The 57,671-nt window shown below is 71.5% G+C and carries 49 protein-coding genes, 1 tRNA gene and 1 rRNA gene; 28 read left to right on the top strand and 23 right to left on the bottom strand.

From position 1 onward, the window contains the following. Nucleotides 1-80 precede the first annotated feature (80 nt). The 5 genes from EER34_RS09700 to EER34_RS09680 all read left to right on the top strand — a co-directional run bounded on the left by EER34_RS09700 (nt 81) and on the right by EER34_RS09680 (nt 6,342). Nucleotides 81-773: a phosphocholine cytidylyltransferase family protein gene (locus tag EER34_RS09700; protein ID WP_127474411.1), complete on the top strand. Its 693-nt coding sequence runs from the start codon at nt 81-83 to the stop codon at nt 771-773. 66 nt (nt 774-839) lie between these two features. Further along, on the top strand, nt 840-1,781 hold the full coding sequence (locus tag EER34_RS09695; protein WP_240642268.1) for a hypothetical protein: 942 nt from the start codon (nt 840-842) through the stop codon (nt 1,779-1,781). A 114-nt stretch (nt 1,782-1,895) separates the two neighbouring features. Then, a complete protein-coding gene (locus EER34_RS09690) occupies nt 1,896-3,605 on the top strand; it encodes a S8 family peptidase (protein ID WP_127474410.1) in 1,710 nt (569 codons plus the stop codon). Beyond that, on the top strand, nt 3,602-4,918 hold the full coding sequence (locus tag EER34_RS09685) for an alpha/beta fold hydrolase (RefSeq protein ID WP_127474409.1): 1,317 nt from the start codon (nt 3,602-3,604) through the stop codon (nt 4,916-4,918). Before EER34_RS09690 ends, EER34_RS09685 begins: the two co-directional genes overlap by 4 nt. A 44-nt stretch (nt 4,919-4,962) precedes the next feature. Next, on the top strand, nt 4,963-6,342 hold the full coding sequence (locus tag EER34_RS09680; protein ID WP_127474408.1) for a maltokinase N-terminal cap-like domain-containing protein: 1,380 nt from the start codon (nt 4,963-4,965) through the stop codon (nt 6,340-6,342). Here the strand turns inward: EER34_RS09680 and EER34_RS09675 are convergent, their stop codons facing one another. Then, on the bottom strand, nt 6,343-7,632 hold the full coding sequence (locus EER34_RS09675) for a CDP-glycerol glycerophosphotransferase family protein (protein ID WP_127474407.1): 1,290 nt from the start codon (nt 7,630-7,632) through the stop codon (nt 6,343-6,345). A 109-nt stretch (nt 7,633-7,741) separates the two neighbouring features. Between EER34_RS09675 and EER34_RS09670 the strand changes: the two genes are divergently transcribed. Continuing rightward, nucleotides 7,742-8,767, top strand: coding sequence for a glycosyltransferase (locus EER34_RS09670; RefSeq protein ID WP_127475598.1), 1,026 nt, complete (start codon nt 7,742-7,744; stop codon nt 8,765-8,767). Nucleotides 8,768-8,783: 16 nt separating this feature from the next. Here the strand turns inward: EER34_RS09670 and EER34_RS09665 are convergent, their stop codons facing one another. The 3 genes from EER34_RS09665 to EER34_RS09655 all read right to left on the bottom strand — a co-directional run bounded on the left by EER34_RS09665 (nt 8,784) and on the right by EER34_RS09655 (nt 13,252). After that, nucleotides 8,784-10,232: a CDP-glycerol glycerophosphotransferase family protein gene (locus tag EER34_RS09665; RefSeq protein WP_127474406.1), complete on the bottom strand. Its 1,449-nt coding sequence runs from the start codon at nt 10,230-10,232 to the stop codon at nt 8,784-8,786. After that, nucleotides 10,229-11,506 carry a CDP-glycerol glycerophosphotransferase family protein gene (locus EER34_RS09660; protein ID WP_127474405.1) on the bottom strand — a complete coding sequence of 426 codons (1,278 nt, stop codon included), beginning with the start codon at nt 11,504-11,506 and terminating at the stop codon, nt 10,229-10,231. The genes EER34_RS09665 and EER34_RS09660 overlap by 4 nt, the downstream gene beginning before the upstream one ends. A gap of 69 nt (nt 11,507-11,575) precedes the next feature. Further along, a complete protein-coding gene (locus tag EER34_RS09655; protein WP_127474404.1) occupies nt 11,576-13,252 on the bottom strand; it encodes a S1C family serine protease in 1,677 nt (558 codons plus the stop codon). A 118-nt stretch (nt 13,253-13,370) separates the two neighbouring features. On the opposite strand from EER34_RS09655, the gene EER34_RS09650 reads away from it, so the two are divergent. Continuing rightward, nucleotides 13,371-14,570 (top strand): aminotransferase class I/II-fold pyridoxal phosphate-dependent enzyme, encoded by a 1,200-nt coding sequence (locus tag EER34_RS09650; RefSeq protein WP_127474403.1) that lies wholly within the window; start codon nt 13,371-13,373, stop codon nt 14,568-14,570. A 9-nt stretch (nt 14,571-14,579) separates the two neighbouring features. Here EER34_RS09650 and EER34_RS09645 read toward each other — a convergent pair whose 3' ends face one another. Both EER34_RS09645 and EER34_RS09640 read right to left on the bottom strand, forming a co-directional pair. Continuing rightward, nucleotides 14,580-15,395, bottom strand: a complete 816-nt coding sequence (locus EER34_RS09645; protein WP_127474402.1) for a carbon-nitrogen hydrolase family protein — start codon at nt 15,393-15,395, stop codon at nt 14,580-14,582. Beyond that, the gene (locus EER34_RS09640) at nt 15,392-15,907 is read right to left on the bottom strand and encodes a DUF6328 family protein (protein ID WP_127474401.1); all 516 of its coding nucleotides are present in this window, start codon (nt 15,905-15,907) and stop codon (nt 15,392-15,394) included. The genes EER34_RS09645 and EER34_RS09640 overlap by 4 nt, the downstream gene beginning before the upstream one ends. 94 nt (nt 15,908-16,001) lie before the next feature. Between EER34_RS09640 and EER34_RS09635 the strand changes: the two genes are divergently transcribed. Then, nucleotides 16,002-16,075: transfer RNA gene (locus tag EER34_RS09635), tRNA-Met, on the top strand. 59 nt (nt 16,076-16,134) lie between these two features. On the opposite strand, the gene EER34_RS09630 is transcribed toward EER34_RS09635, so the two are convergent. Next, nucleotides 16,135-16,650 (bottom strand): MarR family winged helix-turn-helix transcriptional regulator, encoded by a 516-nt coding sequence (locus EER34_RS09630; RefSeq protein ID WP_127474400.1) that lies wholly within the window; start codon nt 16,648-16,650, stop codon nt 16,135-16,137. Between the two features lie 80 nt (nt 16,651-16,730). Between EER34_RS09630 and idi the strand changes: the two genes are divergently transcribed. Genes idi through EER34_RS09595 form a run of 7 tightly spaced genes read left to right on the top strand, consistent with a single transcriptional unit; the run spans nt 16,731 to nt 22,354 of the window. Continuing rightward, on the top strand, nt 16,731-17,282 hold the full coding sequence (gene idi, locus EER34_RS09625; protein WP_127474399.1) for an isopentenyl-diphosphate Delta-isomerase: 552 nt from the start codon (nt 16,731-16,733) through the stop codon (nt 17,280-17,282). After that, on the top strand, nt 17,279-18,334 hold the full coding sequence (locus EER34_RS09620) for a polyprenyl synthetase family protein (RefSeq protein ID WP_127474398.1): 1,056 nt from the start codon (nt 17,279-17,281) through the stop codon (nt 18,332-18,334). The genes idi and EER34_RS09620 overlap by 4 nt, the downstream gene beginning before the upstream one ends. Then, entirely contained in the window at nt 18,331-19,224 is an 894-nt protein-coding gene (locus tag EER34_RS09615) for a phytoene/squalene synthase family protein (protein WP_127474397.1), read from the top strand. The genes EER34_RS09620 and EER34_RS09615 overlap by 4 nt, the downstream gene beginning before the upstream one ends. Continuing rightward, nucleotides 19,221-20,792: a phytoene desaturase family protein gene (gene crtI / locus EER34_RS09610; protein WP_127474396.1), complete on the top strand. Its 1,572-nt coding sequence runs from the start codon at nt 19,221-19,223 to the stop codon at nt 20,790-20,792. Before EER34_RS09615 ends, crtI begins: the two co-directional genes overlap by 4 nt. 1 nt (nt 20,793) lies before the next feature. Next, nucleotides 20,794-21,147, top strand: a complete 354-nt coding sequence (locus EER34_RS09605) for a lycopene cyclase domain-containing protein (RefSeq protein ID WP_127474395.1) — start codon at nt 20,794-20,796, stop codon at nt 21,145-21,147. After that, nucleotides 21,144-21,464: a lycopene cyclase domain-containing protein gene (locus EER34_RS09600; protein ID WP_127474394.1), complete on the top strand. Its 321-nt coding sequence runs from the start codon at nt 21,144-21,146 to the stop codon at nt 21,462-21,464. Before EER34_RS09605 ends, EER34_RS09600 begins: the two co-directional genes overlap by 4 nt. After that, a complete protein-coding gene (locus tag EER34_RS09595; RefSeq protein ID WP_205791552.1) occupies nt 21,461-22,354 on the top strand; it encodes a prenyltransferase in 894 nt (297 codons plus the stop codon). The genes EER34_RS09600 and EER34_RS09595 overlap by 4 nt, the downstream gene beginning before the upstream one ends. 55 nt (nt 22,355-22,409) lie before the next feature. Here EER34_RS09595 and EER34_RS09590 read toward each other — a convergent pair whose 3' ends face one another. Continuing rightward, nucleotides 22,410-25,304 (bottom strand): UPF0182 family membrane protein, encoded by a 2,895-nt coding sequence (locus EER34_RS09590; RefSeq protein WP_127474393.1) that lies wholly within the window; start codon nt 25,302-25,304, stop codon nt 22,410-22,412. A 91-nt stretch (nt 25,305-25,395) separates the two neighbouring features. Then, complete coding sequence (locus tag EER34_RS09585; protein ID WP_127474392.1) at nt 25,396-26,520, bottom strand: YlbL family protein; 1,125 nt, start codon at nt 26,518-26,520, stop codon at nt 25,396-25,398. A 126-nt stretch (nt 26,521-26,646) separates the two neighbouring features. Between EER34_RS09585 and EER34_RS09580 the strand changes: the two genes are divergently transcribed. Further along, the gene (locus tag EER34_RS09580; RefSeq protein ID WP_127474391.1) at nt 26,647-28,041 is read left to right on the top strand and encodes a zinc-dependent metalloprotease; all 1,395 of its coding nucleotides are present in this window, start codon (nt 26,647-26,649) and stop codon (nt 28,039-28,041) included. A gap of 781 nt (nt 28,042-28,822) precedes the next feature. Here EER34_RS09580 and EER34_RS09575 read toward each other — a convergent pair. Together EER34_RS09575 and nudC are read right to left on the bottom strand one after the other, a co-directional pair. Then, nucleotides 28,823-30,589 (bottom strand): ATP-dependent helicase, encoded by a 1,767-nt coding sequence (locus tag EER34_RS09575; RefSeq protein ID WP_127474390.1) that lies wholly within the window; start codon nt 30,587-30,589, stop codon nt 28,823-28,825. Continuing rightward, complete coding sequence (nudC, locus tag EER34_RS09570) at nt 30,586-31,500, bottom strand: NAD(+) diphosphatase (protein ID WP_127474389.1); 915 nt, start codon at nt 31,498-31,500, stop codon at nt 30,586-30,588. Before nudC ends, EER34_RS09575 begins: the two co-directional genes overlap by 4 nt. 106 nt (nt 31,501-31,606) lie before the next feature. On the opposite strand from nudC, the gene EER34_RS09565 reads away from it, so the two are divergent. Continuing rightward, nucleotides 31,607-32,911, top strand: coding sequence for a phosphotransferase (locus EER34_RS09565; protein ID WP_127474388.1), 1,305 nt, complete (start codon nt 31,607-31,609; stop codon nt 32,909-32,911). A 19-nt stretch (nt 32,912-32,930) separates the two neighbouring features. Here EER34_RS09565 and EER34_RS09560 read toward each other — a convergent pair whose 3' ends face one another. After that, nucleotides 32,931-36,251 (bottom strand): ATP-dependent DNA helicase, encoded by a 3,321-nt coding sequence (locus tag EER34_RS09560; RefSeq protein ID WP_205791595.1) that lies wholly within the window; start codon nt 36,249-36,251, stop codon nt 32,931-32,933. Between the two features lie 26 nt (nt 36,252-36,277). Continuing rightward, the gene (locus EER34_RS09555; RefSeq protein WP_240642266.1) at nt 36,278-39,391 is read right to left on the bottom strand and encodes an ATP-dependent helicase; all 3,114 of its coding nucleotides are present in this window, start codon (nt 39,389-39,391) and stop codon (nt 36,278-36,280) included. A 140-nt stretch (nt 39,392-39,531) separates the two neighbouring features. Between EER34_RS09555 and EER34_RS09550 the strand changes: the two genes are divergently transcribed. Further along, nucleotides 39,532-39,756, top strand: a complete 225-nt coding sequence (locus EER34_RS09550) for a DUF3107 domain-containing protein (protein WP_127474387.1) — start codon at nt 39,532-39,534, stop codon at nt 39,754-39,756. Nucleotides 39,757-39,767: 11 nt separating this feature from the next. Then, the gene (locus tag EER34_RS09545; protein ID WP_127474386.1) at nt 39,768-40,058 is read left to right on the top strand and encodes a hypothetical protein; all 291 of its coding nucleotides are present in this window, start codon (nt 39,768-39,770) and stop codon (nt 40,056-40,058) included. A gap of 6 nt (nt 40,059-40,064) precedes the next feature. Here EER34_RS09545 and EER34_RS09540 read toward each other — a convergent pair whose 3' ends face one another. Continuing rightward, the gene (locus EER34_RS09540) at nt 40,065-40,778 is read right to left on the bottom strand and encodes a ferritin-like fold-containing protein (RefSeq protein WP_127474385.1); all 714 of its coding nucleotides are present in this window, start codon (nt 40,776-40,778) and stop codon (nt 40,065-40,067) included. Nucleotides 40,779-41,047: 269 nt separating this feature from the next. On the opposite strand from EER34_RS09540, the gene EER34_RS09535 reads away from it, so the two are divergent. Continuing rightward, entirely contained in the window at nt 41,048-42,535 is a 1,488-nt protein-coding gene (locus tag EER34_RS09535; RefSeq protein WP_127474384.1) for a DEAD/DEAH box helicase, read from the top strand. A gap of 18 nt (nt 42,536-42,553) precedes the next feature. Here EER34_RS09535 and EER34_RS09530 read toward each other — a convergent pair whose 3' ends face one another. Further along, complete coding sequence (locus EER34_RS09530) at nt 42,554-43,468, bottom strand: DUF817 domain-containing protein (RefSeq protein WP_127474383.1); 915 nt, start codon at nt 43,466-43,468, stop codon at nt 42,554-42,556. A 127-nt stretch (nt 43,469-43,595) separates the two neighbouring features. Here EER34_RS09530 and EER34_RS09525 point away from each other — a divergent pair, with 127 nt between their 5' ends. Next, on the top strand, nt 43,596-44,024 hold the full coding sequence (locus EER34_RS09525) for an SHOCT domain-containing protein (RefSeq protein ID WP_240642265.1): 429 nt from the start codon (nt 43,596-43,598) through the stop codon (nt 44,022-44,024). Between the two features lie 40 nt (nt 44,025-44,064). Here EER34_RS09525 and EER34_RS09520 read toward each other — a convergent pair whose 3' ends face one another. Next, nucleotides 44,065-44,928, bottom strand: a complete 864-nt coding sequence (locus tag EER34_RS09520) for a PHP domain-containing protein (RefSeq protein ID WP_127474381.1) — start codon at nt 44,926-44,928, stop codon at nt 44,065-44,067. 74 nt (nt 44,929-45,002) lie between these two features. On the opposite strand from EER34_RS09520, the gene EER34_RS09515 reads away from it, so the two are divergent. The 3 genes from EER34_RS09515 to EER34_RS09505 are packed head-to-tail and all read left to right on the top strand — an operon-like array spanning nt 45,003 to nt 49,293. After that, the gene (locus EER34_RS09515) at nt 45,003-46,025 is read left to right on the top strand and encodes an endonuclease/exonuclease/phosphatase family protein (RefSeq protein ID WP_127474380.1); all 1,023 of its coding nucleotides are present in this window, start codon (nt 45,003-45,005) and stop codon (nt 46,023-46,025) included. A gap of 38 nt (nt 46,026-46,063) precedes the next feature. Continuing rightward, nucleotides 46,064-47,491, top strand: a complete 1,428-nt coding sequence (locus EER34_RS09510; RefSeq protein ID WP_127474379.1) for an aminopeptidase P family protein — start codon at nt 46,064-46,066, stop codon at nt 47,489-47,491. Between the two features lie 2 nt (nt 47,492-47,493). Continuing rightward, entirely contained in the window at nt 47,494-49,293 is a 1,800-nt protein-coding gene (locus tag EER34_RS09505; protein ID WP_127474378.1) for a gamma-glutamyltransferase family protein, read from the top strand. A gap of 2 nt (nt 49,294-49,295) precedes the next feature. On the opposite strand, the gene EER34_RS09500 is transcribed toward EER34_RS09505, so the two are convergent. Then, complete coding sequence (locus EER34_RS09500; RefSeq protein WP_127474377.1) at nt 49,296-49,976, bottom strand: alpha/beta hydrolase family protein; 681 nt, start codon at nt 49,974-49,976, stop codon at nt 49,296-49,298. Continuing rightward, nucleotides 49,976-50,677 (bottom strand): YflT domain-containing protein, encoded by a 702-nt coding sequence (locus tag EER34_RS09495; RefSeq protein ID WP_205791545.1) that lies wholly within the window; start codon nt 50,675-50,677, stop codon nt 49,976-49,978. Before EER34_RS09495 ends, EER34_RS09500 begins: the two co-directional genes overlap by 1 nt. Before the next feature lie 40 nt (nt 50,678-50,717). Here EER34_RS09495 and EER34_RS09490 point away from each other — a divergent pair, with 40 nt between their 5' ends. The 3 genes from EER34_RS09490 to EER34_RS09480 are packed head-to-tail and all read left to right on the top strand — an operon-like array spanning nt 50,718 to nt 53,685. After that, nucleotides 50,718-52,007, top strand: coding sequence for a magnesium transporter MgtE N-terminal domain-containing protein (locus tag EER34_RS09490; protein ID WP_127474376.1), 1,290 nt, complete (start codon nt 50,718-50,720; stop codon nt 52,005-52,007). Further along, nucleotides 52,007-52,534 (top strand): DUF1003 domain-containing protein, encoded by a 528-nt coding sequence (locus EER34_RS09485; RefSeq protein ID WP_127474375.1) that lies wholly within the window; start codon nt 52,007-52,009, stop codon nt 52,532-52,534. The genes EER34_RS09490 and EER34_RS09485 overlap by 1 nt, the downstream gene beginning before the upstream one ends. Beyond that, entirely contained in the window at nt 52,531-53,685 is a 1,155-nt protein-coding gene (locus EER34_RS09480; protein ID WP_127474374.1) for an Mrp/NBP35 family ATP-binding protein, read from the top strand. The genes EER34_RS09485 and EER34_RS09480 overlap by 4 nt, the downstream gene beginning before the upstream one ends. A gap of 6 nt (nt 53,686-53,691) precedes the next feature. Here the strand turns inward: EER34_RS09480 and EER34_RS09475 are convergent, their stop codons facing one another. Next, nucleotides 53,692-54,081: a twin-arginine translocase TatA/TatE family subunit gene (locus EER34_RS09475; RefSeq protein WP_127474373.1), complete on the bottom strand. Its 390-nt coding sequence runs from the start codon at nt 54,079-54,081 to the stop codon at nt 53,692-53,694. A gap of 72 nt (nt 54,082-54,153) precedes the next feature. Here EER34_RS09475 and EER34_RS09470 point away from each other — a divergent pair, with 72 nt between their 5' ends. Further along, the gene (locus EER34_RS09470) at nt 54,154-54,789 is read left to right on the top strand and encodes an O-methyltransferase (protein WP_127474372.1); all 636 of its coding nucleotides are present in this window, start codon (nt 54,154-54,156) and stop codon (nt 54,787-54,789) included. Between the two features lie 67 nt (nt 54,790-54,856). On the opposite strand, the gene EER34_RS09465 is transcribed toward EER34_RS09470, so the two are convergent. The 4 genes from EER34_RS09465 to rrf form a co-directional block, all read right to left on the bottom strand. Then, a complete protein-coding gene (locus EER34_RS09465; protein ID WP_127474371.1) occupies nt 54,857-55,030 on the bottom strand; it encodes a DUF3117 domain-containing protein in 174 nt (57 codons plus the stop codon). A 96-nt stretch (nt 55,031-55,126) separates the two neighbouring features. Then, entirely contained in the window at nt 55,127-56,350 is a 1,224-nt protein-coding gene (locus EER34_RS09460; RefSeq protein WP_127474370.1) for a hypothetical protein, read from the bottom strand. Beyond that, nucleotides 56,332-57,408 (bottom strand): succinyl-diaminopimelate desuccinylase, encoded by a 1,077-nt coding sequence (gene dapE, locus EER34_RS09455; RefSeq protein ID WP_127474369.1) that lies wholly within the window; start codon nt 57,406-57,408, stop codon nt 56,332-56,334. The genes EER34_RS09460 and dapE overlap by 19 nt, the downstream gene beginning before the upstream one ends. A 147-nt stretch (nt 57,409-57,555) precedes the next feature. Continuing rightward, nucleotides 57,556-57,671: ribosomal RNA gene (gene rrf / locus EER34_RS09450) — 5S ribosomal RNA — on the bottom strand.

The following is a 57,671-nucleotide window of genomic DNA, read 5'->3' as shown; positions in this document are numbered from 1 at the left end:
CCATCGCTACCATGGTCACGGCACGAAGGGGTGTCGAGTCGGTGAACCGACAGTGAATCACGCACTTCAGGAGCAGACCTTTGACCCTTCAGACCGTCATCCTCGCAGCCGGAATGGGCTCGCGCCTCGGCCGCAGCCTTCCCAAGCCGCTCACGGAGCTCGGCGACGGCCGCAGCATCATGCAGCAGCAGCACGACAACATCCGCGCGGCCTTCGGCGCCGACGCGAAGATCACCACCGTCGTGGGCTACCGTGCGGAGACCATCGTCGAGGCGTTCCCGACGGTCGACTACGTCTACAACGATCAGTACGACCAGACGAACACCTCCAAGAGCCTGCTCCGTGCCCTGACGACGACCGGCAAGGGCGGCGTGCTCTGGATGAACGGCGACGTCGTCTTCGATCCGCTGGTGCTCGGGCGCGCCATCGAGCTCATCGAGCGCGACCAGTCCTTCGTGACGGTCAACACCTCCAAGGTGAGCGACGAAGAGGTGAAGTACACGGTCACGACCGAGGGCTTCATCAACGAGCTCTCCAAGACCGTCAAGGGCGGCATCGGCGAGGCCGTCGGCATCAACTACGTCTCGAGTCGCGACAAGAAGGCCTTCATCCGCCAGCTGACGCGCGTCGACGACCAGGACTACTTCGAGCGCGGTCTCGAGTTGGCGATCGCCGAAGACGGCCTCCTGCTCGAGCCGCTCGACATCTCCGACCTGTACGCCGTCGAGGTGGACTTCGCCGAAGACCTCGAGCGCGCCAACCTGTACGTCTGACCCCGATCCGGCAGAATCTGTCAACCCCGGGCCGACGCTCGGGTTCCGGCGCATAGGATCGGCCCGATGGCCGAGAAGGTGCACCAGATCCACACGCTCCCCGCGGATTCGCCGTGGCAGGGCGGGCTTCCGCCTGCGGGCTCCGACGAGCATCCGCGCACGATCCGCGCGCTGGACCGCGTCCTCGCCATCCAGCGTCCTGTCGTGCTGGCGCATCTGCGCAGCATCCGCCTGCGCCATCCGGATGCCTCGACCGCCGACATCGTGCGGATCCTCGAGCGCCGCTATCTCACGGCCGTCACGACCGGCGGCGCCGCAGTCGGTGCGACGGCTGTCGTCCCCGGCATCGGCACGGGCATCACGCTCGCTCTGAGCGGCGTCGAGACGGTGGCGTTCCTGGAGGCGACCGCGCTCTTCGCGCAGTCGGTCACCGAGGTGCACGGCATCCCCGTCGCCGACCCCGACCGGGCGCGCGCTCTCGTGCTCACCCTCATGCTCGGCAAAGAGGGCGTCGACCTGGTGTCGCAGCTCGCCGGCCAGGTCGCGGGCAAGGGACCGACCCGCGACCGGTACTGGGGCGAGCTCGTGACCAAGACGCTCCCCCGCGCGGCCATGGGTCCGCTCGTCGATCGCCTCAAGACGACCTTCATCCACCAGTTCGCGGCGCGCGGCGGTGCCTCGTGGATCGGCAAGGCGCTGCCGTTCGGCATCGGCGCGGCGATCGGCGGCGCGGGCAACAACATCCTGGGGCGGCGTGTGCTGGTCAACTCCCGCCGCGCCTTCGGCCTCCCCCCTGCGATCCTGCCCCCCGATCTCGAGCCGCGACCCGGTGCGACGCGTATCGAGCGTGCGGCCACCCGCACGATCCGGCACGCCGGCGGGGCGATCGTGAGCGGCGTCTCGAGGAGCGGCAGGGCTATCGGGTCCACGGCGAAGCGCCTGACGCCGGGTGGGCGTCGCGAGCTCACCGAGAGTCCCGCCGACACCGATGACCTCGCCGACGACTGAGCAGGACGCGATTCATCGCGGCTCGGCTGTATCAGGCATCCGCTCGCCGCCCTCGACCTGGTGACACGTCGCCCGCGGGAGTACTCTCGCCGCGGGGAGAGAGGGCGAGGGGCAATGGCGTCCGCAGAAGATCGTCAGCACCTTCCGAAGGAATTCCGCGCGGTCGAACCCGAGGCGGATCTCGTCCCCGACGCCGCGAAGCCGATGCCGCAGGGCGAGAAGCCTCCGCCGAAGCGCTCCCGCGCGAAGAAGCCGGCTCCCCCGCCGGACGAGCCCGCGCCGCCGGAAGACGCGCCCGCGCCTGAGCCCACGGCGACTCCGGCGTTCTCGCTTCCGGATATGCCGACCACCGTGTCGCTCGTGACGGACTCGGTGATCACCCGTCCGCTCGCCGAGCGCATGGCCTCCGCGGCCCCGACCGAGCCGATCGGCGTCGTGATCGAGCTGCGCACCGACAGCGGCATCCCCCTCGACGACGCGGTCGCCGAGCTGCTCGGGCTGGTCCGCATCGCCGCGTCGGGCCGGGATGCCTCGTCCTGGCGCACCGGCAGCTACGTCATGGCAGCGCTGACCCCCGACGAGATCCACGCCCTCGTGCGCATCGACGCCGACAAGGGCTCGACACCGCGCTCCAACCGGCAGGAGGCGAAGTCCGCCCCGCGGAGCTTCATCAACCGGGTGTGGCCGAACTTCGAGGTGCGTGCCACCATCCACCGCTCCGTGATCACGACGAAGGCGGATGCTGCGGTGCGATCCTTCGACGCGACGGGCGACGGCATCGTGTGGGCCGTGTTCGACACCGGCATCGACCAGAAGCACCGCCACTTCCAGACGTACGGGACGCTCGAGCTCCCGGACGCCCTTCGACCGCGCAGCTTCGTTCCGGGCACGACCGACGCCGCGGCCCTCCAGGATCCGAACGGACACGGGACGCACGTGGCCGGGATCATCGCAGGCGGGCAGACCGCGACGCCGCGCGGCAGGAGGATCGCCGCGGCGACCTGGTACCGCACCGCCGAGGGCGAGACCGGTGTGGAGCGCGTCACGCTCGACCGGATCAGCGGCATGGCGCCCGAGGCGAAGATCCTGCCGATCAAGATGCTGCGAGACGACCGCACCGGAGACCTGGCGTCGCTCCTGGAGGCCCTCGAGTACATCCAGGAGCTCAATCGCTGGGGGCGCGAGCTCAACGTCCACGGCGTCAACCTCTCGCTGGGCTACCCGTTCGACCCTTCCTGGTTCGCCACAGGCCTCTCCCCAGTGTGCCGCGAGGTCGATCGGCTCGTCGCGAACGGGGTGTGCGTGGTCGTCTCGGCCGGCAACACCGGGTACGGCGCCGCCCGCGACACCGCGGGTCGCGAGATGCGCCTGGGCTTCGGGATGACCATCAACGACCCCGGGAACGCCGCCCGGGCGATCACCGTGGGCTCGACGTCTCTCAAGCCCTACTCGACCGGCGTCTCGTACTTCTCGTCGAAGGGGCCGACCGGGGACGGCAGACTCAAGCCCGACCTCGTCGCGCCCGGCGAACGCGTGGTGAGCGCCGGCGCCGGCGAGCTGCTGGCCAAGGCGCGCGCCAACGTGCACCTCAAGGCCGGTGAGAAGGCATCCGACATCACGTACGTCGAGGACTCGGGGACGTCGATGTCGGCGCCCCACGTCTCGGGCGTCGCCGCGGCGTTCCTGTCGGTGCACCGCGAGTTCATCGGCAAGCCCGACGACGTCAAGCGCGTGCTCATGGACTCCGCGAGCGACCTCGGCCGCGAGCGCACGTTCCAGGGCCGTGGCCTCGTCGACGCGATGCGGGCGATCCAGAGCGTATGACCCGCCCCGACCGGGGCCAGACAAGACAGACCGGAGGCATCATGAAGCTGCCGTACGCCGACGTCGAGTTCGACGCCAAGGGCGCGTTCGTGCATCGCGAACAGCTCGACGAGCTCGAGAAGCTGCTCACCGACAAGAGCCCGACCGACGTGATCGTCGTGTCGCACGGGTGGAACAACACCGCAGGGCAGGCGCGAGCCCTCTACGAGAAGCTCGTCGACTCGATCGTGGCCGTGCGCCCGCGGGTGGCCGGCGCCAAGGAGCGCCGCTTCGTCGTGGTGGGCGTGCTGTGGCCGTCGATCCAATGGGCGGAGGAGGAGAATTCCGGCGCGGGGGCCGGGGTCGACGACGACGTCGCCGTCCTGGAGGCCGAGATCGCGCTGCGCGTCGAGGATCCGAAGATCCGCGCCGAGCTGATCGCGCTCGCTCCCACGCTCGAGACGTCGTCGGCGGCGCAGGAGGAGTTCGTCGCGCTGCTGCGCAAGACCCTGCCCTCATCGACCAAGGGAGAGGACAAGGCCGGCTTCGACGCGCTCAAGAAGGCGCCCGCGGCAGAGGTCATCGACGCCGCACGCGGCGGAACGGAGTCGGACGCCGCGCCCGCCGTCGCCGGAGGGGCCGCCTCGATCGATCCGGCAGGTCTCGCACCGCTCGACGGCGACGGTGGCGGTGCGGGGTTCTTCGACAGCATCGTCGGCGCCGCACGCAACCTGGTCAACGTCAGCACGTACTACACGATGAAGGAGCGGGCGGGCGTCGTCGGGAAGAAGGGCGTCGCACCGCTCCTCGATCGCATCCACGCGGATGCGCGCAGCGCTCGCATCCATCTCGTCGGGCACTCGTTCGGGGGTCGCGCCGTCACCGCAGCCGCGCTCGCGACGTCAGCGCCGATCGCGTCGCTGTCGCTGCTCCAAGCGGCGTACAGCCACTTCGGCATGGCCAAGGACTGGGACGGCTCGGGCAAGAGCGGCATGTTCGCCGACGTCCCCGCGAAGGTGGACGGTCCGGTCATCATCACGTACACCCGCAACGACAAGGCGGTGGGGATGGCGTACCCCATCGCCTCGCGACTCGCCCGCCAGATCGGCGTGGCGCTCGGCGACGCGAACGACCCGTATGGCGGCATAGGCCGCAACGGCGCCCTGAAGACACCGGGAGGCGTCGCGGCGACCCTGCTCGACGTCGGCGGCACGTACGACTTCACGGCGCACGACGTCTGGTCTCTCAATGCGGACGCCTTCGTGTCCGGGCACTCCGACGTGACAGGGAAGCAGGTGGGCTACGCGGTGCTCTCCGCGGTGATGAGCACCTGAACCCGGCTGGCATCGCGGCCACGGCCGGGCATACTCTCGGAGACATGGACAGCACGCTGGCGTGTCTGGCGGCATGGATGCCCCGCCAGAGGTGGTACGCCGCCAAGGGTCGCCCCCCGAGCCTGCGCCTGATCTCCTGGTGGGACCTCGCACCGGCGTCGACGGACGACGCCGACGCGCGCATCCGCACCTACCTCGTCGCCGACGAGGGGGCGTTCCCGGCCGTGCTGTACCAGCTGCCGGTCGTCTCACGGGCGACGGAGACCGTGGATGCTCGGCTCGACCACATCATCGGCAGCCCCGAGCCCGGCACGACGTTCATCGACGGCCCGTTCGACCCCGCCTACGCCCGGGCGCTGATCCGGCTCGTCACGATCGGCGGCAGCGGCGAGGGTCCGCGGACGATCGCCACCGGTCACCCCGGCCGCGACGTCCCCGCCGACGAGCCGCGCACGGCCAGCGTGGTGACCGGCGAGCAGTCCAACACGTCGCTGATCTACCGCTGCAGCGGGATGCCGATCATCTGCAAGGTCTATCGCCAGCTCCACCCGGGCCTCAATCCCGACATCGAGCTGCCGACGGCGCTCGCCCAGGCAGGCTCGGTGCACGTGCCCCAGGCGATCGGCTGGGTCGAGGGCGCGTGGCCCGATCCCGCGACGGCGCAGGGAACGGTGACGGGCTCACTCGCCTCCGCGCAGGAGTTCCTCCCCGACGTCGAGGACGCGTGGCGGGTCGCCCTGCGTGCCGCTGCGCGCGGCGACGACTTCCGCGGTCCCGCGCGCGCGCTCGGCGCCGCGACGGCCGACGTGCACGTGTCGCTCGCCGAGCTCTTCCCGACCCGCGAGACGCTCCCCGGCGATCGGGAGGCCACCGCCGCGTCGTGGCACCGCCGGCTCACGATCGCGATCGCCGAGGTGCCGGAGATCGCCGAGCGGCGCGCCGCCATCGAGTCGGTGTACGAACACGCCGCGGCGGGCGCCTGGCCCGACCAGCAGCGCATCCACGGCGACTACCACCTGGGACAGGTGCTGCACGTCCCCGGCCGCGGCTGGGTGCTGCTCGACTTCGAAGGCGAGCCGCTGCGCCCCATGAACGAGCGAACGCGCGCCGATCTGGCGCTGCGGGATGTCGCCGGCATGCTTCGTTCGTTCGACTACGTGGCCGGCTCCATCCGCCTCGACGACCCCGATCGCTCGCCGCAGGCGGCGCGCGAGTGGGCGCGCGCGGCACGGACGGCGTTCCTCGAGGGATACGCCCTGGCCTCCGGCGCCGACCTGGCGGCCGACAGTCCCCTGCTGGCGGCGCTGGAGCTCGACAAGGCCGTCTACGAGGCGATCTACGAGGCCCGCAACCGTCCCACCTGGGTCACGATCCCGCTGCGCGCGATCGCCCGTCTCGTCGAGCGTCCGGCGCCGGTGGCCTGATCAGCCCTCGACGGCGTCGTCCAGCTCGGCCTCGTCGGGATCCGGTTCGTCGTCCTCCGACTCGTCGACCGAGCGGGAGTACCACCGGTCCCAGTCATCCATGAGCCGCCGGATCGCGCCGTGGAATCGCTCGGTGGCCGCTCCGGGAGCGGCGTCGCCGAAGTAGTGGCGCACCCACTGCTCGAGGCGCGCAACGGCCTCAGGATCGCCGAGGACCCGCTCGGTCTCGGCGACGATCGACGGGGCGGCCGCGGCGTCCAGCCACTCGCAGGCGGACAGGTAGCCGTGCGTGTCGATCGCGGCGGCGGGATCGGCGGGACGCGTGATCATGAGCGGCTTGTCGGCGGCGAGGCGGTCGTAGACCATCGCCGAGATGTCGACGATCGCGACGTCTGCGGCGGAGAGCTGCCAGCCGAGGTCGGGACCGTCGTCGAACACGTGCCGCGCCGACGGATCGGCGGCGTTCGCGGCCGCGATGGCCGCGATGATGCGGCGATTGGCCGCGCCGTACTGGGGGTCGACGACACCCGAGCGGGGGTGCGGACGGTAGATGAGACGGTGGCGCCCCGTCGCGAGGAGCGCCGTCGCGAGCGCCTCGCCGTGCGTCGCCACGGACCCGTAGTGAGCCGACGGCCGATCGCCCTCCCACGTCGGTGCGTAGAGCACGACGGTCCGGTCGTCGGGTGTGTACGGCAGCGTCCCCGAGTAGTGGTCGGCCTGTGGCCGGCCGATCGCGATCGTGCGGCGGTCGATGTCGTAGTCCCACAGCACCCGTGACAGGCGCTCGCGCGCGGCGTCGCCTGCGATCAGCGCATAGTCGTACGCCTTGTACTGGTTCGTGGTCATGTACATCTTGTCGGACTCGCCGTGGTTGATGAACACGTGCCAGCGTCGCCCGTACCGGAACATCTGGAAGTTGCGGGTGTTCTGGTTGACGTAGAGCACCACCCGGATGTCCTGCTTGGCGATGAACCGCTCCAGGTCGCGGACGGTGGGCACGAACGCGACCGGCGGCGAGTCCTCGGCGAGCAGGGCCTGCGCGCCGGTCGCCGCCCGGCTGAGGACGACGACGGGCCAGATCTTCGCGAGCTCGGCCAGGGGCTTGTACCACTGCCGCATCTGGTACATGTTGACCGCGCCGTCGGCGAAGTAGACCGCGACCCGGTAATGAAGACGCGGATGCTCCGGGAGGCTCGCGAGCGTGCGGCGGACGTCGATGACCGCCGACCGGCTTCTCACGGCCTTGCGGACGAGCGCGACGGCTTTCTTCGCATCGGAGACCAGACCCACGCTCCCAGCCTACCCAGGCCGCACGTGACATGATCGACCCGTGCAGGTCGAGCAGCGCGGGCGCAAGGACGCTCCAGAAGTCCCACCCCACGCCGGCGTCACCTACGTCATGCCCGTCCTGAACGAGCGCGACTACCTCCGCCGCGCCGTCGAGACCGTTCTCGCGCAGGATGCCGAAGGCCCGGCCGAGCTGATCCTCGCCCTCGCCCCATCCACGGACGGCACCACCGAGCTCGCCCGCGACCTCGCGGCCGGAGACGACCGGATCGTGCTGGTCGACAATCCCGACGCCGACATCCCCGTCGGACTCAACCGGGCGATCGCCGCGGGACGCTACCCCACGATCGTGCGCGTGGACGCGCACTCCGAGCTGCAGCCCGACTACACCCGCCGCGCGCTCGCGACCCTCGACGACGTGCGGGCCGCCAACGTCGGCGGTGTCATGCGCGCCGACGGGCGATCGCCGTTCCAGCGGGCGGTGGCGCGGGCCTACAACTCCCCCATCGGCCTCGGCGGCGGCGCCTACCACGGCGGAACCCAGGCGGGCGAGGCCGAGTCGGCCTACCTCGGTGTGATGCGCCGAGCGGTGCTCGACGAGGTCGGGCTCTTCGACGAGACGATCCGCCGCGGCGAGGACTGGGAGCTCAACCTCCGCATCCGCCGAGCCGGCTACCGGGTCTGGTTCGACCCCACGCTGTCGGTGACCTACTGGCCGCGCGAGAGCTGGTCGCGCCTGGTGCGCCAGTTCTCCGCCACCGGTCGCTGGCGCGGAGAACTCGTCCGCCGCTACGGACGCGGCAACTCGCTGCGCTTCTTCGCGCCGCCCGCGCTCGTGGCGACGATCCTCCTCGCCGTCGTGGTGGGCGTGCTGCAGGCGACCGGCGTGCTCGCGGGCTGGTGGGCGGTCGCGGCATCCGTCGTCTACCTGCCGATCGTCACGTACGCCGTCCTGATCGTCGTCGTGGCCCTCGGCTCCGGCGGCGGCCACGGATGGCGCGACAAGCTGTGGACGATGGCCGTGCTGCCCACGATGCACCTGTCGTGGGGCTGGGGCTTCCTCGTCGGAGTGCTGCGCGGCGCGCACGACACGGTCGACACCTCGAGGCTCGGCTCACGCAACACGCCCCTGCCGTGAGTCCGCGACGCGGCGGTCAGCCCGCGTCGACGAGCCCCTGGTCGAGGATGCGCGCCACCACCCGCTCGGCTGCGCGACCGTCGTCGCGGGCATTGAACTTCTCGCGCCACCGGGCGTAGCGCGCGGCGAACTCCTCCGGATCACGGGCCAGAGCAGCGACGAGCTCGTCCTGCGAGCGGACGACCGGTCCGGGCGCGTGTGCCACCAGGTCGAAGTAGAAGCCGCGCAGCTCGCCGCGATAGTGCTCCATGTCGGGCACGAGGAAGTACATCGGCTTGCCGGTGACGGAGAAGTCGAACATCACCGAGGAGTAGTCGGTGATGAGCGCGTCGGCGGCGAGCAGCAGCTGGGACGTGTCGGGGAAGCCGGTGACGTCGATCACGCGCGGGCCCTCGGCATCCCGCCCCGGCTGAATCGTGCGCGAGTGCCCCCGCACGAGAACGACCGCATCGGCGGCCGATGCCAGTACCGCCGGATCGACGAAGTCCACGATCTCGTCGCGGTCGTCGCGCCACGTGGGCGCGTACAGGAGCACGCGCTCGTCAGCGCGGACGCCGAGCGCCGCCCGCGTCGCGGCGCCGTCGCCGGTCACCAGCACGTCGTTGCGGGGGTAGCCCTCGACCCACACCGGGCGCGACAGGAACGCGTACGCCTTCCCCAGGATGCGCGCGGCATAAGGGTTCTGTGCGAGGAGGATGTTCCAGCGGCGGGACTCGCGCACGACGGCGGCCATGCGGCGCGGGTCGAAGCCGGGCCGGTGCAGCGCGAGTCGCTTGAGCGGAGTGCCGTGCCAGGTCTGCAGGACGACCTGGCCCCCTCGACGCGAGAAGCGCCGGCGGAGCCAGTCGTTCACGACGAGCAGCCTCGCCGCGCCGCGGGCGCGCCACCATTCGGGGCTGCCCTCGACGATCGGCACGGCGCCCTCGGGGACGGAGACCGACAGGTCGACGACGCTCCAGTAGCGGGTCACACCCGGCGCGCGCCGCGCGAGCTCCCGATCGATCGCGAGAGGGTTGCAGCTCGCATTGCGACCGTAGAAGCTCTCGAAGAACACCGCGTTCTCGAGACGCGCCGGACGGTGCGCGTACCGGCGCTCGAGGGCGTCCTGGCCCTCGCCGGAGTCGTAAGCGGGGTCGACCGGAGGGCCGACGCGCAGGATCCAGCCGTCGAGCTCGGCGCGCAGGGTGCCCAGCTGCGCGAGAGGGAGCGCGTCGGGAGCGGGGACGGCTCCGCCCTCGGCCGACTCGACGCGCACCTCGTACCGCCCTGCGGGCAGCGGAAGCACCGGTCCGCCCCAGCGTGCGGCGCGCAGCGGGAGCACCGCCCGCCATGTCTTGCCGCGACCCGTGAGCACCGCGGCCACACGGGCGCGGGCTCCGACGAGTTCCACCGACGCCGGACGGGGGCCCTCGCCGGAGAGCGTGAGCGCCGGACCGTCGTCGTGCGTGAAGCGGGCGTCGGTCATCGGTGTCCCTTCATCGGCCGGGCGTCGGCGCTCGATCCGGCCAGGATCGCACGGTACACCCTCTCGGCGTTGCCGCCGTCTCGGAATGCATGGACCTGCGCGCTCAGCGCGCGGGCGCGCTCGAGGCGCCGCCCGCGCTCGTCGGCGTCGGTCAGGACTGCTTCGAGCTGCGCCGCGGCGCCCGTCCAGTCGACGGACCAGTCGTCGCCGGCCACGTCTTCGTAGCGCCCGTAGAACCCGCGTCGACGACCGTACTCTGCGACGTCCGGGGCGAGGAAGACGACCGGGAGCGGCACGAGCGATGCGTCGTAGGCGAGCGAGGAGTAGTCGGTGACGAGGACGTCCATGCCCGGCAGCAGGGGGGTCACGTCGACGACGAGGTCGCTGCCGAGCGGCCTCACCCGATCGCTCGGCACGGGCGGCCGGTACTCCCCCGCACCCAGCGGGTGCGAGCGCACGAGGAGCACCGCGTCGCCGCGCTCCAGCACGTCCAGCAGAGCAGCCCATTCCGCCACGGAGGGCACGGCGGGGTCGGGCGCGCCGTCGCGCCACGTCGGCGCGTACAGCACGAGGCGCGTGGCCGGATCGACGGCACCGCACAGGCGGTCCAGCTCGGCCCGCGAGGTGCGCCGCCGATCGTCGGCCGTCCCCCGCGAGAGCACGTCGACCCGAGGCTCCCCGGTCACCGGAACGCGTTCGTCGGGCAGGGCGAACGCCGACTCGAGCCGCCCGCGCACCAGATGGGAAGCGGCAGGAAGGATGCGGATCCGGCGCGCGGCGCCGCGGAACATCGCTCCGAGGGCCGCACGCGCGAGGCGGGCCACGCCCAGTCGAGCGGCCGCGGCGGGAGGCCGCAGCGTCTCCGGCGAATCGAGTCCGATCCGCTTGAGCGGAATGCCGTGCCACAGCTGCACGACGAACGCACCCGACACCGCGTACCGGTTGACGTCGCCGAACCCGTGGGTCACGACGACCACCCGCGCACGCGCCGTGCGCCACAGGCCGCGCAGCGAGGACCTGCGGGCCGTGGGGATGCCTCGGGCCGCGGCATCCCGAGCCTCGCGGTCGGAGCCCACCAGCCAGAGCGCGTCACGGCCGTCGGCTGCGGCGACCGCCCACAGCGCGAGTGCGCCGTCGCCGATGCCCGCCCCGCAGCCGAAGACCCACTCGTCGCGCGAGCGCGGCACGAGCAGCGTGAGCATGCGCCCGGCGGCATACAGCGGGATGGTCGCGAGCTTCCTCGCATTCCCCGCGCCGAACGAGAAGGACGCCACCCCGCGAGCCTATCGCGGGGTGGCGTCCTGGGCCGTTTTCGCCGGCCTGTGTCCGGCCGGCCGTGGGGCTTACGGCTCGAGGGTCCCGAGCGTCAGATCCACCGTCTTGGTCTCGCCGTCGCGGACGAACGTGACCGTCGCCTCGCTGCCGGCGGCCGCGGCACGCACCTGAGCGGTCAGGTCGACCGCGTCGGTGACCGGCACGCCGTTGAACGAGGTCACGACGTCGCCCTCCTGGAGGCCCGCCGCGGCGGCCGCGCCGCCGTCGACCGCTTCCTTGATGTAGGCACCGGTGATGGTCGAGCCCTCGACGGATGCCGCGGGCAGGACGTTCGCGCCGAGAAGACCGTGCGTCGCCTCGCCGTTCTCGATGATCTCGTCGGTGATGCGCTGGGCGATGTCGGAAGGGATCGAGAAGCCGACGCCGATCGAGCCGGAGCCCTCGGCCGACCCGCCCGCCGTGGCGATGGCCACGTTGATGCCGATGAGCTTGCCCTCGGAGTCGACGAGCGCCCCGCCGGAGTTGCCGGGGTTGATCGCCGCGTCGGTCTGGATGACGGCGATCGAGATCGACGCCGACGGGGTCTGCTGGGTCTGCCCCTGTCCGAAGTCGAACTGGAACGGGCTGCCCTGCTCGCCCTCCTGGCCCTCCTCGGGGGTGTCGGTCTCGGCATCGCCGGAGTCCGGGGCGGCCGACGATGCGATCTCGATCGAACGGTTCAGCGCGCTGACGATTCCGGTGGTCACCGTGTTGGCGAGGCCGAGCGGTGCGCCGACGGCGATCGCGGCGTCGCCGACGTTGAGATCGGATGACGAGGCGAACTCGATGGGGGTGAGATCGGTCGCGCCCTCGAGCTTGATGACAGCGAGGTCGTACGTCGGGTCGGTTCCGACGACCGTCGCGTCGTAGACGCGACCGTCGGAGGTCGTGACCCGGATGGTGGCGTCGCCGGTGGCTCCGTCGAGCGTGACGACGTGCGTGTTCGTGACGACGTAGCCGTCCTCGGTCAGCACGACACCCGAGCCGGTGCCGCTGCCGCTGTCGCCGGCCGCTTCGATCGTGACGACGCTCGGCACGACCTTGGCCGCGATCGCGGTGGTCTGGTTGACCGATTCGGTGTCGTTGACCGTGACCGTGGCGGGGCCGGCCGCGGGCACGACGCTCGCGGGCGAGAAGAGGTTGACGCCTGCGTAGGCGCCGCCGAGCCCGGCGGCACCGCCGACGATCGCCGCGGCCACGATGAGGCCGACGACCTTTCCTGCACCCGACGACTTCTTGGGCGCGGTCGCGGTGGCGGCGGCCGGCGCCTGGCCGAGCGGGACGGTGGGCTGGGTGCCGGTGGCGGCCTGCCCGAACGCGGCGCCCTGCGGCTGACCGGCGTAGGACTGGGGGTATGCGGCCGGCTGGCCGGCGTAGCCCTGCGGACGGGCGTACGCCTGCTGGTGGATCGGGTATCCGGCCGGGGCGGTGGGCTGCGCCGGAACCTGAGGTGCGGCGGCCTGGGGCGCGGCGGCAGGAGCCTGGGGCGCAGCAGGGGCCTGTGCGGCCTGCCAGGCGGCCGTGGTGGGCGGCGCGGGGGCAGCCGGGGGCTGCACGGGCTGCGTCGCAGCGGTCTGCGGCGCGGTCGGCACTGCGGTCGGCACGGCGGGAGTGCCCTCGGCCGGAGGTGCGACGGCGGGCGTGTGCTCGCCGGCCGCGTCGGCGGGGGTGTGGTCTGCGGGGACGTTGCCCTGGTTGTCGCTCATGGTTGCTCCTTCTGCTGCGAGGCACTGACCACATTGCCCACCGATGCTGTGCGTTTCTTATGGTGCCTCTGGGACACCGCTATGCAATCGACCTGAGCGGGTCGAGTACCGTGATCCGATGCGACACATCCCCGGAGCATGGCACCGCACCGCGGCGGGTGCCGGACTCGTCGGTGCGGACGGATCCATCCGCCCCACCATCTTCGCCGAGATGTCGGCACTCGCGGCCGAAACCGGCGCGATCAACCTGGGTCAGGGCTTCCCCGACGAGGACGGGCCCGTCGAGGTCCTCGAGGCGGCCCGCGAGGCGATCGCCCACGGGGTGAACCAGTACCCGCCGGGCCGGGGCATCCCGGATCTGCTCTCGGCCGTCGCCGAGCACCAGGAGCGCTTCTACGGGCTGCACCTCGATCCGGCGCGCGACGTGCTCGTGACCGCCGGCGCGACGGAGGCGCTGGCGGCCACCCTGCTGGCGCTGATCGACGGGTCGGATGACGAGGTCGTCGTCTTCGAGCCGTACTACGACTCCTACGCCGCCGTCGTCGCCCTCGCGGGCGCCCGCCTCGTGACCGTGCCCCTGCGCTGGCCGGACTTCCAGCCCGACCTCGACGACCTGCGTCGCGCGGTCGGAGATCGCACACGGGCCATCCTGGTCAACGATCCCCACAACCCGACCGGGGCGGTGTTCGCCGCCGAGGTGCGCGACGAGATCGTGCGCCTCGCCGAGCGGCACGACGCGATCATCGTGACCGACGAGGTGTACGAGCATCTGGTCTTCGACGGTCCCCACGTGCCGATCGCGACGCTCCCCGGCGCGTGGGACCGCACGCTGACGATCTCGTCGGGCGGCAAGACGTTCTCCACGACCGGCTGGAAGATCGGGTGGGTGACGGGTCCCGCCGACCTGGTCTCCGCAGTGCTCGCGGTCAAGCAGTTCCTGACCTACGTCAACGGCAGCGCCTTCCAGCCGGCGATCGCGACCGGCCTTCGACTCGGCGACGGGTTCTACCGCCGCATCGCCGACGAGCTCCGGACCAAGCGCGACCTGCTCGGCGCGGGCCTGCGCGCGGCCGGGTTCGAGGTCTCCACCCCGGCCGGGTCGTACTTCACGGTCGCCGATGCGCGGCGGCTCGGGGCGACGGATGCCTCGGCCTTCTGCCGCGAGCTCCCCGAGCGCGCCGGGGTGGTCGCCATCCCGCTCACCGCCTTCGCCACGCCGGGGCGACGGGCCGAGTACGCCACGCTCGTTCGGTTCGCCGCGTGCAAGCGCGTCGAGGTGTTGGAAGAGGCGGCCTCCCGCCTCGCCGCCGCGCAGTGAACGCCGCGCTCAGGACTCCCTCGGTACGACGCCGAGCCGACGAAGCCGCAGCGAGGGGTTGACCCGGCGCACCCGCTCCACGGCCGCGGGGTCGAGATGCGCGACAGCCACGTCGGTGGCCGTCCCCACCGCCGCCAGATCGACCCCCTGAGGATCGACGATCATCGAACACCCGACGCCGAGCGGCGGCGGGTGGTCGGCCGCCGCCACGAACACCGTGTTCTCGATGGCGCGGGCGTGCAGCAGGGTGCGCCAGTGGTGCTCCTTGAGGGGACCCCGCACCCACTCCGCCGGGACGAGGAAGACATCCGCTCCTGCGTCGACGAGGAGCCGCCCGACCTCGGGGAAGCGCAGGTCGTAGCAGGTCATGAGGCCGAATCGGAGTCCGCCGAGCTCGAACGTCTCGGGGGCCGTGATGTCACCGGCCTCGACCCAGTCCGACTCCCGCTGACCGAACGCGTCATACAGATGGAGCTTGCGGTAGGTGGCGACGAGCCCGCTGCGATCGACCGCCACGACCGTGTTGCGCACCCGGCGATCGTCGCCGGCCCGTTCGAGGAGCCCGGCCACGATGTGCACGCCGTGCCGGTCCGCCAGCCCCCGGAGCGCCTGCACGAACGGCCCGTCCACGTCCTGCGCGTTCTCGAGGAGCGAGTGGTCGAACGGGTCGACGAAGTAGCTCGCGTACTCGGGGAAGACCACGAGTCGGGCGCCACGGGACGCTGCCGCGGCGGTCAGCTGCGCGATGGTGACGAGATTGGCGTCGGTGTCGGCGGTCGGCGCGAATTGCGCGACTCCGATCCCGATCGCGTCGGCGGCGGTCATGCGGCCTCCCTCGCGGACACGCGGGCTCGCATCGTCGCGGGGACGACGAGCCACAGCACGACGATCAGCGCCGACAGGCTTCCGAGCGCCCACCAGGCTGCCGCATCCCCCACGACGACGTCGAACACGAACGCCACGACGCCGACCACCAGCACCGAGACCGTGAACAGCGCCGTGATCAGCGCCGAGTGACCGTAGGCGACCACGGCGGCCTTCGCCCGCTGCTGGAAGAGGAAACGGTGCAGCGCGACGGGGGCCAGCGCGATGATGGCGCTGAGCGCCGACGTCACCACAAGCGTCAGATAGACGGTGCGCTGGCCGTCGGACAGATCCGCGAATGCCGGCTGGAACGCGAGGGCGAGGAGGAAGCCGGTGAGGATCTGCGTACCCGTCTGGAGGACGCGCAGCTCTTGCAGCACCTCGTTCCAGTTGCGGTCGGCGCGCTCGGTCGGCGTCTCGTCGCGCCCGTCGTCACGGTCGTCCTGCGGATCGGAGTCGCGCGGTCTCGCCATGTGGCCCATCCTCGCCCGCCGGCCCACGCCGGGGCAAGCGAACCCGCCCCACGTCGCGACCCCTCAGAATCCGTGCTAGGCTAACTTCTTGTGCCGCGGGGTGGAGCAGCTCGGTAGCTCGCTGGGCTCATAACCCAGAGGTCGCAGGTTCAAATCCTGTCCCCGCAACAAAAAGAAGAAGGACCCTCCGATTCGGAGGGTCCTTTTTCCTTGCCCGGCGACGTCCGTCAGCGGGCGTCCATGACCTCGCCGATTTCGGCCAGGAACCGCGCCACGACGGCGAGTTCACGGTCGGAATACCGCTCGGCCACGCCGCGCATCGCCTGCAGCCGCTCCCCGAAGTGGCGGAAGAACGTGCGCCGCGACACATCGGTGAGGACGACGACGCGCGCGCGCCGATCGCTCGGGTGCGGGCGCCGCTCGACGTGGCCCGCGACCGTCAGCCGATCGAGGAGCTTGGTCGTCGACGCCGTCGAGATCTTGAGGTGCTCGGCGACGTCCTGCGGGCGCACCGGCTCGCCGCGCTGCTCCCGCATGATGAGCATCCGCAGGGCCGAGAGGTCGGACGCATTCATGTCCATGTCGTCCTTCATGCCCCCGTGCATGTGGTCCATCGCATCGCTGAACGCGCGCACCGCCTGCAGGACCTGCAGGACGGCTCGATCGTGCGGAGTCTGCGGGGTCCAGGGAGACTCCCGCGACTGCGGCGATCCCGTCGACTGCGGTGACCAAGGCTGGGCCATTGTGGACACCCCCTCCCCACCCTTGTATCATCTGAACACCAAGATCGCTAGCTAAACTAGCGACCTAGAAGGAGGATTCCATGACCGATGCTGACCACGTAGTCCTTCTCGATGACGAAGGACGAGCGATCGGCACGGCCCCGAAGAGCAGCGTCCACGGAACCGACACCGCGCTGCACCTCGCGTTCTCGTGCCATGTCGTCAACACCGACGGACAGGTGCTCGTGACGCGTCGCGCGCTCGACAAGAAGACGTGGCCGGGAGTGTGGAGCAACTCGTTCTGCGGGCATCCCCGCCCTGCCGAGCCCGTGCTCACAGCGGTGCACCGACGCGCAGAGTTCGAGCTCGGCATCACCCTGACGGATCTCGAGCTCTCGCTGCCCCTCTTCCGCTACCGGGCCATCGACGCGAACGGCATCGTCGAGCATGAGGTGTGCCCGGTGTACACCGCGCTCACCTACGACGAGCCCGTCCTCAACCCTCGCGAGGTGGTCGACGCACGATGGGTCGACCCGGCCGAGCTCGCGGCATCCCTCCAGACGACCCCCTGGGCGTTCAGCCCCTGGCTCGTCCTGCAGGCGGAGCAGCTGCACATGTTCGACGTCGTCGCCCAGCGCCGCAGGGCATCGTGATCGCGCTGCCTGCCGACCCCCGCATCCATGCGGCGATCGAGGCGTCCGTCGGCCGGGTGGTCGCGCGCGCCGACGGACTCGGACCCGGCTTCGCGGCGCTCTGCGGCGCCCTGTCCCGCGCGACGCACGGCGGAAAGCGGCTGCGCCCCGCGCTCGTGGTCGCAGCCTTCGACTCCTTCGGCGGCGACCCGGCGGTGGCCCCCGGCCTCTACGACGTCGCGGCGGCGTTCGAGCTGCTCCACACAGCCTTCGTCGTGCACGACGACGTCATCGACCACGACACCGAGCGTCGCGGCATCCCCAATGTCGCCGGCGAGTTCCGGGAGCGTGCGCGAGTCCAGGGCGCGGACGACGGCGGAGCGGCGCTCCTCGGCGACGCGGCGGCGATCCTGGCGGGCGACCTGCTCCTGCACGAGGCGTTGCGGCTGATCGCGTTCGCCGACGTCGACCCCGTCGCTCGCGAGCTGCTCTACGCACTCCTCGACGATGCTCTCTACATCTCGGTGGCGGGTGAGCTCGCCGACGTGGAGAACAGCATTCTCGGCGAACGGGCGACCTCCGAGGACATCTTCGGCGCCGCGTTCAACAAGACGGCCGTGTACACCTTCCAAGCACCGCTCCAGGCGGGCGCCGTGCTCGCGGGCGCGGCCGCACCCGCCCGGAACGTGCTCGCCGACGCCGGCGGCAGCCTCGGCCTCGCCTTCCAGCTCGTCGACGACCTCATCGGGGCGTTCGGGTCGGCCGAGCAGGCGGGCCGCGAGACCGGCGGCGACCTGCGGGAGTCCAAGCGCACCCCGCTGGTCGCGCTCGCCCAGGAGACCCCCTCGTGGGCGCGCGTGAACGACACCCTCGCCGTCGCGCACACCGGACCGATCGCGGTGCGCGAGGCGCAGGTAGCGCTCGAGGAGAGCGGAGCGCCGCGGCGGCTGCGCGGACTGATCGACGAGACCCTCGAGCGGGTTCGCGAGGCATCGACCGACGCGTCGCTTCCGGCGCGCACCGGGCTCCTGCTGCGCGATCTCGCCGACGGCGTGGAGCGGCGCATCCCATGAGCGGGCGCGTCGTCCACACCCGCACCGGCGGGCCGACCGGTCTCGATCTGTACGACCGGACGGCCCGGGATGCCGCGGCCACCGTGATCGCGCACTACTCCACGTCTTTCGGCCTCGCCTGCCGCCTGCTCGGTCCCCGGCCGCGTCCGCATGTGCGCAGCATCTACGCCCTGGTGCGGGTCGCCGACGAGGTCGTCGACGGGCCGGCCGCAGCCGCCGGCCTCTCCCCCGAGGCGACCGCACGGGTTCTCGACGACCTCGAGTCGGAGACGCTCGCCGCCATCGGGCGGGGATTCAGCGCGAACCTCGTGGTGCACTCCTTCGCGCGCACGGCGCAGGAGTGCGGGATCGGAGAGGACCTCATCCGGCCGTTCTTCGCCTCGATGCGCACCGACCTCTCGACGAACCGCCACGATCCCGCGTCGCACGACGCGTACGTGTACGGCTCCGCGGAGGTGGTGGGTCTCATGTGCCTGCAGGTGTTCGTCAACGCCGGGGCGGAGCATCCGAGGACCCCCTCGGCTGCGCTCGTCGACGGCGCCCGGCGCCTCGGCGCCGCCTTCCAGGACGTCAACTTCCTGCGCGATCGCGAGCACGACTCGTCGGCGCTGGGACGCGACTACCTCGGCCTCGACGAGGGGCGCTCCACCCGCGGCGAGGTGCTCGACCGCATCGACGCCGATCTGGCGGCGGCCGCGGCCGCCGTGCCGCTCCTCCCGGCGGACTGCCGTCGCGCCGTCACCGCCGCCCACGACCTCTTCGCCGAGCTCTCCGCACGCCTGCGCACGGCGAGCGCATCGGCAGAGCGCGTGCGGGTGCCCGACGCCGTGAAGGTCCGCCTTGCGGCGCGCGCATGGCTCGGCCTCCCGCCGCGGGGCGCGCGCGCATGAGCGCCGGCTCACAGTCCGAGCCCCGTCGCGCAGTCGTCGTCGGCGGAGGCATCGCAGGGCTCGCCACGGCGGCGCTCCTCGCCACGGACGGCTGGTCCGTCACCGTTCTCGAGGCGCGCGACGAGGTCGGCGGGCGCGCCGGATCTTGGGAGCAGGACGGCTTCCGCTTCGACACCGGGCCGAGCTGGTACCTCATGCCCGAGGTCTTCGAGCATTTCTTCCGCCTCCTCGGCACGACGGCGGAGCGCGAACTCGACCTCGTGCCGCTCGATCCTGCCTACCGGGTCTACTCCGACCCCCGGTCGGGGCTCGATCCGCTCGACGTGCATTCCGGGAGGGACGCCGCCACCGCCCTCTTCGAGAGCGTCGAGCCGGGTGCCGGGGCCAAGCTGAGCGCGTACCTCGACTCCGCCGGCGACGCGTACGACCTGGCCGTCACGCGGTTCCTGTACGACACGTACGAGACGACCGCCGGCCTCCGCGACCCCGCGCTGCTGCGCCGGGTTCCGCAGCTCGCTCCGCTCCTCGCACGCAGTCTGGCGTCGCACGTCGAGCGCCGGTTCGACGACCCTCGACTGAGGCAGATCCTCGGTTACCCGGCCGTCTTCCTCGGCGGCTCGCCCTACGGCGTGCCGAGCCTCTACCACCTGATGAGCCACCTCGACCTCGACGAAGGCGTGCTGTACCCCCGCGGCGGCTTCGTCGAGATCATCCGCGCGATCGAGCGACTCGCCGAGGCATCCGGCGCCGTCATCGAGACCGGCGCCCGCGTCGTCGCGATCGACACCGATGACGCCACAGCGACCGGCGTCGTGCTCGCCGACGGACGGCGGGTGGCGGCCGACCTCGTCGTCTCCACGGCCGACCTGCACCACACCGAGACGGCGCTCGTGCCGGCCGGCCTGCAGAGCTACCCCGAGTCGTGGTGGGCCAAGCGCGAGCCGAGCCCGGGCGCGCTGCTCCTCTTCCTGGGCGTGGAGGGATCGCTCCCCCAGCTCGCGCACCACACGCTTCTGTTCACCGAGGACTGGCGTGCGAACTTCGACGACATCTTCGGCCGACGTCCGCGTGTCCCCGACCCGGCGTCGCTGTACGTGTGCCGCCCGAGCGCCACAGACACCGCGGTCGCGCCCGCGGGCCATGAGAACGTGTTCGTGCTCGTCCCCGTGCCGGCGGACCCCGCCTTCGGCCGCGGAGGCGTCGACGGCGACGGGGATCCGGCGGTCGAGGCGGCCGCCGACCGTGTGATCGAGCAGCTGGCGTCGTGGTGCGGCATCCCCGACCTCGCGGACCGGATCGTCGTGCGACGCACGGTGGCGCCCGGCGACTTCGCAGCCGACCTCAACGCGTGGCGCGGCAACGCCCTCGGACTCGCTCACACGCTCGGGCAGAGCGCGATGTTCCGTCCCCGCAACGCCTCACGCAAGGTCGAGGGGCTGTCGTACGCCGGCGGCTCCGCACTGCCCGGCATCGGGCTGCCGATGTGCCTCATCTCGGCCGAGCTCGTGATCAAGCGCCTGCGCGGAGACCGCTCCCCGGGCCCGATCGCCGAACCCGTGAGGGTATGACGTGCCGGGCCTCTACCTCGCCGCGATCGTGGTCTCGGCCGCCGGCGTCGCGCTCCTCGACCGGCGCTGGCGCCTGGCCGGGTGGCACGCCCCGGGCCGCACCGCCGGCGCCGTCGCGATCGGCACCGCGTTCTTCCTCGCGTGGGATGCCGTCGGCATCGCCGCCGGCGTGTTCGTCAAGGGCGACAGCGCACTTCTGATCGGGCTGGACCTCGCTCCCCACCTGCCGATCGAGGAGCCGTTCTTCCTCGTCTTCCTCTGCTACCTCGCTCTCGTGGTGCACGCGGCCGCCCTGCGCGCTCTCGGGCGAGCGGATGCCTCGTCCCCTGCGCACGCCGGACGGGAGCGCACATGACGTACTCGCTCATCGTCCTGCCGTTCGCGGTGCTCACACTGGTCGTCGTGCTCCTCACCGTGCGCCGCCCGGCCTTCGGACGACGCATGGCGGCATCCGGCATCGCGGCGACCGTCCTGGTCGTCCTCACCGCGATCTTCGACAATCTGATGATCGCCGCCGGCCTGTTCTCCTACCCCGCCGAGCACCTCAGCGGACTGCGGGTCGGCCTGGCGCCGATCGAGGACTTCTCCTACTCCGTGTGCGCGGCATTCCTCGTTCCGGCGGTGTTCACCCTGCTTCCCGCACGGGCGCGCGGCGCGGAGGCCCGGTCGTGACCGCCGCGCCGCCCCTGCGCGCGGGGGTCGTCCTCAGAGAGCTGTTCGTCGCCTCGCGACCGGTGAGCTGGATCAACACGGCGTATCCGTTCGCCGCCGCGTACCTGCTCACGACCCGCGGGATCGACCCGACGCTGGTGATCGGCACGCTCTTCTTCCTCATTCCGTACAACCTCGCGATGTACGGGATCAACGACGTCTTCGACTACGAGTCCGACCTGCGCAATCCGCGCAAGGGCGGAGCCCACGGTGCGGTCCTCGATCGACGCCTCCATCCGATCACCCTGTGGGCGGCCGGCCTCTCCTGCCTCCCGTTCGTCGTCTACCTGGCGGTGGTCGGCTCACCCGCCTCGTGGGTGGTGCTCGCCGCGAGCCTGTTCTTCGTCGTGTTCTACAGCGCCCCGCCGCTGCGGCTCAAGGAGGTGCCGTTCGCAGACTCGCTGACCAGCAGCATCCACTTCTTCTCCCCTGCCGTGTACGGGCTCGTGCTGGCGGGCGCGGTCTGGACCTGGCAGCTCGCCGCGGTCATCGTCGCGTTCGCACTCTGGGGGGTCGCCTCGCACGCCTTCGGAGCGGTTCAGGATGTCGCCGCCGACAGGGAGGCCGGGATCTCGTCGATCGCCACCGCCCGCGGAGCGCGCTGGACGGTCTGGTTCGCGCTCGTCTGCTACGCCGCGTCCGGGCTGGTGATGCTCGCGACCACCTGGCCGGGTCCGCTCGCCGCCCTCGTCGCACTGCCGTACCTCGTCACCGTGTGGCCCTTCCGCGGTGTGACCGACGACACCGCGTCGGACGCGACGCGGGGCTGGCGCCGGTTCCTGTGGCTCAACCAGTTCGCCGGGTTCGTCGTCACGCTGCTGCTCATCTGGTACTGGGCGCTGACGGCCTGAGCACACGACGAAGGGCCGGGTCCCCGCGGAGACCCGGCCCTTCGTCGTGTGCGTCCTACTCCTGGATGCCGAGCGCGATGAGCTTCTCGACGGCCGCGGTCAGACGGTCGTCGGCCTCGGCGAACGCCGTCAGATCGCCGGCCTTGAGCGCGGCATCCCGATCGAGCATCGCCTGCTGCGCGTCCTCGAGCGCCGCCTGGTACTCGTCGGACGGCACCTCGGGCTCGGCGGGATCCGTCGGCTCCGGCGTCGGGCCCGGCGTCGGCTCGACGTCGTCATCGCCCGCGTTCGCACCCGAGTCGCCGCCGAACAGCGCGTCGAGCGCCTCGTTCAGCGTGTCTTCGAATGCGATGTCGTTGCCGAACGACACCAGCACCTTCTGGAGCGTCGGGAGCTTCGTGGCGCCCGACGACTGGACGAACACCGGCTGCACGTAGAGCAGGCCGCCGCCGACGGGCAGCGTCAGCAGGTTGCCGTTGAGCACGTCCGACTGCCCCTGCTTCAGCAGGTTGATCTGCGACGAGACGAGCGGGTCGGCGTTGAAGGTGTTCTGCACCTGGCCCGGACCGGGCACCGTCGTGTCGGCGTCGATCTCCAGCATGCGCAGCTTGCCGTAGTCTGGCGCCTTCTTGCCCGCCTCGTTCCCGGCGTTCGAATCCACCGCGAGGTAGCCCATCAGCACGTTGCGGGCGTTGCCGCCCGTCGACGACGGGATGAACGACGTGAACATCGAGTACGTCGGCGAATCCTGCCCGGGCATCTGCATCGTCAGGTAGTACGGGGGCTGCAGCTGCGAGTCGGCCTGCGGGTCGTTCGGCGTCTGCCACCGGTTGTCGCTCTGGTAGAACGAGCGCGCGTCGTCGACGTGGTAGACGCCCAGCACCGTCCGCTGCACCTTGAACAGGTCCGTCGGGTAGCGCACGTGGCTGATGAGCTCGGCGGACATCTCGCTGATCGGCTCGACCGTCGAGGGGTACACCTTCTGCCACGACTGCAGCACCGGGTCCTCCTCGTCCCACGCGTAGAGCGTCACCGACCCGTCGTACGCGTCGACGGTGGCCTTGACGGAGTTGCGGATGTAGTTGATGTCGTCCAGCGCGAACCGGGGTGCCGGGTTGGAGGAGTCCGAGATCGCCGACGCGAGGCTCACCGTCGACGAGTACGGGTAGTTGGCGCTCAGCGTGTAGCCGTCGATGATCCACACGATGCGGCCGTCCACGACGCTCGGGTACGGGTCGCTGTCGAGCGTGAGGTACGGCGCGACCTTCTGGACGCGCTGCAGCGGGTCGCGGTCGTAGAGGATCTGCGAGTCCTCGTTGACGTAGTCGGAGAACAGGATCTGCTCCGCCTGGAACTTCAGGGCGTAGATGAGTCGGTTGAAGACGCTGCCGATGCTCGGGCCACCGTCGCCCTCGAAGGTCGTCTTCACCTCACCCGCTCCGTCGCCGCCGCTCGGATAGTCGAGCTCCACCGGCTCCGAGCCCTCGGGCGCACCGACGATCGAATACGTCGGCGAGTACTCGCCGAAGTAGACGCGCGGCTGGAAGTCCTCCTGATCGGAGAGGAACCCGGTCGCGGGGATGCCGCGCTCGAGGAAGACGGGGTCGCCGTCGCCCGTTCGGTCGTTGCCCTTCGCGGCGACGAGACCGTAGCCGTGGGTGTAGACGACGGCGGAGTTCTGCCAGTCCGCCGCGGCGCCGAGCTCGGCGAGGTCCAGCTCGCGCACCGAGACCACCGTGTCCTGCGACACGCCGTCGATGTCGTACCGGTCCACGTCGAGCGGATCGGCGAACTGGTAGTACCCGCGGAACTGCTCGAGCTGGCGGACCGTCGGCGAGATGATCGCCGGGTCCATGATGCGGATCTGCGCGGTCGTGGCGGCGTCCTCGCGCAGCTGGCCCTCCTCCGCATCCGTCGCGGCCTGGAAGTCCTGCTTCTCGAGTCCGTCCACGCCGTACGCCTCGTGCGTCATGTCGACGTTGCGCTGGTAGTACTCCTGCTCGAGCGCGAAGCGGTTCGGCTGCACCTGGAAGGTGTTGACGATCCAGGGGTATCCGATCCCGAGGACGATCGCGGAGATCACCAGCAGCGCGGTCGCGATCAGCGGATAGCGCCACCGGCCGATGATCGCCGTGACGAAGAACAGGATCGCGACGATCACGGCGACGATCGCGAGGATCGTCTGCCCCGGGATGATCGCGTTGACGCCGGTGTAGCCGGGGCCCGTGATGCGGTCGCCCGGCTCGACGAGCGTCTTGTAGCGGTCGAGCCAGAGGCTGGCCGCCTGCACGAGCAGGTAGAGGCCGGCGATGACGGCGAGCTGGATGCGCGCGGCCTTCGAGATGCGCAGCTCGCGCTGGCCGATGCGGACGGAGCCGTAGAGGTACGAGACGAGCGCGGTGACCAGGAGGCACACCAGCAGGACGGCCGAGACGAAGCCCACGAGCGCGCTGTAGAACGGCATCGCGAACATGTAGAAGCCGGTGTCGAGATGGAACTCGGGGTCGGTGATCGTCGTCTGCACGCCGTTGGCCCACAGCCACGTGGTCTCCCACTGGGCCGAGGCGGCGAATCCGGCGAAGAAGCCGAAGAAGACCGGGATGCCCCACATGGCGAGCCGGCGGAGGGGCTCGACGACCTCCTGGTACCGATCGAGCTGCGAGCTCAGCCGGGCGTACACCGGCCGCAGGCGGTAGGCGAGCTGGATGGCGAGCCACACCGGGACCGCCATGCCGAGGAATCCGACCGCGAACATCACGACGCGGGCGACCCACTGCGTGACGAGCACGGACTGGAACCCGAGCTGGTCGTACCAGAGGAAATCCGCGTACAGGTTCGCGAAGACGAAGAACGCCACCACCAAGGCGGCGATGATCGCGAGCGAGATCGCGATGATGCGTCGGGAGCGGGAGGGTGTGGCCGCCGGGGTCGGCGCCGAGGTCGTGGTCACCGTCCCATCCTAGGCGCGCGGTTCTGGACCTCAGCCGAGTCCGCCCTGGGCGTACTCCTGGAATATCCGGCGCGCGGCATGCGCGGGGTCGTCAGTTCGCCGTGCACGTCGGGAGCGCGTCGAGGTCGCCGTCCTCCCGGACGGCGTCGAGCACCGCCAGCGCGTCGTCGAGCGTCTCGACCGAGAACACCCGGAGACCGTCCGGTACGTGGCCGACGACCTCGTCGCAGTTCGCCTCCGGCGCCAGGAACCAGTCGGCACCGGCATCCTTCGCCCCGTAGAGCTTCTGGCGGATGCCGCCGATGGGACCGACCTCGCCGTCGCCGTCGATCGTCCCGGTGCCCGCGACGTTCTCCCCGCCGTTGAGCTGGTCGGGAGTGAGCGTGTCGATGATGCCCAGGGCGAACATCATGCCCGCACTCGGTCCGCCGACGTTGTTCAGCTGGATTGTCACGTCGATCGGGAAGTCGTAGTCCGTCATCAGGTTCACACCGAGGAGCAGCGTCTTCTCGCCGTCCACCTCGGTCTCCTTCGGGGTGATCGAGACGGTCTGCTCCTCGCCGTCGCGCTCGATGAGGAGCTCGACGGGGGCTCCCTCGGCGTCATTGACGATCCCGCGAAGGGTCGCGGCATCCGTCACCGGCGTGCCGTTCGCGGAGACGATGACGTCGTCCTCCTCGAGCACGCCCTCCGCCGCGGAGTCCTCGATGACCGAGTGCACGGTGATGCGGGCCCCGACGTCGTAGCCCAGCTCGGTCAGCGCGGCTGCGGTCGCCTCCTGCTGGGAGTCGACCATCATCGCGGCGCTCTCCGCGTTGCGATCCTCCGTCGTCGTGCCCTCCGGGAAGACGGCCTCCAGCGGAAGGACCGCCTTGCTCGGGTCGAACCACGCCAGGGCGAGCTCGAACCACGACGGCGTGCGCTCGCGGTTGCCGACCACCTGCACGGTGAGCAGATCGAGCGCGCCGTCCGTGGGGAAGGTCTCGGCACCCTCGACGGAGATGAGCGGGACCTGCTCGCCGTCGGCGCCGGTCGCGGTGCCCAGCGTGTTGTAGACCGGCCCCGGACGCTGGATCACGTACGACGTCGGCAGGAAGGTGATGATGAGGAGAACCACGAGCGCGACGGCGAGGGCCCACACGCCCACCATCGCTCCGCGGGGCATACGGCGCCGCGGAGCGGGCGTGATCGTGACGTTCTCGTCGAACAGGGCCACGGGGACCTCTCTCTGCCTGGTCGTTCGCGACCGGCGTAAGGCGTTCGGGACTCTGCCGGGGAGTGCGATGGATGCTGCGACTAGCGTAGAACGCGACGCCCATGAACCGGCTGAAAGGCGGCTGAAGTGGCAGACGAGGACCGCAGTCCCGAGGAAGAGTTCCAGGAGCTGATCCGCCAGCTGTTCGGCGGAGGCTCCGGAGAGCTCGACCCCGAGCAGCTCTCCGCCCTGTCGGGGATGAACATCGATCCGGCGATGCTGCAGAACGTGATGCAGCATCTGCAGGGCGCCTTCGCCGGCGGGGCCGACGAGGGCATCTCGTGGGAGATGGCGCAGCGCCAGGCCCTGCACATCGCCAACCAGGACGGGCTCGGCGTCACGTCGGGCCAGCGGACCGACCTCGACCAGGCCTTCGCACTCGCGACCCTGTGGCTCAGCGAGGCGACGACGATCTCGGAGCTGGCGGAGCCGCCCCGGACGCTCACCCGCGGAGGCTGGGTCGAGGCGACGCTGCCCGTGTGGCAGCAGCTCGCCGAGCCGGTCGCGACGAGCATCGCGGATGCCCTGACCGCCGCGTTGAGCGAGCAGGCACCCGAAGACATGCAGGGTCTCGTACAGGGCGCGGGACGCCTGATGCGCACGGTCGGCGGCTCTCTGTTCGCGTCGCAGCTCGGCCAGGTCGTGGGCAACCTCTCGAAGGAGGTGGTCAGCGGCGGCGACGTCGGGATCCCGATCATGCCCGACGGGCAGGCCGCGATCCTGCCGCAGAACTTCGCCGACTTCGGCCGTGACCTCGAGGTCCCCGAAGACCAGCTCGCGCTGTATGTCGCGACGCGCGAGCTCGCGCACGCGCGCCTCTTCCGCCACGCGCGCTGGCTGCGCCTGCACGTCATCTCCCAGGTCACCGACTTCGCGCGCGGCGTCCACGTCGACACCGACGCCCTCGAGGACCTCGCCTCGCGCTTCGATCCTTCCGAGCCCGAGGAGCTTCGGCGCGCGCTCGAGAGCGGGGCACTCCTGCCCGCGCGCTCCGAGGCCCAGAACGCCGCGCTCGCGCGCCTCGAGAACCTCCTCGCGACCATCGAGGGCTGGGTCGAGGTCGTCACCGAGCAGGCGACGTCGCGTCTGCCCTCCGCCGATCGCATCGCCGAGGCCGTCCGTCGCCGGCGGGCCGTGGGCGGACCGGCGGAGCGCGCGCTGGGTTCGCTCGTCGGGCTCGAGCTGCGACCGCGTCGCATGCGCGAGGCCGCGGCGATGTGGCGAGCGGTGACGGATGCCGTCGGCCCGGCTGCACGTGACGCGCTGTGGGACTACCCCGACCTCATGCCCGGTGCGGAGGACATCGACGATCCCGCCGCTCTCGTGGCCAGACTCGAGGCCCGTGCTCGCGGCGAGGAGCCGGCGCCCGACGAGTTCGACGACGCCCTGGCGAAGCTGCTCGCGGGCGAGACCCCGCCGAGCAGCGGCGAAGATGCGGACGACGACGAGACGGGCTCGCCCGACGACCACCGGCCGGTCTAGCGGCCGAGCGCGCGACGGCGCTTCCTCCCCAGGGCAGCGGTGCGCCGGGCGACGGCCGGAGCGCCTGTGGATACCGCACGCTGCCGGCGGCACGATCGCCAGAATCGGGGAATGCTCCGCATCGACCCCGCCCATCCGCCGCTGTGGCGCACCGCGACCACCCTGCAGTTCGGAGCCGAGCCGGTCGTCGTGGTGCACGATCCTTCGGCGTGGCAGCAGCGCGTGGTCCGCGAACTCGAGCGAGGCATCCCGGATGAGGCGGTGGTGCCGTTCGCCGTCGCACTCGGCGCCTCTGCACGGGCGGCGAGCGAGTTCGTCGCCGAACTCGTCCCTGTCTTCGAGAGAGCATCCCGCTCCCCGCGTCGGGTCATCGTCCAGGCGGCCGGCGAGGTCCCCCGCACGCAGCTCGAGGCAGTCGCCGCGGGCCTGAGCGCGTCGGGGTGCGACGTCGCGGCGGCGCACCCGTTCGACCCTCCCGGAGGTGCGGTGTCGGATGCCGCGGCCGTCGTCGTCGTCGCCCATCACCTCGTGACGCCGTCGTTCGCCTCCGCGCTCATGGTCGACGACCGACCGCACCTCCCGGTCGTCCTCACCGGGGCGGGGGCCGAGGTCGGTCCGTGCGTCCGGCCCGGGGTGTCCGCGTGCCTGTCGTGCCTGGCGGCGCATCGCCGCGAGGCCGACCCGGCGTGGCCGACGATCGCCGCGCAGCTGCTCGGCCGACTCGTGGTCGAGTCCGACGCGTCGATCGTCTGGGAGGCGGGGTTCGTGGCGGCGCGACTGCTCAGCGAGTGCGAGGCGCGCCCGATGCGTACCCGGAGCCGGTCGCTGACGCTGCGGGCCGGCTCGCTGCGCCGGACCGTGCGGAAGCACCGACCGCACGAAGAGTGCCGTTGCCGATCTCTCGCAGGAAGCGCGACGGCTGCCGCTCCCGCACTCCTCGAGCCCACGTCACCGAGAGCGTTCGCGCGGCCCGCGTGATGCCGACGTAGGCGAGGCGGCGTTCCTCGTCCACCTGCTCGAACGTCGTCGCATAGCCGATCGGCAGGAGGCCCTCCGCCAGTCCGACGAGGTGGACGTGGTCCCACTCGAGACCCTTCGCCGCGTGGATGGTCGCGAGCGTGACGGTCCGAAGCGCCGGCTCGTCGTGCACCTTGGCACGCGCGGTGAGCTCGTCGGTGAACTCGCGCAGCGTGGTTCCGGCCGGGGCCTCCTCGGCAAGCCGCAGCAGTGCCGCCCGCAGCTCCCACGCCTCGCGCAGCGCGCCGCCGGCCTGAGGCGGATCGTCGGTCAGCCCGAGCGAGCGCAGGACATCGCGCACCGTGTCGACGAATCCGCCCTCGATCGGGGCGACGGACGCGCCTCGGAGCGCCATGATCCCCTGCCGCACCTCGGGCAGGTCGAAGAAGCGCCGGCCGCCGAGCACCGTCGAGGCGATGCCGGCGTCGGCGAGCGCGCGGACGAGCTCGGCGGACTGGGCGTGCGCGCGATACAGCACGGCGATGCGACGCGGATCGACGCCCGACGCGATCTGCGCCGAGATCCGCGCCGCGACGCCTCGCGCCTCGTCCTCGTCGTCGCCGAACCCCGCGACGGTGGGGAGCTCGGCGGCGGACTCGTGCCGCGGAGCGGCGACGAGATGAAGAGCTCCCGGCCGATCGCGCATGAGCTCGTTGGCGACGCCGAGGATCGCGGCATCCGACCGGTAATTCGTCTCCAGGCGCACGACCTTCGCCTCTTCGTGGCGCGTCGCGAACTCGAGCAGGAATCGCGCGTCGGCGCCCGCGAAAGAGTAGATCGTCTGGCTCGCGTCGCCCACGACGCACAGGTCGCGGCGATCGCCGAGCCAGAGCTCGAGCAGGCGATGCTGGAGCGGCGAGACGTCCTGGAACTCGTCGACCGTGAAGTGGCGGTACTGCTCGTGCACCGCGCGGGCGACGTGGGGCTCGGCCTCGAGCATCCCGGCGCACGCGAGCAGGACGTCCTCGAAGTCGAGTTGACGCCGTTCGTCCTTCAGCTTCTCGTAGGACCGCTGGAGCGCGACGACCCGGTCGACCCCGAGCCGGCCGATTCCGTTCGGTCGGGCCGCGGCGTACGCATCGATGCCGAGCATCGAGACCTTGCGCCACTCGATCTCGCTCGCGACGTCGCGCAGCGTCGCAGTGTCGGGGCTCAAGCCGATGCCGTCCGCCGCGTGGGCGAGCAGCCGCACCTTGTTGTCGACGATTCCCGGCGCGGTGTCGCCGGCCAGCGTCGGCCAGAAGTAGTTGAGCTGCGCGAGCGCCGCCGCGTGGAACGTCCGCGCCGAGACGCCCTCGACGCCCAGTGCGCGCAGGCGTCCTCGCATCTCGCCGGCCGCCTTGGCGGTGAACGTGACCGCCATGACCCGCCCCGGCGAGTAGGCGCCGGTGTCGACGCCGTGCGCGATCCTGTGCGTGATGACCCGCGTCTTGCCGGTCCCGGCGCCTGCGAGCACCGCGACCGGGCCGCGGAGAGCCTGGACGGCCTCGAGCTGCCGCTCGTCGAGACCCGCGAGCACCCGCCCTGTCATGCTGCCCCCGCGTGCCAGTCGCTGATGAGCCGATGGGCGATCGAGGCGCGGCCGGGCAGCACGAGATCGCTCTCGCCGGCGAGGCCCTCGCCGATCTCATCGCGTGTGAACCAGCGCACGGCGGCGATCTCCTCGCCGTCGGCCTCCGCGGCGCCGTCGTCCTTCGCCGTCGCCAGGAAGCCCACCATGAGAGAACGCGGGTACGGCCATGCCTGCGACCCGCGGTATCGGGCCACGGCCACCTCGATGCCGGACTCCTCCTGCACCTCCCTGCGCACGGCGGATTCGAGCGACTCGCCGGCTTCGACGAACCCGGCGAAGCACGAGAACCGGTCGGCGCCCCACAGGACGTTCGAGCCCAGCAGCAGGATGTCGGGGTCGCTCGCGCTCGTGATCGCGACGATCACCGCCGGATCGGTGCGGGGGAAGTGCTGACGGCCGCAGGACGGGCATCGCCGGGACCAGCCGGCATCGCCGAGCAGGGTGAGGGCCCCGCACGCGGGACAGAACGGCGCGTCGAGCAGCCAGCGCCCGAGGCTCAGCGCCTCCACGAAGGCGCCGGCGTCTTCCGCACGCAGGACACCGCCGACCGCGCGGAGTCCGGCCCACCCTGCGGGCGTGGCGAGGACCTCGTCGTCGCGCGTATCGAAGACGGCTGCGAGCAGAGGGGCGCCGTCGTCGCCGCGGCCGAGGAACGCCCACTCGGCGCCCTCCGGCACGGCGTCGGGTGCGAACCACTGCAGCTCGTCCGGCGAGGCGAGCGGTGCAGCGTCGCCCGCGAGGACGAGCACGCGGGCAGCGGCATCCGTTCGGAGGGAGTCGAGCAGGCCCGGTGTCGCGCGCTCGTCTGCGGCGCGATCCACGGCTCCTGCCGCGAGGGCCGGGAGTCGTGTGCTGTCGGGCGCCGTCATCGAGGATCTCCGCTTCTTCCGAGCACCCGTCGACCGGAGAGGCCGTGCTCGACGAGCCAGGGCGTGGCGCGGGGGTGGACGAGCGCGACCGACCTACCCTGGGCACATGGCACGCTCACCCTTCACTCTAGCCGCGTCCGTGACCTCGGCTCTGCCCCGGGTCGGCGTCGTGGGGGTCGGCGAGCTGACCGAAGGCACCGGCGGCCGATACGACTCGGCGATCGCCGACCTCGACGACGGCCGTCGCGTGGTGGTGCGCGTCCCCGCGGACTCCACCGTCATCCCCGAGCTGGCCGCGGAGGTGCGCGCACTGCGCGCCCTGACCCCGGGAGTCCGGGGCCTCCTCCCCTTCCGCGCGCCCGAGCTCCTCGGCGAGACCGGCCTCGGCGACGCGCGAGCCGTGGTCGTCGACTTCCTCCCCGGATACCGCGTCGACGCGGCCCACCTCCCGCCCGGACGCGGCGCCGCCACCTCCCTCGGAGCCGCCCTGGCCGCCCTCCACGCGCTCCCCCTCTCGATCGTCCGCACCGAGGGCCTCCCCGTCCGCACACCTCAGCAGGTGCGCACCGACACCGCTCGAATGATCGACCGCGCCCAGGCCACGCGGCGGCTGCCCGTCGCGCTGGCCGATCGCTGGCAGCGCGCTGTCGACGCCGACGAGCTCTGGCGCTTCGAGTCCGCCGTCGTGCTCGGCGGGGCGGGCGCGGCATCCTTCCTCTTCGAAGACGTCGACGGCGTACCCGAGGTGACGGGCCTGCTCGAGTGGCACGGCCTGTCGGTCGGCGACCCGGCGACCGACCTGCAGTGGCTGGCCTCCGCGCCCGCCGCGGCCGACGACGTCTACGCCGCGTACGTCGCGCACAGCGGTCGCGCACCCGACAGCCGCGCGCGCGAGCGCGCGCGGCTGTACGCCGAACTCGAGTTCGCGTCGTGGCTCGTGCACGGTCACGAGACCGGGCGAGCGGACGTGATCGACGATGCGGTCCAGCTCCTCGAGACGCTGGCGACCGGCGTCGCCGGCGACGACATCGTGACGGATGCCGCGCTCGGCGTCGACGACGCGCTCGCGCTCCTCGAACGCATGCCCGAAGCATCCGCCGCCGTCATCGACACGTCGATGCAGACCGACGCCTACGATCCCGACGAGCTGTCGCTGTGGGTGTCCTCCGAGGTCGATCGCGACGAGCCCGAGCCCGAGGACACTGCGGAGATCGACCTCGGAGGGCAGCTCGACGCTCCGGCGCCGAGCGAGTGGCGGTCCGACGAGACCGCGACGTCCCCGATCGACGTCATCCCCTCTCCCGCATCCGCGACCGCGGACGATTCCCCCGAGGCCGACTCCCACGGAGATGCGGCCGCCGAGGCCGAGCGCGCCTCGGAAGCGGCGCTGCGTCGCTGGCTCGCCGACTGACCTGGGGCGGGCGGGCGCGTCAGCCGCGCAGCACGAGGTCTTCGGCGACGTAGTACAGCGCGACGTCGATCTGGTCCAGAGGGACGCCGTGCTTCGCGTGGTAAGCCCGCCGGTAGAGCTCGAGCTGGAGCATCCGCTCGCCTCTTTCGGCGTCGGTGCGCGGCGCCGCGCCGGTCTTCCAGTCGACGATCTCGATGCGCCCGCCGCGGTCGTCGCGCCGGTACACGGCGTCGAGCTTGCAGATCACGACGTGTGGTCGCCCGTCGAGGTCGGTCGCCGTGAAGTCGATCTCGGTCTCGACCTCGAGGGGACGCAGCGACGCCCATTCCGACGCGAGGAACCGTACCCGCAGCTCGTCGAGCGCGGCGGCGTCCTCGACCGACGACTCGGTGCCGGGGAGCTCGTCGTCGGCCTCCCACAGAGCGTCGTCGATCGACCCGCCGAGGCCGACGCCCCCCGAACGCTGCTCGACCCAGGCGTGGAACAGCGTCCCGAGGCGCGTCTGACGGAACGGGCGCTCCGGCAGCGGGCGCGCGATGGCGGCGACGGTGCCGGCGTAGTCCGCGACGAACTCCTTGTACCGCGACGCGGCGATGCGCGTGGGCGCCGCCTGGACCGACGGCTGCCGCCGCGCCTCGCGCTCGGCGATCAGGAGCGCCACGTCCGGATCGGGATCGGCGCGGGGCGCGTCGAGCGCCGCCTCGACGACCGATGCGGCGTGCTCCACTGCGGCGCGGCGCGATCCGAGGGGGTCGATGGGCCACTGCATGACCCGCCGCTCGCCCAGGTAGGGGTTGTCGCCCGGCTCGTCGAGCGGAACCTCATGTCCGAGCGCCTCGGCGATCTCCGCGTAGAACGTGCTGCGCTCGCGCGCGCGCTTCGTGCCCGACCAGCTCGAGCCGGTGAGGAGAAGGTGATCGCGCGCCCGAGTGACGGCGACGTAGGCCAGACGGCGGTCCTCGGCGAGCTGGCGCGCGCGGTTCGCCGCCACGAAGTCCTCGAACGCGGACTTGAGCTCCTGCTGCGTCTCGGCCCCCCGCCACCCCAGTTCGGGAAGCCAGGCGGAGTCGCCGCGGAAGGCGTACGGGAGCACGCCGAACCCGAGCCAGCCCTTCGTGTCGCGCGGCGCGCTGGGCAGTTCGTCCTTCACGAGGCGCACCACCGCCACGGCGTCCCACTCGAGGCCCTTCGAGCCGTGGATCGTCAGCAGCTGGACCACGTCGTCTTCGGGGGGCTCGGTGCGGGGCGCGAACTCGTCGAGCTGCTCGGCGTGGTCGAGCCACGCGAGCAGGCTCGGGAGCGATCCTGACTCGTCGGCCGCGAGGAACGCATGCAGCTCGTCGACGAACGCGCGCAGCTGCGCCGAGGCGATGCGGGCGGGACCGCGGGCCTCATTCGCGGCGAGCTCGACATCGAGCCGCAGCTCGATCTCGACCAGGCGGACGAGCTCGGGGATCGGCATCCCCACCGCCTGCCGCAGACCCGCGAACACGGCACCCGCCTCACGGAGTCGCTCGCGCGCTTCCGCGGTGAACGCCGCGAGCCAGCCGTGATCGGGCTTGTGCCGCAGCACGAAATCGAGCGCGTCGACGAGGGAGCCGTCGTCGTCTCCGGCTCCCGAGCGGATCTGCTCCACGATCTCGGGTGCAAGCGGCTGCAGGGCCGCGTCGTGCCGGGCGATGCGCCGGGCCAGCGCCGCGAGCTCGCGCAGGTCGGGGAGGCCGATCGACCAGCGCGGTCCTGACAGCAGCCGGATGAGGGCCGACCCGGCACCGGGGTCGCTCACGACGCGCAGCGCGCTCACGACATCGACCACCTCCGGGGTGGAGAGGAGTCCGCCGAGCCCCAGGATGCGGTGCGGGATGCCGCGTCGGCCCAGCGCATCTCCGAAGCGGACCATGTGCTTCTTGCTGCGGAACAGGATCGCGCCCGTCGTGGAAAGGCCGGCGCGCGCCCGTTCGCCTCGGACCCGGCCGAACCACCCGGCGACGCGATCGGCCTCGGAGTCGAGGTCGGCCTCGAAGACCGTCTCGACCGCGCCGGACGGCGCGCCCGGGCGCGGCCGAAGCTCCTGCACGGGGACGGCGGCCGAGGCGGCGAGCGGGGCGAGCACCGCGTTGGCGGCCTTCAGGACATCGGCGCTGTTTCGCCAGCTCGTCAGCAGGGCATAGTGCGCGCAGGCGCCCGACGGCGAGAAGGCGGCCGGAAATCCCCCCAGGTTGCCCGCGCTGGCACCCCGCCAGCCGTAGATCGCCTGATGGGGATCGCCTACCGCCATCACCCCCGTGCCCGCGAAGAGCGCGGCGAGGAGGTCGGTCTGCACCACCGAGGTGTCCTGGTACTCGTCCAGCAGCACGACGCGGTAGCGATCGCGGAGCTCGTCGGCCACCGCGGTGTGGCTCGCGACGACCTCGAGTGCTCCGGCGACCTGATCGGAGAAGTCGATCACGCCGATCCGGCGCTTCTCGGCGGCGTAATCGCGGGCGAGGTCGGCCAGCAGCGCGAGCGCGCCGACCTTCTCCTCGGCCTCCGCCACGTCGGCGTAGACGACGGTGCGTGCGTTCGTCGACGGAAGCGCCAGCACGCGGCGGAACCCGTCGGGGAACGCGGCGACCTCATCGAGATCGGCGAGGTTGTCGACGCCGTCGCGGGCGATGCGCAGCGCCGCGTCGATGATGCTGCGGACGGCCTCGGCACGCCCCTCCAGGCGTGGATCGTCGGAGGCGAACACCACCCGCCGCATGAGCAGCCACGCCGCCGACTCCGAGAGCACCGCGGCCTCGGCATCCCGTCCGATCCTCACGGCGTGCTCGCGCACGATCTGGTCGGCGAAGCTGTTGTAGGTCGACACGGTCGGGCGGTGCAGCAGTGCATCGTCCTCAGCGTCCTGAGGGATCGCGCCGACCGACTCCGCGAGGGCGCGCATCGCCTCGTGCCGGGCGAGGGTCGCCCGCGCCCCCTCGCCGCCGTCGCGTTCGAGTTCGCCGAACACAGCGAGCCGCCCGTCGCCGTGGAGCCCGGGCAGCGCCGCGACGAGACCCATCCGCTCGAACTCTGCCAGGCGCGCGAGGCGGCGCTGGATCCGCTCGGCGAGCTCGCCCGCAGCCTTGCGCGTGAAGGTCAGCCCCAGCACCTCGTCGCGCCGGACGATCCCGTTCGCGACGAGCCAGACCACGCGCGACGCCATGGTCTCCGTCTTTCCGCTGCCGGCTCCGGCCACCACGAGCGCCGGCGCGAGCGGAGCCTCGATCACCGCCGTCTGCTCGTCGGTCGGCGGGAACTGACCCAGCGCGGCCGCGATGACACGCGCCGAGAGCACCGGCGGCCCCGGCGAAGGCACGGCCGGCTCGAGCAGCGACTGCGCCGTCACGACGCGCTCACCGGGCCGATCGTGTGGATGCGGCACAGCCCGTACGAGTGGTCGTCACGGCAGTGCTCCTCGTACGGCGCGGAGAAGGTGGTGCCGCGCATCGTCGAGACCGCAGCGCGGAGGCGGGACAGGAAGGCGTCGCGCCGCTCGTCGTCGAAAGGCGGCTGCCACGGCGTCGCGTAGTCCGACTTCGTCGCGGTGGGCCGCAGCACCAGGAGCTTTGCCCCGCCGGGCTCGTGACCGACGGCTTCGGGGATGGCGCCCGCTTCGAAGGCGAGCTGGTACGCGCCGAGCTGGGGGTTGTCGATCACCTTCGCGTCGGTCTGCGGCTCGCGCTTGCCGGTCTTGAGGTCCATGATCACGACAGCGCCCTCGGGCGTCAGCTCGACGCGGTCGATGTAGCCGGACAGGATCGCTCCGTGCTCGAACGCCTCGGTGTCGTCGAGCGGGATCGCGACCTCGAAGTGCGGCTCGGCGCCGATGAGGGTTCCGCCCGCGCTCTCGAACCGCCGCAGATACAGGTGGAGGCGGCGCACGAGGTCGCGTGCACGCGTCTTCTCGGCGCGATCCCTCCAGTCCGCCTCGAACGTCAGCTCGCCCCATCGAGCCTCGACCTGCTCCCACAGGCTGTCTTCGCGCGAATCCACGGCGTGCTCGAGCGCGGCGTGGATGATCGTCCCGACCCCCGCGGTCGTGCCGCCCGGGTCGCCCCCGAGGTCACTGATCACCCAGTTCAGCTCGCACTCCTCGAGCGTGTGCAGCCTCGACGGCGAGACGCGGACGTCCTCCTTGGCGAGATCGCGCAGCGGCCCGTCGGACGTCGGCCGCAGCACGCCGTACCATTCGGCGGGCGCCGCGCCGGCGACGCCCGCGTCGGCCAGCAGCGCGAGCTGCTGCGCCGCCCGCGCCGCGCTCCCGCGCCCACCGGGATCGGTGAGCACGCGCCGATGCCGCGCCACGAGGCCGCGCAGAGACAGCGGGTGGTCGACGGTGTAGCGCTCGGGGTCGGGGAAGAACTCGAAGAAGACGCTCGGCCCGCTGTCGTCGTCATCGACAGCGGTCACGATGACCCGCTCGGTCGCGCGCGACAGGGCGCGGGCCAGCAGACGCAGCTCGTCGTGCATCGCCGAGCGGCGACGGTCGAAAACGCCCAGGGCGTCGTCGGGAGCGCGGGACGCGGCATCCGCCAGCCGCCACGTCTCGAGCAGGCTCCCGCGCAGCCGGGTGTTGGGCCATACGCCGTCTTGCACGCCCGCCACGACCACGGTGTCGAACTCGAGCCCGAGGGCTCCTGCCGGGGTCAGCAGGTGCACCGTGTCGTCGCGCACCGGAGCGGCGAGGCGGTCTTCGGCGACGCCGGTGTCGAGGATGCCTCGGACGAACACGCGCGGGTCGGCGTCGAGCGATCGCTCGACGAAGCGCTTCGCGACCTGGAACAGCGCCACGAGCGCATCGAGATCGCGATTCGCCTGCTCTGCCAGTGGTCCGTGTCCGCGTGCGAGCTCCGACCAGCCGCGCTCGAGGCCGCTGCGATCCCACGCTGCCCACAGCAGCTCGTGCGCGGTCGCCCCGCGGTCGAGCTCGTCGCGGAGGAATGCCAGCGTGCGCGCCATCGCGGCGGCTCGTCGTGCCTCGCGCGTGTCGACGAGATCGAATTCGAGCGGCTGCGCCATCGCCGACAGGAGCAGGTCGCGACCGGACCGATCGCCCCCGGCCGCGAGCTCGGCGTGGCGGAGAGCCGAGCGGAGTCGTCGCAGCTCGATCGGGTCGAGGCGCCCGTACGTGCCGACCAGGGCCGTGGACACGTCGTCGAAGGTCCAGTCGTCTCGTGAAACGAGCTCGATCAGGCGCAGGAGGTCGTTCACGGGCTTGAGTGCGCCGAGCGCGCGCCCGGGACCGCTGGATCGCGCCGGCACCTCGCGCGCCGACAGCTCGGCCTCCAGCGCCGCCACCTGCCGGGTGTCGTGCGCGATGACCGCGCATCTCCCCCAGGCCACGCCGTCGTGGACGTGCCGCTCGCGCAGCAGACGCGCGATCGCGTCGTACTCCTCGGCGGGCGAACGAAGCAGAAGGGCGCGGACCGAGTCGTCGGGATCGTCGCCTGCCCCGCCGCCGCGGTGAGCCACCACGCCGACCGCGCCGATGCGCTGGGTGACCCTTCGGACGAGCTCGCCCTGCCACGCCGTGCCGCGATGGCGGGTGTCGAGGACGGACACGGCACCCAGGCTCGCCGCCAGCCTCGCGAAGTTCTCGGGCGTGGCCCCGCGGAACGACCCGGCGCCGACGTCGGGATCGCCGAATGCGAGCACCGGGATGCCTCGGCCCTGCGCCGCCTCGAGGAGCTCGACGCCACCCAGAGTGAGCTCCTGGGCGTCGTCGACGAGGATCGCTTGCACCCGGTCGATCGCCGGGATGCCGTCGGACGCGGTCCGCAGCAGGCCGACCGCCTCGCGCACCAGTCCGGCCGCGTCACGGTGGGCACCGCGCATGTCGGCGCGGACATCGAGGTACTCGGCGGCGAAGGACGCCAGCGACACCCAGACCGGCCGGTCGTGCCGAACGCCGAGGGCCCGCAGCCGGTCGGGGAGGATACCGAGCGCGGTGCACTCGGCGAGGAACGTGCGCACCTCGGTGCGGAACCCGGACGTGGAGCGGATGCTCGCGCCCAGCCAGTCCGGCCAGCGTGAGGAGCCCGTCTCGCGCTCGTCCTCGGCGTCGCCCTCGAGGAGGTCGTGGATGAGCTGATCCTCGTCGCCCCCGGTGAGCAGCTGCGGCGGATCGGCGTCGTTCGCGACCGCGTTCGCGCGCACCAGCTGGAAGGCGAACGCCGCGACGGACCGGGCGAGGGGTCCGGAGGTGGCACGGCCGATCGCGAGCGCGAGCCGATCGCGCAGGGCGGTGGCCGTCTGCCGCGACGGCGTCAGCACCAGGACGGAATCGGGGTCGACCCCCGCGTCGACGAGCGCCGTGACGCGGGCGAGGAGCGCCGTCGTCTTGCCTGTTCCCGGCGCCCCCACCACGACCCCCGAGGCGTCGCGCGGCAACGCGGCGACGGTGCGCTGCCGATCGTCCAGCGCGGTCATCGCACCGGATCCGTCCTGCAACACCATGCCCCCGACCGTAGCGCGGGCGGCCGACACCTCCGTTCGCCGACAGCGTGCAGCGTGCGGCCTGGGCGTCCGCGCCCTTGTCGTAGAGTTGCCATGCGCCCGGGAGCACCCGCCGCGCACAGCAGGAGAGAGGCAATGACGTGGAGATCCGCATCGGCATCGCGAACACCGGACGCGAACTCAACTTCGAGACGAACGAGGCCTCGGCCGACGTGAAGAAGACGATCGCGGCCGCGCTCGACGCCGGCGCCACCCACATCACGCTCGCCGACAACAAGGGGAACAACTACATCGTCCCCACCGCGAGCCTCGCCTACATCGAGCTGGGCACCGAAGAGTCGCGCCGCGTCGGCTTCGTCGCCTGATCGACCCGGCGATGCAGATCATCCTCGCCCTCATCGTGGGAGCCGCACTCGGCCTGGCGGTCCACTTCCTCGTCGCGCACCGCGGAACGCGCGGTGCCGCTGTCGCCCCGATGGTCGGCGCGCTGTCGGCCGGGCTCGTCTGGACGATCCTCACGTGGGCGGGCGTCGGGCTCGACAGCCCGTGGCTGTGGCTCTCGATGTTCGTCGTGCCCCTGGCCGTGACGTACCCGATGCTGATCGTGCTCTCGCGCGTGCGGGTCGCCCGTGACGCGGCGGAGCGCGCGCGCCTCAAGATCGGCTGACGCCGGTCAGGCCGCGAGGCCCATCGCATCCATGCGACGCGAGTGCGCGGCCATCAGCTCGGTGAACACCGGCTCGACCTTCGCCTCGTCCGCCACGCGGAGCGTGACCGGGCGCAGGGCCGCACGGGCGATGAGCAGGGTGTCGCCCACGAGGCGCCTCCCCCACAGCGCAAGCAGCGACTTCCACTCGGGCTCGCTCGCGATCGTGCGGGCCATGATGTCGACGATCGCGTCGCGATCGTCGTCGGCCTGGAGGATGCGGGCGACGCGGCGACCCGTGTCGGCATAGCTCGCAGACAGCGCCAGGTAGAAGTCGTCGAGCATTCCGGCGGTGATGTGCACCGAGAGCATCGTCTCCTGGGGCCGGACGCCGTGCGTCTCGCGACGGAATGCGTCCAGCGGCTCGCGGAAGGGCAGCATCAGGGCCGTGGGATCATCCCCCCGCTCGCGGATGAGCGCCACGAGCTCCTCGTGCTTCGTCAGGGCCGCACCGGCCGCGCGCGAGAGCGACTCCTTGTCGGACAGCTCCGGGGTCAGGGCGATGAGCTCGCTGAGGGTCTCGAAGTATCCGAGCTGCAGATAAGCGGCCTGACCGAGGAACGTGTCGATGTCGGGCGCGAGCTCCTCGAAGTCGACGCGCGTGGCGTCGCCGAGGTCCTCCCGGGATCGAAGCTGCAGCTTGCGCCCGGTGTCTTGGCGCTGCCAGAACCACTTCACCACGCGCTACAGCCTAGGGGCCCGTCGGCAGGATGGTGTTCGAGCGAGCCCATCGGCAGCCCGCAGCGCTCCCAGCGAGCTGCATCCTGGAGCGGGAAACGCGCTCTCGGACCCGCCTCCGGTATCGTGGATGCCGTCCCCGGCGTCGGATCGGGGCTCCCGCGCCTGTGGCTGAGAGAAGGCGTGGATCGCTTTTCCGCCCGCGCGACGTCGATTTCGACCGCGCCAGGGCACGGACCAGGCAGCATCTCACTGCCGGACAGGCTCACATCGTGACGACCTTCGCCGAACTCGGCGTCGACCAGGACATCGTCGACGTCCTCGCAACCAAGGGCATCGTCGATGCCTTCCCCATCCAGGAGCAGACCATCCCCCTCGGCCTTCCGGGCCAGGACATCATCGGGCAGGCCAAGACGGGCACCGGCAAGACCTTCGGCTTCGGCATCCCGGTCGTGCAGCGTCTCGGCCTCGACCCGGCCCCCGGCGTCAAGGCGCTCATCGTGGTCCCCACGCGCGAGCTGTGCGTCCAGGTCTACGAGGACATGGACATGCTCACGTCCGGCCGCGCGACGAGCGTCGTCGCGATCTACGGCGGCAAGGCGTACGAGGGGCAGATCGACCAGCTGAAGGCCGGCGCGCAGATCGTCGTGGGCACGCCCGGCCGTCTCATCGACCTCAACAACCAGCGCCTCCTCGACCTGTCGCACGCGACCGAGGTCGTGCTCGACGAGGCCGACAAGATGCTCGACCTCGGGTTCCTCCCCGACATCGAGAAGATCTTCTCGAAGGTCCCCGCGATCCGTCACACCCAGCTGTTCTCGGCGACCATGCCCGGCCCGATCGTGGCGCTCGCTCGACGGTTCATGTCGAATCCCATCCACATCCGCGCGACCGACCCCGACGAGGGCCTGACGCAGGCGAACATCAAGCACGTCGTCTACCGCGCGCACTCGCTCGACAAGGACGAGGTCATCGCCCGCATCCTCCAGGCGGACGGCCGCGGCAAGACGGTGATCTTCACCCGCACGAAGCGCGCCGCGCAGCGCCTGTCGGACGAGCTCGGCGACCGCGGATTCAACACCGCGTCCGTGCACGGCGACATGAGCCAGGAGGCGCGGGAGCGCTCCATGGCGGCGTTCAAGGCGGGCAAGAAGGACGTCCTCATCGCGACCGACGTCGCCGCGCGCGGCATCGACGTCGACGACGTCACCCACGTCATCAACCACACCATCCCCGACGACGAGAAGACCTACCTGCACCGCGCGGGCCGCACCGGCCGTGCCGGCAAGACCGGCATCGCGGTGACCTTCGTCGACTGGGACGACCTCCACAAGTGGGCGCTCATCAATCGCGCGCTCGAGTTCGGCCAGCCCGAGCCCACCGAGACGTACTCGTCGAGCCCCCACCTGTACGCCGACCTCGACATCCCGGCCGGCACGAAGGGGCGCCTCACGACCGCGCCGCGGACTCAGACGGTCAAGACGCAGGATGCCGCGCCCCGCGACGGCGCATCGTCCGAGGGCACGGCGCGACGCCGTCGGCGCCGCGGCGGGTCGGGCGAGGCGCAGACGACGGGCGATCGGCCCGCCGAGACCTCCGCTCCCGAGGTGCCCGCCGAGCACGGCTCGCGCGACGCGGCGGACGGCGGAGGCACGCACGACGGCACCGGCCGGGAGCACCACGACGGCAACGCCGCGCCGCGCCGCCGTCGCCGCCGCCGCGGCGGCTCGCGCGGCGGCGCTCCGGTCGCGGGAGCCTGACGCTCGGTCTCCCCGGGGTCAGCTCGACTCCGGGGCGACCGCCCTCTCGCCCTCGACGCCGTCCTCATCAGGCTCCTTCTCGGCCCGGGTCGGCGGCCGGGGCGGGTACACCCACGCCACGAGCACGACCGAGATGATCATCAGCAGGAACCACGACACGAGCTTCGTCGGCGAGACCGGCTGCCAGCCCGCGAGCTGGTCCGGATAGGCCCAGGCACCCGCCCACGTGGCGATGTTCTCGGCGAGGTAGATGAAGGCCGCCACTCCCGCGAACGCGGCGAGCAGCGGCATCCGGATCACGGCGCGCCACACCCTTGCGTACATGACGGTGCGCGCCCACAGCACCGCGACCGCGATGAGGAGCGCCCATCGCGCATCCCACCACCAGTGGTGCGTGAAGAAGTTCGCGTAGATGGCCGCCGCGACGATCGCCGTGAGCCAGCGCCGCGGATAGCGGACGAACCCGAGGTCGAAGAGGCGGTACACGCGCACCATGTAGGAGCCGACCGCGGCGTACATGAAGCCGCTGAACAGCGGCACTCCGCCGATGCGCAGGACACCCTCCGCCGCGTACATCCACGACCCGACGTCGGTCTTGAACAGCTCCATCGCCGTGCCGGTCAGGTGGAACAGCACGATGACCCACAGCTCGCGCCCGGTCTCGAGCCGTGTCGCGATCATCGCGACCTGGATCCCGATCGCGGCGAGCGTGAGCAGGTCGTTCGGCGCCAGGGCCGCGTCCTCCGGGTACCAGAGGCGGACGGCGACGATCACGACGAGCAGCGAGGCCCCGAAGAGGCACGCCCAGGCCTGCTTGAGGAGGAACACCCCGACCTCGACGAGGACGGCCCGGACGCCGGTGGCGGGGGCGTCGGCGAGGAGTGCGTGAGCAGCGCGATCGATCCGTCGTTCGAGACGGGTCGGCTGACGCATCCCACGACGCTAGCCGACTCGGCGTGTCATCTCGCGCAATGGCGTGATCACCGGCCGATCCACGCGCTATCGTGAGCGCAGGCGACGCATGTCGCGCCGCCACCTCGCATTCAGAAAGGCACACATCGTGCGATTCATCGACGCCGCCACGACCGGCTACGAGTACCAGGGGTTCTGGGGTTCCATCGGGGACATCATCTGGTGGTTCCTCTGGGTCTTCGTGTTCGTCGCCTACCTGTTCGCCCTGTTCGCCGTGATCGGCGACCTGTTCCGCGACCACAAGCTCAGCGGCTGGTGGAAGGCCGTGTGGATCATCTTCCTGATCTTCGTCCCCTTCCTCACCCTGCTGGTCTACCTGATCGCGCGCGGCAACGGCATGGCCAAGCGGGGCGCGGCCGAGGCCCAGCAGCTCCAGGCGGCCCAGGACTCCTACATCAAGTCGGTCGCCGGCGGTGCCAGCGCCACCGACGAGATCGCCAAGGCGAAGGCGCTCCTCGACGCGGGCACCATCACCCAGGCGGAGTTCGACGCCATCAAGGCCAAGGCCCTCGCCTGAGGCATCCGCTTCACCGCACGGCAAGCGCCCTCGTCCGCCCTCACGGGTAGACGGGGGCGCTTCCCTTCGCCGTCTCGATGATGCGCGCCACCATCGCGGCGGAGGTGGTGTTCTCACCCGGCTGGTTCGGCTTGCCGAGGCCGTGGTAGTCGCTGGAGCCCGTCACGATCAGGTCGCGCTCGTTGCAGAGCCGGCGGAGGGTGCGGATGCCCGACGCGAGGTTCTCGCGGTGGCCGAGCTCGAATCCGCCCAGGCCCGCGGCGAGCATCCGCTCGAGCAGCGGCATCGGCAGGAGGCCGGCTCGCCCTGCGGGGTGGGCGATGATCGGCACTCCCCCGGCGCCGGCGACGAGACCGACCGCGGTCACCGGATCGGGCGCGTAGAGCGCGACGTAGTAGTCGCCGCGAGGGCTGAGGATGCTCGAGAACGCCTCCGCCCGGTCGCGCACGAGACCGCGCGCCACGAGGGCGTCGGCGATGTGCGGCCGGCCGACCGTGGCCCCGTCCGTCGTCTGGGCGACGATGTCGTCCCACCCGAGGTCGTAGTCGCGGGAGATGCGGTCGGCCATCAGCCGGGCGCGATCCAGCCGCGAGGAGCGGATCCGCTCAGTCATCGCCCGCAGGTCCGGGTCGTCGGGGTCGACGAGGTAGGCGAGCACGTGGACGCTCCGCCACTCGTGGCGCGCCGACAGCTCCATCCCCGGGAGGAAGGTGATGCCGAGGGATGCCGCAGCCTCCGCCGCCTCAGCCCATCCCGACGTCGTGTCGTGGTCGGTGAGCGCGGCCGTGCGCAGACCGTGCCGATGTGCCGCGGCCATCACCTGGGCGGGAGATTCGGTGCCGTCGGAATGGACGGAATGCATGTGCAGGTCGCTCGGCCCCTCGAAGCGCTGGCGTCCTGACATCCTTCGAGGTTAGCGCGGCGACATGCGGGCCGGTGCGGACGGATCTCCCAGCCTGCTCGCATAGAGTCGCCGTCGTGCTTCGCCTGTTCGGGATCCTCGTGACCGTGCTCTGCGCGATCGCTGCGGCCGTGCTCACCTGGCCGGGATTCTTCCGCGTGGAGCGCATCTACCCCGTCGCTCAGATCGTGTCGTTCCGCGGACTGCTCGCCGGCGCGTTCGCCATCGCGCTCCTCCTCGCGCTCCTCCTCGCGCTCGCCCGGCCGATCCGTGCGTTCGCCCTCTCGCTCGCGATCGTCGCGGGGATCGCGGCCGTCTCCAACGGCGCGATCCTGCTGAGCCGCGGCGGCTTCGGGACCGATGCGCTTCCCGCGAAGACCGACGCCGCGGTCCGCGTCATGACCTGGAACACCGCGGGACCTGCCACCCCGCCCGACACGATCGCCAAGATCGCCGTCGCGATGGATGCCGACATCGTCGCCCTGCCCGAGACCACGATCGAGACCGGCGAGAAGGTCGCCATCGCGATGCGCGAGCTCGGACACCCGATGTGGGCGCATCACGCCGAGGACCCCTCGACGGAGTGGGACGCGGGATCGACGACGCTGCTGATCGCGCCCGAACTCGGCGACTACGCCGTGATCGAGTCGTCCGCCAACGGCACGAGCAACACGTCGACGGTCCCGAGCGCGGTGGCGATGCCGACCGACGGTGAGGGGCCGATCGTCGTCGCAGCGCACGCCGTCGCGCCGCGCGCGAGCTACATGCAGGAGTGGCGCGACGACCTGCAATGGCTCGCCGACCAGTGCGGCGAGGCCAACGTCATCATGGCCGGCGACTTCAATGCGACCGTCGATCACATGAGCGGGCTCGGAGTCGACGGCGGCACCCTCGGGCAGTGCGACGACGCCGCGATCGCGACGGGAAACGGCGCGGTCGGCACCTGGTCGGCCGAGATGCCGGCGCTGCTCGGCACGCCGATCGACCACGTGATGGCCTCGGCGCACTGGGAGGCGACCGGCTCCATCGTCCTGCGCTCCATGGACGAGTCCGGATCCGACCATCGCCCGCTCATCGTGCAGCTGGAGCCTGTGGACTGACCCTCCAGCGTGTCGCCCTCGCGTGTCAGACTGGAAGCATGAGCACCACAGGCGAAAGCGACACGATCGCGGAGACCCCCGCCCAGGCGACGACCTCGACGAGCACGAATCGACGCCAGCCGTACGGCCAGGGCTTCCTCGACACGATCTCCGAGGGCTGGGCCGAACGACCCGAGTCGACGCCGCCCGCCCGCGCCCAGGCGGCGTACGCCGCCGCACGCCGCGCCGCGGTGTCGGCCGCGTTCCCCGGCAAGCGGCTGCTCGTTCCCGCCGGTGAGCTCAAGCAGCGCAGCAACGACACCGACTACCCGTTCCGCGCCCACTCCGCCTTCTCGCACCTGACCGGGTGGGCCTCCGACGCCGAGCCCGGATCGGTCCTCGTGTTCGAGCCGCGCGACGGCTCCGACGGGCACGACATCACGCTGTACTTCCGCGAGCGGGCCGACCGCACCACCGCGGAGTTCTACTCGGACGCCTCGATCGGCGAGTTCTGGATCGGACCGCGTCCCGCGCTCGCGGGAGTGGCGGCCGATCTGGGCGTCGCGACCGCACACATCGACGACCTCGAGCCCGGCGACGACGACCTCGTGCTCGACGAGGACGAAGACCTCACGCGTTTCGTGTCCGAGCTCCGCCTCGTGAAGGACGAGTACGAGGTCGCGCAGATGCAGCTCGCGGTCGACGTCACCGCCCGCGGATTCGACGACATCGTCGCGAACCTCCCCGGCATCGTCGCCCACCCGCGCGGAGAGCGCATCGTCGAAGGCGTGTTCCACCAGCGCGCCCGCAGCGACGGCAATGCCGTCGGCTACGACACGATCGCGGCATCCGGCCCGCACGCCTGCTACCTCCACTGGACCCGCAACGACGGCGCCGTGGTCCCCGGCGACCTGATCCTCGTCGACGCCGGCGCCGAGGTCGACAGCCTCTACACCGCCGACATCACCCGGACGCTCCCCGTGAGCGGCACGTTCACCGAGATTCAGCGCCGCATCTACGAGACCGTCCGCGAGGCGGCCGACGCCGCCTTCGAGGCGGCGAAGCCCGGCGTGAAGTTCCGCTCCGTCCACGAGGCGGCGATGCAGGTCATCGCGCGTCGCGTCGCCGAGTGGGGACTCCTGCCGGTCACGGCCGACGAAGCGCTCGACGCCGACAAGGGCGGCCATCACCGCCGCTACATGGTGCACGGCACGAGCCACCACCTGGGCATCGACGTGCACGACTGCGCCCAGGCCCGTCGCGACATGTACTACGACGGCCCGCTCGAACCCGGCATGGTCTTCACGATCGAGCCCGGCCTGTACTTCCAGATCGACGACATCACCGTGCCCGAGGAGTACCGGGGCATCGGCGTGCGCATCGAGGACGACATCCTCATGACCGCCGACGGACCCGTGAACCTCTCCGCCGGCATCCCGCGGACGGCCGACGAGGTCGAGGCCTGGATCGCCCGGCTCTCCGCCTGAGCGTGGCCTACACACCGCCGCCGTCGTTCACGACGCGCCCGACCCTGTCGGGCACCTTCGGCATGTCGGCGTCGACCCACTGGCTGGCGACCGCCACGGCGCAGTCCGTGCTCGAGCGCGGCGGGAACGCCTTCGACGCCTCGGTCGCGGCGGCCTTCGTCCTCCACGTGGTCGAGCCGCACCTGAACGGTCCGGGCGGCGATCTCGTGGGCATCTTCCAGGCGGCGGATGCCTCGTCCCCGACAGTCCTCATGGGCCAGGGACCGGCCCCGGCGGCGGCGACCGCCGAGCACTACCTCGCCGAGGGGCTCGAGCTCGTCCCGGGCTCCGGCGCGCTCGCCGCGGCGGTGCCCGGCGCCGTAGACGCCTGGCTCCTGCTCCTGCGCGACCACGGCACGTGGGAGCTCGGCGACGTCCTGGGATATGCGATCGGCTACGCCCGCGACGGGCACCCGATCGTCCGGCAGGCCGCGGCGACCATCGCACGCGTCGCGCAGCTCTTCACGGAGGACTGGACGACGTCGCGTGATCTGTGGATGCCCGGCGGGGCGCCGCCGGCACCTGGAGACGTGGTGCGCAACCCGGCGTACGCCGCCGTGCTCGACGCGCTCGTGCACGCGTCGTGCACGGTTCGCGACGACGGTCCCGTCGGCCGAGCCGCCCGGATCGATGCGGCGCGACGCGAGTGGAAGTCGGGGCGGATCGCGCAGGAGGCTGCGGCGTTCGCCGCTCTCCCCCACCGGCACTCGACCGGTGGAGTGCACGCCGGCGTGATCACCGAAGAGGACTTCGCCGCGTTCGACGCCGGGTACGAGGCTGCAGTCACGCGGGAGTTCCGCGGTCGCACGGTCGCCAAAGCCGGCGCATGGACGCAGGGGCCCGCCCTGCTGCAGACCCTCGCGCTGCTCGAGCCGTTGGCCGACGATCTGCTCGACCCGTCGCAGGAGGCCGGCGCGCACACGATCCTCGAGGCCCAGAAGCTCGCCCTCGCCGATCGCGATGCCTGGTTCGGCGACGCCGATGTCGACCTCGATGCGCTCCTGTCGGACGACTACCTCGATCGGCGTCGCGCGCTGATCGGCGAGGAGGCGTCGGCCGAGTTCCGGCCCGGCGACCTGCCCGGCAGGGCGACGTTCCGCCCGCCCCTGCGCACCGGTGTCGGTCGCGTCTCCGCGTCGAGCGGCGAGCCGACGGTCGCACGCAACGGCGAGACGCGGGGAGACACCTGTCACCTCGACGTCGTCGACCGCTGGGGGAACATCGTCTCCGCGACTCCTTCGGGTGGGTGGCTGCAGTCGTCCCCGGCGATCCCGTCGCTGGGCTTCTGCCTCGGCACTCGCCTGCAGATGACGTGGCTCGAGCCGGGGCATCCGTCCTCCCTCGTCCCGGGTCTCCGCCCGCGCACCACGCTCACGCCGACGCTGGTGCTGCGCGACGGCGCACCCGAGTTCGCGATCGGCTCCCCCGGCGGAGATCAGCAGGACCAGTGGCAGCTGCTCGTCCTGCTCCGCATGGTGGTCGGCGGCTACTCGCCGCAGGAGGCCATCGACGCGCCGTCGCTGCACACGACGGCGATGCCCGAGTCGTTCTGGCCGCGCACGTGGACGCCCGCCGGCGCCGTGGTCGAGGACCGCCTCGGCGACGACGTCATCGATCGACTCGAGCGGCGCGGCCACGTCGTCACGCGCGCGGGGGACTGGGCGCTCGGCCGCGTCTCGGCGGTCGGCCGGGATGCCGCCACCGGCGTGGTCTGGGCGGCGGCCAACCCCCGCGGGATGCAGGGCTACGCCGCCGGGCGCTGAGCCTACGACCGACGGCGCATCCAGGCGGCGACGAGCGGAGCCAGCTCGGCGCCGATCTCTTCGGCGGGGCGCTTGCGGCCCTTCACCTCGAACGAGTGTCCTCCGCCGTCGATCCACAGGATCTCGGCGTCCCGGCACGAGGCGACGGCTTCTTCGAGCTGCGCGAGCGGCTGGACGAACGGGTCGTTGCTCCCCTCGACGAACAGCTGCGGCGGCACGACGGCAGGCAGGTGGGCGACGCGTGCCTTCGCCGGATCGCCGGGAGGGTGGAGCGGATAGCCCAGGTAGACGAGCCCGCTCGGTGCGATGCGGCCCTCGGCGGCCGCCATCGACGCCATGCGTCCGCCGTAGGACTTTCCCGACGCCCAGAACGGCAGGGCGGGCTCGCGCGCGACGGCGGCGGCCTGGACCGCCTCCCACGTCGTGACGGCGTGCGCCGCGGGGCCGGGCATCCGTCGTCCAGCTTCGAGGTAGGGGAAGTTGAATCGCAGCGTCGCAACGCCTTCGGCGTGGAGGGCGCGCACGAACCCCGAGAAGAACGGATGGCGGTACCCCGCGCCTGCGCCGTGCGCGATCGCGAGCAGTGCCCACGCGTCGTCGGGCCGGCCGAGCGAGGCGGAGACCTCGACCGTGGAGCTCGGCAGTCCGACGACGACGCGCAGGTCGGTCTCGACCGCCGACATCAGCGTTCGGTCTGCTCGGGCGCGGCCGGCTCAGGCGCGGCCGGCTCAGGCGCGGCCGGCTCGACCGGGGCGCCGGCCGCCGTCGTGGCGTCGACTTCGGGCGTGGCGTCGGCGCCGCTCCCGGTCGCCTCCTCTTCCTCGGCGGGTGCGACGCGCTCGCCGTAGCGGGGCGGTTCGGGGGCCTCTTCGCGGGGAGTCCCTGGGCGCGACGCACTCATGGGCTCATCGACGGTCTGGGGGCCCAGAACCTGCCGGGCGCGGTGGATGCTGGCGGCCGTCACGGTCACCTCGTAATGATCGGCGACGACCTGCATGACCGAGGCGTAGTCGCGACGGCGCCGCACGAACGAGTAGGTGACGATGCTCAGCAGCATGCCGATGGCGATTCCGACGAAGAGCACGCCGACGAACGCCTGGATCGGCACGGACGGCGACCCGATCACGAGGATCGCCGAGAACAGCAGTCCCAGAAGGACACCGTTGATCGCACCGGATCTGGCGGCCGATGCGTAGCCCAGACGGCCGGTCACCCGCTCGACCGAGCGCAGCCCCTGACCCACGATCGCGATGTCGCGAGCCGGGACCTCGGCGGCGATGAGGGACGAGACGGCCTTCTGTGCGGCGTCGTAGGTGGGGAAGCTGGCGATGGTCTGACCGACCTCGTCGGCGCCCTGCGGGAACCGGCCTCCGATCATGCTCATCTCCCCATCCTCCCACGGTGTCCGGGCTACGCTGGGACGCGTGAGCACGCAGAGGGTATTCGTCGCGCGCCTGTCCGGGTGCTCCGTCTTCGACCCCGCGGGCGACAGGCTCGGCAAGGTCCGCGACGTCGTCGTCATCTACCGCAAGGACGATCCACCGCGCGTGATCGGCCTCGTGATCGAGATCCCGGGCCGACGCCACGTGTTCGTCTCGATCGGACGCGTGACCTCGATCGCGATGGGACAGGTCATCACGACCGGCCTCATCAACGTGCGTCGCTTCCAGCAGCGCGGCGGCGAGGTCCGCGTCATGGCGGAGCTGCTCGGACGCAAGGTCTACCTGAACGACGGATCCGGCACCGCCGTGATCGAAGACGTCGCGATCGAGCGCAACCGACTCGGAGAATGGGACGTCGGCCAGGTCTTCCTGCGCCGGCCGCGCACGAGCGCATCCCCGTTCGCCAAGGGCCCTACGACTTTCGCGGCCTGGCAGGAGATCAGAGAGCAGCAGAACCCCGGCGAGGCCCAGTCCGCCGAGCAGCTCGTCGCGACGTATTCCGACCTGAAGCCGGCCGATCTCGCCAACACTCTGCTCGATCTCCCCGAGGACCGGCTCATCGAGGTCGCCGAAGAGCTTCCCGACGATCGTCTCGCCGACGCGCTCGAGGAGATGCCCGAAGAGGAGCAGGTCCACATCCTCGAGGCTCTCGGCGACGAGCGCGCCGCCGACATCCTCGACGCGATGGAGCCCGACGACGCGGCAGACCTCCTCGGACAGCTCCCCGAGGAGCGTTCCGAGGAGCTCCTCGATCTGATGGAGCCCGAGGAGGCGGAAGACGTCCGCGCCCTGCTGAAATACCGCCCCGACACTGCGGGCGGGCTCATGACGAGCGAGCCCATCGTGCTCTCCGCCGACGCGACGGTCGCCGAGGCTCTGGCGCTCATCCGCCGGCACGAGCTCCACCCCGCCCTCGCGGCGGCCGTGTTCGTCACCCTCCCGCCCTACGAGACGCCGACGGGCCGACTGCTCGGCACGGTGCACTTCCAGCGGATGCTCCGCTATCCCCCGCACGAGCGCCTGGGTGCGATCATCGACGACACGCTCGACCCCCTGCCGGCGTCCGCCACCGCGCCAGAGGTGGCGCGGCTTCTGGCCAGCTACAACCTCGTGTCGGTGCCGGTCGTCGACCAGGCGCACCGGCTCGTCGGCGCGGTGAGCGTCGACGACGTCCTCGACTATCTCCTGCCCGACGACTGGCGCTCCCACGGTGAGGAGATCCCGGCCCCGACGGTGCCGACCACGACCGCGAGCATTCCGAGGAGGTCGTGATGGCCCGGCAGACCAGCAAGGTGGCCCTCGACGCGCCCCGCGGCCGCTCGGGCGTGCTCCAGCGCACGCCTCAGCCGTCGAAGGATCGTTTCGGCCGCTTCTCAGAGGCGTTCGCGCGCGGGATGGGCACCTCCGGGTTCCTCATCGGGATGACGATCTTCGTCCTCCTGTGGCTGAGCTGGAACATCTGGATGCCGCCGGCGCTGCAGTTCGACCCGGCGGCGACGAACTTCACCCTGCTCACGCTGATCCTGTCGCTGCAGGCCTCGTACGCCGCGCCGCTCATCCTCCTCGCCCAGAACCGCCAGGACGACCGGGACCGCGTGCAGATCGAACAGGACCGCCAGCGCGCCGAGCGCAACCTCGCCGACACCGAGTACCTCGCGCGCGAAGTGGTGGCGCTCCGCATGGCCGTGACCGACTTCTCGGACGAGGTCGTCACGCGCGACGTGCTCCGCGCCGAACTGCGCTCGCTCCTCGACAAGCTCGAGCTCCGCAGCGACGCCGAGGACGGCGCCGCGAAATGAGCGACGCGACCGCGGACGCTGTCCGCCGCGCCGTCGACGCCGTCCTCGACCCCGAGCTGCGGCGACCCATTGGCGAACTCGACATGGTGCGCGGCGTCACGGTGACCGCGGGGCTCGCCGAGGTCGGCATCGCGCTCACGATCGTGGGGTGTCCGGCGGCAGACCGCATCACGAACGACGTGCGCTCGGCCGCGGCATCCGTACCCGGTGTCTCCGATGTCTCCCTCGACGTCGGCGTCATGTCACCGCAGGAACGCCACGCGCTCACCGAGCGGCTTCGCGGCGGTCGTGCGGTGCGCGAGATGCCGTTCGGCCCCGGCACGCTCACGCGGGTGATCGCGGTCACCAGCGGCAAGGGCGGCGTCGGCAAATCGACCGTCACCGCCAACCTCGCGACCGCACTCGCGGCACGCGGTCTGTCGGTGGGGCTGGTCGATGCCGACGTGCACGGCTTCTCCATCCCGGCGCTGCTCGGGCTGGTGGACGAGAACGGGGCCGTTCCGCAGCCCACGCGGATCGACGACCTCATGCTGCCGCCGGTCGCCTACGGCGTGAAGGTCATCTCGATCGGCATGTTCCTGCGACGCAGCGGCGGAGAGGCACCCGTCGGCGCCGTCGCCTGGCGCGGACCGATGCTCCACCGGACGGTGCAGCAGTTCCTGACCGACGTCTACTTCGGCGACCTCGACGTGCTGCTGCTCGACATGCCGCCCGGCACCGGCGACGTCGCGATCTCGGTCGGCCAGCTCCTCCCGAACGCCGACGTGCTCGTCGTCACGACCCCGCAAGCGGCCGCGTCCGACATCGCGATCCGCAGCGGACTCGTCGCCCGCCAGACCGGCCAGCGCGTGATCGGCGTCGTCGAGAACATGGCTGCGCTCACCCTTCCCGACGGCTCGACGCTCGAGGTGTTCGGCGCGGGCGGCGGGGCCTCCGTCGCCTCAGCGCTCAGCGCCGAGGGAGCCGAGGTGCCGCTCGTGGCGTCGATCCCGCTGAGTCCGGCGCTTCGCACGGACGCGGATGCCGGCATCCCGGCCGTCGTCGCTCACCCCGACGACCCGGCGTCGCGGGCGATCGAGCAGGTCGCGGCAGCGATCGTCGCCGAACCGCGCGGTCTCGTCGGGCGCTCGCTGCCGCTTCGGCCCCGGTGACGCAGGTCAGGTCGCTTCGGAGTCGAACGGCGGGGCCTCGTCGCCGCCGCGGAACGGCGACCGCACCGGCGGCGGCGGAGGCGTGCCGGTGGACGCGACGGCCGCACCCGCCTGCGCAGCCCGCACCGTGGGCACCGGCGCGTCGTCGAGCAGGGCCTCGCGGATGATCCGACGCGGGTCGTACTGCCGGGGATCGAGCGTGCGCCAGTCGACGTCGTTGAAGTCCTCGCCCATCTCGTCCGCGACCCGCGTGCGGGCGTTCGAGATCCAGTCACGCGCCTGGCGCGTGAAGCGCGCGAGGGCTTCCGCGTAGCGCGGCAGGCGCTCGGGGCCGATGATGACCGCGGCGATCACACCGATCAGCAGCAGTTTCTCAATCGTGAGCCCGAAGAACATGACAACAGGTTACCGCCGCGCCTGAGCGGGGAGCACGCCGTCCCCACGTAGGATTTGGCGCGGAGGATGTCGATGGGAGAGCAGAACGCGAATCAGCGGTTCGCCGCTGAGGCGACGATCGAGCCCGAGCACATCGCGCGGGCCCGCGCCCACGCGCTCGAGCTCGGTGCGGCGCCGATCAGTCCGCCCGTCGGCGCGCAGTGCGCGGTGATCGCCGCGGCATCCCAGGCTCTGAACATCGTCGAGATCGGAACCGGCGCCGGGGTGTCCGGGCTGTGGCTCCTGCGCGGATCGCCGCGCGCGACGCTGACGACCATCGACAAGGAACCCGAGCACCTCGGCGCCGCCCGCCAGGCGTTCGCAGAGGCCAAGATCCCCGCCGCCCGTGCCCGCTTCATCACGGGCCGCGCCGCCGAGGTGCTCCCCCGTATGAACGAGGCCTCCTACGACATCGTGCTGGTCGACGCCGATCCAGAGGGTGTCATCGAGTACGTCGAGCACGGCCTGCGCCTCGTGCGCGCCGGGGGAACCGTTCTCGTCCCGCGCGTCCTGGCCGGAGGCGCGGTCGCCGATCCCGTGCGCCGCGATGCCGTCACCACGGCTTACCGTTCGCTGATCCAGGAGACCCAGGCCTCCCCCGCCGTCATCGGCGCGCTGTCGATCGTGGGCGAAGGCCTGCTCCAGCTCACCACCGTCCCATCGGACTGATCTCGCCGCAGCGCGAACGCAGGAACGGCCGGTCCGAAGACCGGCCGTTCCGCGGAACGTAGGTGACTCAGGCGGGGCTGACGACTCCACCCAGAACGTCGTAGAGCTCCTTGGCCTCAGCGTCGTTGACGGAGACGACGAGACGACCGCCACCCTCGAGCGGCACCCGCACGATGATGAGGCGGCCCTCCTTCACGGCCTCCATCGGCCCGTCTCCGGTTCTCGGCTTCATGGCTGCCATTGCGGCTCCTTTTCATCGATGGTCTGCAAATCAAGTTTATCGTGGGCCGCGAGGACCAGGCGACTCCCTGGGGAATACGCCCTCCGAACGTCGAGATCAGGGGATCTGCCAGATCGCATTCCCGAGCGCGCACATGTTGTAGATCCACCACCACTGCCCTGCGAGACACGCGGTCAGCACTCCCACCCGCCACGGGGTCGACCGCGGCAGCGCGAGAGCTCCCCACAGCGGAGACAGCGGAACGAGGAGCCGGAAGATGCTCGACTGCGGGAAGAACACGAGCAGGAGGTACACGACATAGCTCGCGCTCCACAGCCTCACCTCGACTCCGAGGCGCTTCACCTGCGGTACGAACAGCAGGATCGCGGCGACGGCGACGACGGATGCCGCGAGGACGACATATCCGATCTCGGCGGTCATCCCCCACACGCTGCCGAACCAGAACGCGCTCGCGCTGACGAAGCCCTCGAACGGGAAGAACACGACGTCCCCGGGGATCCAATTGCGCCGCCACGACAGTTCGGTCGCGAGGTACGCCCCGCTGTCTCCCGTGACCCACCCGGCGATCAGCTGCCACGAGAACCCCACCACGACAGCGAGGAGACCCAGCGCCACGATGTGCACCACCTCTGCGGCACGCAACGGCTCGCGCCGGCGCGAGAACCAGCGCCAGATCCCGAACAGCGCCAGAAACAGCGCGAAGGCCAGGATTCCCGGCCTGGTATACGCCATGAGCGGTATCAGTGCGTAGAGCCACCCGTACCTGCGACGCAGCACGCACCACAGCGCCAGGAAGAGCCACAGCAGGAAGAGCGACTCCGCGTAGCCGACCTGGAACAGAGCAGCCAGCGGGCCGGCTGCGAAGAACACGACCGCCCACGTCGCCGCCGTATCGTCGATCTTCTCGCGCAGCAGGTGGAAGAGGACGAGGGATGCCCCGTACCCCGCGACGATCGAAACGAGGAAGGCGCCGAACACCCAGTGGCCGAACGGAAGCCCCACCAGCTTGGCGAGGTAGGGGAAGACGGGCATGAAGGCCCATTGGTTCTCGGTGACTGCCCCGTCACCGGTGAGCGGCAGCTCCGAGGGGTAGCCGACCTCCGCGACGATCCAGTACCACCGCGAGTCCCACCCGAGGACGAGGTCCCCCAGTCGCGCCTCGGGGCCGAACCGCGACTCGAACCCGGATAGCTCGGCGGCGACCAGCAGGAACGCCGTGGTCACCAGCCGTGCGATCAGGTAGATGAGGCCGATCCGCACCGCCACGCGGCCGGCGGTGACGCGCGCAGGGGCGCGGTCGGTCAGCTCCCCGTCAGCCACGCGCGCAGGCCTCGCTCGACCGCCTCGATCTGGGCGACGGGAACGCGCTCCTCGTCGTGGTGCGCCAGGTGAGGGTCGCCCGGGCCGTAGTTCACTGCTGGTACGCCGAGTGCGCTGAAGCGCGCCACGTCGGTCCACCCGTACTTCGGGCGAGGCTCGGCTCCGACGGCCGCGACGAACTCACGGGCGAGCGGAGCATCGAGCCCGGGGCGGGCGCCGACGGCCAGATCGACGACCTCCACGTCGAAGCCGGAGAACACATCTCGCACGTGCTGCGCGGCCTCGGCCGCGTCCCGGCTCGGAGCGAAGCGATAGTTCACCTCGATCTCGCAGAGGTCGGGGATGACGTTACCGGCGACGCCGCCGCCGATGCGGACCGCATTGAGACCCTCGCGGTACACGAGACCCTCCACCGGGATGTCGCGCGGGCGGTATTCGGCGAGTCGGGCAAGCACGGGAGCCGCCTTGTGGATCGCGTTCTCTCCGACCCACGCGCGCGCACTGTGCGAGCGGACGCCCTGGGTGCGCACGATGGCGCGGAGGTTGCCGTTGCAGCCTCCTTCGACCTCGCCGTTGGAGGGCTCACCGAGAATGGCGAAGTCCGCCTCGAAGAGGTCGGGGCGATTGCGCGCGAGCCTGGTCAGACCGTTGAGGTCGGCGTCGACCTCCTCGTGGTCGTACCACATCCAGGTGATGTCCACGCGGGGATCGGTGAGCTCCGCGGCGAGCTTCAGCTGCACGGCCACGCCTGCCTTCATGTCGACGGTGCCACGGCCCCAGATGTGCGATTCACCGTCGATCTCGACGTCGCGTGTGGGCACGTTCGCGTTGATCGGCACCGTGTCGATATGGCCCGCGATGGCGACCCGCTGTGCGCGCCCGTGCGACGTGCGGGCGACGATGGTGTCGCCCTCCCGGTACACCTCGAGGTGCGGAAGCGCCGACACCGCCTCGAAGATCAAGTCGGCCAGCATCGTCTCGTCACCCGAGACGCTCGGGATGTCGCAGATCGTGCGGGTGAGGTCGGCAGAGGTCGCGGAGAGATCGAGCGCCGGCATCCCCCGAGTCTACCGAGCGTGAGGGCGAGACCACCGCGTCGCTCGCTCCCGATACAGCCGGTTAACGCGGAACGCGCCGCGCCTCTCGGGCGCGGCGCGTTAACGCGAGAAGGCCACCCGGCATTGGGTGGCCTTCTCTCGAAAGAAGTCCGGCGGTGTCCTACTCTCCCACAGGGTCCCCCCTGCAGTACCATCGGCGCTGAGAGGCTTAGCTTCCGGGTTCGGAATGTGACCGGGCGTTTCCCTCTCGCTATGGCCGCCGA

It is taken from the genome of Microbacterium sulfonylureivorans (assembly GCF_003999995.1).
GTDB classification, from domain to species: Bacteria; Actinomycetota; Actinomycetes; order Actinomycetales; family Microbacteriaceae; genus Microbacterium; species Microbacterium sulfonylureivorans.
Note: the sequence above shows the minus strand (reverse complement) of the source record. Positions and strands in the feature narration are given on the sequence as shown.

Bases quoted from the DNA above. Each gene is read 5' to 3' on its own strand.
- EER34_RS09695 (WP_240642268.1), top strand. From the start codon at position 840: ATGGCCGAGAAGGTGCACCAGATCCACACGCTCCCCGCGGATTCGCCG.
- EER34_RS09690 (WP_127474410.1), top strand. From the start codon at position 1,896: ATGGCGTCCGCAGAAGATCGTCAGCACCTTCCGAAGGAATTCCGCGCG.
- EER34_RS09685 (WP_127474409.1), top strand. From the start codon at position 3,602: ATGACCCGCCCCGACCGGGGCCAGACAAGACAGACCGGAGGCATCATG.
- EER34_RS09680 (WP_127474408.1), top strand. From the start codon at position 4,963: ATGGACAGCACGCTGGCGTGTCTGGCGGCATGGATGCCCCGCCAGAGG.
- EER34_RS09670 (WP_127475598.1), top strand. From the start codon at position 7,742: ATGCCCGTCCTGAACGAGCGCGACTACCTCCGCCGCGCCGTCGAGACC.
- EER34_RS09665 (WP_127474406.1), bottom strand. From the start codon at position 10,232: ATGACCGACGCCCGCTTCACGCACGACGACGGTCCGGCGCTCACGCTC.
- EER34_RS09655 (WP_127474404.1), bottom strand. From the start codon at position 13,252: ATGAGCGACAACCAGGGCAACGTCCCCGCAGACCACACCCCCGCCGAC.
- EER34_RS09650 (WP_127474403.1), top strand. From the start codon at position 13,371: ATGCGACACATCCCCGGAGCATGGCACCGCACCGCGGCGGGTGCCGGA.
- EER34_RS09645 (WP_127474402.1), bottom strand. From the start codon at position 15,395: ATGACCGCCGCCGACGCGATCGGGATCGGAGTCGCGCAATTCGCGCCG.
- EER34_RS09640 (WP_127474401.1), bottom strand. From the start codon at position 15,907: ATGGCGAGACCGCGCGACTCCGATCCGCAGGACGACCGTGACGACGGG.
- EER34_RS09630 (WP_127474400.1), bottom strand. From the start codon at position 16,650: ATGGCCCAGCCTTGGTCACCGCAGTCGACGGGATCGCCGCAGTCGCGG.
- idi (WP_127474399.1), top strand. From the start codon at position 16,731: ATGACCGATGCTGACCACGTAGTCCTTCTCGATGACGAAGGACGAGCG.
- EER34_RS09615 (WP_127474397.1), top strand. From the start codon at position 18,331: ATGAGCGGGCGCGTCGTCCACACCCGCACCGGCGGGCCGACCGGTCTC.
- crtI (WP_127474396.1), top strand. From the start codon at position 19,221: ATGAGCGCCGGCTCACAGTCCGAGCCCCGTCGCGCAGTCGTCGTCGGC.
- EER34_RS09600 (WP_127474394.1), top strand. From the start codon at position 21,144: ATGACGTACTCGCTCATCGTCCTGCCGTTCGCGGTGCTCACACTGGTC.
- EER34_RS09575 (WP_127474390.1), bottom strand. From the start codon at position 30,589: ATGACAGGGCGGGTGCTCGCGGGTCTCGACGAGCGGCAGCTCGAGGCC.
- nudC (WP_127474389.1), bottom strand. From the start codon at position 31,500: ATGACGGCGCCCGACAGCACACGACTCCCGGCCCTCGCGGCAGGAGCC.
- EER34_RS09565 (WP_127474388.1), top strand. From the start codon at position 31,607: ATGGCACGCTCACCCTTCACTCTAGCCGCGTCCGTGACCTCGGCTCTG.
- EER34_RS09555 (WP_240642266.1), bottom strand. From the start codon at position 39,391: ATGGTGTTGCAGGACGGATCCGGTGCGATGACCGCGCTGGACGATCGG.
- EER34_RS09545 (WP_127474386.1), top strand. From the start codon at position 39,768: ATGCAGATCATCCTCGCCCTCATCGTGGGAGCCGCACTCGGCCTGGCG.
- EER34_RS09530 (WP_127474383.1), bottom strand. From the start codon at position 43,468: ATGCGTCAGCCGACCCGTCTCGAACGACGGATCGATCGCGCTGCTCAC.
- EER34_RS09520 (WP_127474381.1), bottom strand. From the start codon at position 44,928: ATGTCAGGACGCCAGCGCTTCGAGGGGCCGAGCGACCTGCACATGCAT.
- EER34_RS09510 (WP_127474379.1), top strand. From the start codon at position 46,064: ATGAGCACCACAGGCGAAAGCGACACGATCGCGGAGACCCCCGCCCAG.
- EER34_RS09500 (WP_127474377.1), bottom strand. From the start codon at position 49,976: ATGTCGGCGGTCGAGACCGACCTGCGCGTCGTCGTCGGACTGCCGAGC.
- EER34_RS09495 (WP_205791545.1), bottom strand. From the start codon at position 50,677: ATGAGCATGATCGGAGGCCGGTTCCCGCAGGGCGCCGACGAGGTCGGT.
- EER34_RS09485 (WP_127474375.1), top strand. From the start codon at position 52,007: ATGGCCCGGCAGACCAGCAAGGTGGCCCTCGACGCGCCCCGCGGCCGC.
- EER34_RS09480 (WP_127474374.1), top strand. From the start codon at position 52,531: ATGAGCGACGCGACCGCGGACGCTGTCCGCCGCGCCGTCGACGCCGTC.
- EER34_RS09475 (WP_127474373.1), bottom strand. From the start codon at position 54,081: ATGTTCTTCGGGCTCACGATTGAGAAACTGCTGCTGATCGGTGTGATC.
- EER34_RS09470 (WP_127474372.1), top strand. From the start codon at position 54,154: ATGGGAGAGCAGAACGCGAATCAGCGGTTCGCCGCTGAGGCGACGATC.
- EER34_RS09465 (WP_127474371.1), bottom strand. From the start codon at position 55,030: ATGGCAGCCATGAAGCCGAGAACCGGAGACGGGCCGATGGAGGCCGTG.
- dapE (WP_127474369.1), bottom strand. From the start codon at position 57,408: ATGCCGGCGCTCGATCTCTCCGCGACCTCTGCCGACCTCACCCGCACG.